Raw genomic sequence first — 57,013 nt, forward strand, 5'->3', positions numbered from 1 at the left:
AACTCCTCGAGAATAGTTCTGCCGCTGTCCATCTCTAATGTATGCTGGGATAGATAACCGATCGATAAACCACTGCCCATTTTCACTCCGCCTTCATCTGCCTCTATTTTTCCCATCATCATATTGAGCAGCGTTGTTTTCCCTGCGCCATTCGACCCTACAATCGCAACTCGTTCTCCGTAACGGATATGCATCGAGGCATCATGGAACAAAATTCGATCCCCGAATCCTTTCCAGACGCTGTCCAGGACAATGACGTCTTTTCCGCTGCGCCCATCTATTTTAAAATCCAGCGCCATCTGCTTTTTGGATAACATTGGACGGTCGAGAAGTTCGATCCGGTTTAGGGCTTTTTCTATACTTTTCGCCTGCCGATGCATTCCTGCGTTCGGTGGATTGGCCCGGTTGGCCCATTCCTTCAACCTTTTAATGGTTTCTTTCATCTTTTGAATTTTCTTCTGCTGGTCCTGGTACTGCTGGAACTCGATCAGCAGGCGAGCTTCCCGTTCTTTGACATAGCTTGAGTAGTTGCCGGTGTATTGAATCAAGTCTCCTTGGTCCAGTTCCCAAATATGCGTCACGGTTTCGTCCAGAAAATAACGATCGTGGGAAACAAGGACAATCGTTCCTTTGTAATGGCTGATGAATGAACTTAACCATTCAATCGCTTCCAGATCCAGGTGATTTGTCGGTTCATCCAACAGCAGCAAATCGGGCTTCTGCAAAAGTAATTTCGCCAAGCCCACCTTTGTTTTTTCACCCCCGCTTAAATGTCCCCATTGTTCAAATTTGAGTTGCTTGATCTTCAACCCATTCAGTACTTGATCGATTTTTACATCTATATCATAGCCGCCGCGCTGAATAAAATCATCCTGTACCATGCCATAGCGCAGCAGCAGACGTTCCATCTCTTCAGGAGAAGTATTTTCCATTTGCCGCTCCATCCTTGTCAACTCATCTTGCAACAGAGTCAATTCCGAAAATACAGCAATCATCAGCTGCTCTACAGTCTGCTCTTCCTGTTCAACAGGCGACTGCTCCAGCAACCCAATGGTACAGCCTTTTTTCCAGGTCACGAGCCCTTCAGTCGGCTGTAAAGTTCCAGCCAGTACATTCAATAGAGTGGTTTTCCCTTCTCCATTTCTTCCAACAAGACCGATTCGCTGGTCTTGCATCACTTCCCCTTTGAGTTGGTTGAATAGTTTTTGTGTCGCAAAATGACACATGATTTGTTGAAATTGGCTAATGATCACGACTCTCTTCCTCTCTGATGAAGAGACGCATGCACAGCAAAAAAGGCACGCCAAGAGGCATGCCTTTGCTACAATCCGTTTGCAGGCAGATGTCTCTTACTGGTAATTTCCACTTGATGCAGTTAGTTGAAAAAGGACAGACTTCTCCCGTCCAGCTACTGCAGTGAAAGTAACGCCATGAAGAATGTATAGATATTCCTGACACTCTGTCATGCGCTTACCAGTTCGATTCATCTTACCCACCTCCTTGACCTATTTCCTACATCATACAACTCCGCAAGAATAGCGTCAATATTTTGTTGGAATATTCTTTTTATATTCACACCTATTAAAAAGTAGGTATAAATCCCTTCAATTCGGGGTAACGATAAGTAACGGTATTTTAACGGAAAGGGGGATCAGAAAATGTCCATGTACTCTAAATTGACTTTTGATAACGATACCCGAAAAGTAGAGAAAGCATTGAAAAAGTACGAAAACAAAAAAACCGAGGCACTGGTTCTGCTTGCGGAAATAGACATGCTTGAAAAAATGGAAGATGTCGAAGACGCAGAGCTTTGGAGAAGGCAAGCCATGAAAGAAAAACTTGTCACCGTAGAACGCCAGCGAAGAGATTTAAAAGAAATGATTGCAAATTATGTGGAAAAGTATGGAGACCAGGACCTGCATCGCTATACAGAACTATTGCAGGAACTTGAGAACGACAAGGCGAAGTAGAGAAAAGCAGGGATCTTTGAGATCCCTGCTTAAGTCTGTAGATAAACCCCAACCGGTCCAGAGCTAATCCGAGTTGCTTCGACTAATGGATTGCAGAATATCTCCCATCCATCCTTTGCGCTTCAAATAGAGATAGAGTATGAATGTAGACCCAATAATTATCCCCAAAGCACCGACATAGCCGAATGGCCATTTCAATTCAGGCATATTTTCGAAGTTCATCCCCCAAAGAGCGCCCCAAGCCATGATAGGAGTGAATAAAGTCGTCAAGACTGTTAAGGTTTTCATGATCTCGTTGCCTCGGTAATTGGCTACTACATTTTCGATGTCCACCATATTATTGACTTCGTCTTCATATGAATTGACGAGCATGACACAACGGCCAATACGGACAGCTGTCCGCTGATATTCGACTTCGGCTGTCACACTTTTCCCGAAAGTCTCTTCAATTGCCATTTTAATCTCTTGGAAGCCCATAATCAGATGCTTCCATAAGAGGATTTCGTGGCGGACGTTCTCAATCTTCTCTAAGGTTTTCTTATTGTTCTTTTCTTTGATGGCCCATAGCAAATCGTGCAGGCGTTCTTCGAAACTATCTATCTTATGTAGGATGGAAGCCACCATTTCCCCAAGGATGATCATCATTACTTCTATAGAAGAATTGGCACTTTCCATTTGACGCAGAATCTCTTTTTTCTCCAAATCCGCATCTTCTTCAAAGTCGATTGTATTGGTGACGAAGATATCGTGGGAGAGATAGAAATGAAAAACTTGGCGAGAGCCTTCCGACTTCGCGCTCTGCCTGTAAATTAACGATCCCCATAAGGATTCTTTCCCGCGCTCACTGGTATGCGTATGGAGAATATTAACTGTCGGATTCTTCGATTTATCGATCCAGCTTTTCATCCTTTCGTTTTCAGGAAGGAATTTGCGGAAATTATCGCCTTCAACATCGTCCTCTTCATGCCATTTAGCGTGCCTGAAAGCATATTGCGGCATTGCCCTATCCCCTTTCGATTAATTGCTGCGATGTAAAAAGCAAGCCAGTACTTGGCTTGCCTACTCTTTATCCTGAGTATTGTCTCTGTATTTTTCGTTCGAGTTTTCTTCGTATTCCAAATCCCTGTTCGGCATAGGATCCATATCTTTTTCAGGCGGCATATTGCGGCGTGGCTCGACTTCCGGAATCAGTTTTTCGCCTTCTTTATTTTCACGGTCTTCCCTCATTCCAAGCACCTCCTTGGACTGTTGTTATTATCGTAATTACCCGTTTTTTTTATTTTATAATCCCATGGCGGCTTTGATCATTGAACTGACAGGGATTCAATCAATAATGCATCGTCCGGATACGCAAGCTCTAATTCATCCAGTTCAGAAATCGGTTTCCAAGCCACGTCAGCAATCCACTCATCCTCATCCTGCAGCATAATTTCACCGCCGATTACCTCCACTTTAAAATAAGTTAGCTCAAAAGATACAGCCGAATCTTCGTACTCGCCGGTTCTGGTGTTCAACTTTTCCAGAATCTGAACCGACAATCCAGTTTCATCGAAGAACTCCCGAACGCAGCATTGTTCCACTGTTTCATCGCCCTCCATACCGCCCGCAGGCACCGTCCACTTTTTTTCTTCACCTGGAGCGCCTTGTAGCACCAGCAATACCTCATTCTTTTCATTTACACAGACGCCTGCTGCGCCTTTCCAGTTCGACATTTCCATTAAAATCTCTCCTAAAATCTATTTTCGATGAAAGCAGCTGCTTCTGTTTTCCAGAACCATCGGACTGCCAGTTCTTTTTACGTTACCACAGATTCCAGCAATCCGGGGATGCTTCTGCAAATAATTCCGGACAAGACAAAACGGCTTGCCGAAGCAAGCCGTTTCAGTGGGGGTCTTACTCTGCCTTCTTCCGATGTTCCTTTTCTAAAACGATGCCATGAGTGGCTTCCGGCAGACCAAGATCTCCCGAAAATCCATTTGCCCGATAAAAGGCATCCGCTCCAGAAGAATCTGTGCGGACAACAAGCTCCCGGAAATGATCCTGCGCATCTTCCAAAATCCGCTGGAGCAATTTGGTGCCGATTCCTTCACGGCGGGCAGTTGAAGAGATATAGAATCTCCGAAGCCTGCCGACACCTTCTTTAGTAGAGTACGGATCCCGGTTCAAACCGCCAATTGCCACCAATTGGTTGTGATGGTCCCATACTCCATAAAGCACTTCACCTGTTTTATTGAACGTGTTGCTGCCATCTTCATACTGATCCACGAGTCTTCTTAAAAAACGATAACCTTCTGCTTCGCTTTCTTCCAAAAGCTTTGAAACATCCACTTCTTTTAAATCATGGATTTCTTTGATTTCTACTGTCATGTCGTATCCTCCTCATTATGGATAATCACTTTCCACTTATGGATTTCTAGACAATCACCTGCTCTTTCAGTGTATAGCAGTTAAGAACTGATTGCCAATAAATATCAGAATTTTCTTTCAACAAACAAAACAGGAACGACTGCGCCTTCCTGCAGTCTTTCCTGTTTATGAGACGGTATCTTCAATTGCTGATTTTCGTTCTTCTGTTTTTTTGATGATGAAAATACTGGCTTCATAAAGACCCGCCATTGGAATCAAAACCAGCAACTGACTTAAGAAATCCGGCGGGGTGATCAGCGCGGAAACGATGGCCAGCACAAGATACGACCATTTCCTCACCTTTTTCATCGAAACTGAAGTCAAAACCCCGATAGACGATAAAAACAAAGCAATAATCGGCATCTCGAAAAGCAAGCCCAGCGGCACTGTCGTCATGATAAGGAAATGGATATATTCATTTGCTGAAATCATGACATCGAAATTCGCCATCCCCATCCCGATTAAAAATTGAAAACTTAACGGGTTGACGATAAAGTAACCAAAAGCGATTCCCAGGACAAACAGCAAAAACATGACCGGAGAATAGAGGCCCAGAAAGCGCGCCTCTCTTTCCTCAAGTCCTGGTTTTACAAATTGCCAGATGAAATGAATCAGAAATGGCAGGGATAACCCCAATGCCAATGTCGCTGAAATGGAAGTGTAGAATTTTATCACTTCTAAGGGACCTAAAATAACCAGATTATTGCCCTTGACGATATATGGAAACCAAAAATTCAAAGTTGAGAAGACAAGCAATAGAAATAGCAGGAAAACAATTGCGCTTTTAATCAGCTGTTTCCGCAGTTCCCCCAAATGGTCAACTAAAGTTTCCACTTGCTTTGCCGGCTCTTCCACCGGTGGTTCCGGCTCTTCAACAGGGGGGGCCGGTATTTTTTCCGGAGCCTTTTCCGCAGGCTTTTCTGGCTGGGCCGCTTTTTTACGCAACGGACTTGTTAAGTTTCTGTCTCCATACGGATCCATTTAACCACCTTCATAGCTTCTCAGATTTTTTAAGGTCTTTATCCTCGACAGTTTCTTTTTTCACCGTATCTTCGTCATCATCGTCCATCAAGCCTTTGGTCGAACGCTTAAATTCTGAGAATGTCTTTCCTACTGCACCACCGATCTCCGGCAACTTTTTCGGTCCGAAAATTATTAAGACAATCACTAAGATAATGATCAGTCCCGGTACACCAATTGAAGCTAATCCACCCATATAGTTTCCTCCTTTAATTAAACAAGTGATCCGCCTTCACGACTGTAGCGAATTACGCCTTCAGCACAGCGGTAAGCCAAAGCGCCGACAGTTCCCGTCGGATTGTAGCCGCCATTATGGGCAAAATTCCCGGCTCCTACGACAAATAGATTTTCAGCATCCCAATGCTGCAGGAAATTATTGACGACACTGGTGCCTGGATCCGCGCCCATGATGGTTCCGCCTGTATTGTGGGTAGTCTGGTAAGGAACAATGTCATAGTCTGAAATCGGATTTCCCGCCACCACTGTTTTCGCGCCCATTTCCTGCATGATTTCTCCTGCTCTTTCCGTGATGTAGCTATGGAGCGCCCGGTCTTGATCAGTGAAATTATAAGTCAGCTGCAGCAACGGAACCCCGTAAACGTCTTTGTAGGTGCCATCGAGCGCCATATAGTTTTCTCTGTGCGGCATGGAAGCTCCTTGGCCACCAACACTTAATGTTCTTGTATAGTTTTCGATTGAAGCCCGCTTAAAATCTGCACCCCACGAAGGCGTATCCGGCGGAATCGGATTATGGAGAATCGGCCGGGATCCGGTTTGTGTCATGGATAAACTGGCTCCATGTATGAAATCTAAATCACCATGATCGAAAGCATCTCCATTGAAATCATCGACGGTCATTCCAAGAGCCCCCGCTCCCATGAAAGTGTTCATCTGTTCATCAAAGAAACCGGATGCTCCCGGCAGAATTTGATAAGCGTAGTTTTTGCCGAGTGTTCCTTGTCCCGTTTCCGGATCGTATTGCTGGCCAATACCAGAGACCATCAACAGCTTGGCATTATTCAAGACGTAGCTTGTCAAAACGACAACATTCGCCGGCTGGATAAATTCTTCGAACGTCACTGTATCATAATAGCGGACTCCCGTGACCCGATCGCCCTCTTTCATCACTTCAACCACGTTTGCATTAAACTTGATTTCGTAATTCCCTGTTTCTCTGGCTGCCGGAACGACAGTAATTTCCGGAGAAGTTTTTGCGCCGTACTCACAGCCAAAACGTTCACAGAATCCGCAATATTGGCATGCATTGATCTGCTGGCCATCCGGATTTTCATAGGCTTCCGATAAGTTGGCTGATGGCAACATAAACGGCGACAACCCCAAATTAGACGTTGCTGTTTCAAAACGCTGCAAGAGGGGGGTCTTTTTCATCGGTGGTGTCGGGTAATCGCTTGACCGTTCGCCAGCGAACGGGTTATTGTTTTCCCCAGAAATGCCGGCAGTCTTTTCAAAGCGGTCAAAATATGGTTCCAATTCATCGTAGGTGATTCCCCAGTCCTGAATGGTATATTCAGCCGGAAGTTTATTGGCTCCATATTTTTCATCGGTCATTGTTTTTATTTGAAAATCGTATGGCAGGAAGCGCCAGGTCTGTCCGTTCCAGTGAGTGCCTGAACCACCTAACCCCTCCCCTAACAGGAAAGAGCCCATTTGACGCATCGGCAATGCACGCTGCTGCCGATTATTACGGAAAGTGATGGTTTCCCTTGATAAATCCTGCATCAATTCATAACGGACAGCATAGCGGTATTCATCATGCACAATACTGAAATCCTCTGTACCGCGTTCACGGCCGCGTTCCAGCCCTACTACTTTAAGCCCTTCCTTCGCACATTCAGCTGCAATGATTCCGCCAGTCCACCCTACCCCCACCGTTACTACATCAACGCTGTCTAATGTCGTCACCATATAAGTTCCCCCTCTTCATTTAATGCTCCATTCCAAGAGACTGAGGTTCAATTTCCACAAAATCTTCACTGTCGATTTCATTGATATAGGCAGCCTGGTGTCCCGGGAAGCCTTTCATCCGCCATCCCTCCATATTATGGTTGCCTCCATAAATCGGATCCGCATAAGCCCCTTCGAGTGTTGCCTGTCTCAAGAGACGGAAAAAGAACAGGGAGGTTGTTCCTCTCATCTGAATTTCATCCTCCTGGAAAGCTGTCAGGATCTCATCCATCTGGCCACCTTCCAAATCTACAAAATTAGCGTTGAACCGGCTTTGGGCTTCCTGCTGCATCAATTGGATGCCCTGGCGGAACATCTCATTTCTTTTTAGCCGGCTTTGATAGCCTTGCGTAAGCTCCCCCTCAAAAAAAGGGCCTTGCATGTATTCTTTTGAATTTTCTCCATAACTGCCTGCCAACTGCTGATCGATAAAATAAGCTACACCTAAACCAATGGCTCCCGGCCCCAAATCATCTTCCGGAAAAATCCGTTCAGTTGCCTGATTTAAAATTTCGAACTCCGCATTATTTTTAAAAAATGTCAGTCCCCGAACTCCCCCCGGAGCTCCTGTCGACTCTTGAGGAGTTCCAGGTGCATTGGTGGATGCTGTGTCCTGCCGATTTGTATTAGCTCCGATCAAACCACCGATAATGCCGCCGCCAATCAATGCGCCCGTGGCTATCCCTGAAGTTTTCAAAAAATCCCTGCGAGAAAAATTTTTATTTTTGTCTGCCATCCAACTGGCCCCCTTTTAATGTAAAGAAAATTCAGAATACTAATTTTATACCCGTTCAGCAGATTCTTATTCATAATTTCTTGAAGAAATTTTTGACAACAAATGATCAAATAAAAAAAGAACCAATCCCTGGAAAAAGGAACCGGTTCTTTCGTTTATTAATGAACATAAAAAGAAGCCAAGGGAATGGACACCTCGGCTTTGTAGCAAAATACTTTTAGTTTAATACTTTAATTGTGATGTTTTTGCGGCCCCAATCAAGAGCTGCTCCTTGTGACGGAATGAAGACATCAATTTTATTGCCTTTGATTGCGCCGCCAGTATCGCCAGCGATTGCTTCACCGTATCCTTCGACCCATACTTTAGAGCCAAGTGGAATTACTGAAGGATCCACTGCGATTACTTTTTGGTTCGGATTTGAACGAAGGTCAATTCCTGTTGCTGTAGTTCCTGAACATCCTGCGCAATAAGCTGTATAAGCTGTCGCAGAGACAGTCATTGTTTTACCGGATTGAGTTGAAGCGGCTGCAGGTGCTTTTTCTGCAGGAGCACTTGCTGGTGCCGGTGCTGCTGGTGCTGTTGATTTGGCTGGTGCTGGTGCTGCTGCAGTTTTAGCAGGTGCTTTTTCTGCCACTGCTGTGCCGCCTTTAACAACCATTTCTTCACCAGGATAGATAAGGTGACCGGAAACGCCATTCCAGCTCACTAGGCTGTCCAATGAAATTCCGTGTGCACTGGCAATTTTAAATAATGTGTCACCTGATTTTACTGTATATGTTGAGTTGTCTGCTTTTGTTTCTGATGCTGCTTGTCCATCGACTTTAAGTTCCTGGCTCGGCAAGATCAAATCTGAGGATAGGTTGTTCCATCCTTTTAAGCTTTCTACTGATACGTTCTTATCTTGTGAAATTTCCCAAAGTGTGTCCCCTGATTGGACTGTATACGATGATGAAGCACTAGCTGTAGTTGCTGCTCCCACACTTAAAGCTGCGATAGCAGTTAGTGTAACGATTTGCTTTTTCATAAATTGAAATTCCTCCTTTTCACTAACTTGAACGATCATAACACCTCCACATTTCAGGAGCATGACAGAACGTCAGACGGAAGATAACAATTTAATGACACATAACGAGCTTTTGTTACAGGCTGTAATAAAACTGTTAATTAAGGCGCCGAATCTTTTCAAACTTGGAAGAAGTCGAATTTAAACCGTTTACCTCTTGTAAATCAGGGAATATTAGAATGTTATTTAAAGAAAATAAATAGAGGGGGAAACCACTTGAAAAATGTCACGGTAGTTTTTTGGACTTCATTATCAATATGTATAGGCATGGTAGCCTGGGGGCTGGTTTCACCAGAAAACTTCAAGTCACAGACCGGCGCTCTGACTTCAGCCATCTCCAGCACATTTGGCTGGTATTATCTTCTCACGGTATTCCTGATCTTGGTTTTTTGTGTATACCTGATTTTCTCCAGATTTTCCAATTTAAAATTGGGGAAACCCGGAGACAAACCGGAGTTTTCACTCATCTCATGGTTTGCGATGCTGTTCAGTGCCGGAATGGGAATGGGCCTTGTTTTCTGGACAACAGCCGAACCGATATCCCATGCATTCATCAATGCTCCCAAATCTGAATTGGGGTCCGATCAGGCGATTCAGGAAGCGATGCAATTCTCATTTTTCCATTGGGGACTGCATGCATGGGCGGTTTATGGAATTGTTGCATTGGTTTTGGCTTACTTCAAATTCCATAACGATGCACCCGGATTGATCAGCGCCACTCTCATTCCTTTATTCGGCAAAAAACTGATGGCTGGTCCACTTGGAAAACTGATTGATACATTGGCTGTTTTTGCAACAGTCATCGGCGTCGCTTCGACACTTGGATTTGGATCTGCCCAAATGAATGAAGGCATCTCCTTTCTATTCGGTACACCAAACAACTTTGCTTTCCAAATGCTGATTCTTGCTGTGGCTACGGTTCTTTTTATCGTTTCCGCCTCATCCGGCATCGGACGCGGCATCAAATACTTAAGTAACATTAATATGGCCCTTGCTTTTGTTCTGTTGGTGCTCTTATTGATCGTTGGACCGACACTTTATATTTTCAATTCGTTCGCTGATGCGATCGGCGGATATATGACCAATTTCTTTTCCATGAGCTTTAACCTGGAACCAATCAATGAAGAACGTCGCGCCTGGGTCGATGGTTGGACTGTGTTCTATTGGGCCTGGTGGATTTCATGGGCACCTTTTGTCGGTATTTTCATCGCCCGCATTTCCCGTGGACGAACAGTCAAAGAGTTCATGCTCGGGGTTCTGCTGGTCCCTTCATTAGTGTGTTTCATCTTTTTCGCGGTCTTTGGCGTCTCTGCATTGAATCTTGAACAAAATAACATTGCTAAAATTTCCGAATATACTTTTGAGACAGCTACATTCGGTGTTCTGCAGTATTATCCACTCGGAACTCTATTATCCATTATCACGTTGTTTGTAATTGCCATCTTTTTCATCACTTCTGCCGATTCTGCTACGTTCGTACTTGGCATGCAGACAACTGGCGGGATGTTGAACCCCCCGAATCTGGTGAAAATCACTTGGGGTCTTATCCAATCAGCCGTTGCCGCCATCGTCATCTATACGGGCGGGACACAAGGATTGCAGAATTCGCTGATTATTGCAGCTCTGCCCTTTTCGGTCGTCATCATCTTGATGGGCGTCTCCTTCCTCAAGGCCGCCTCCCTTGATCCATTGGCGAAAAAGGAGAGAAGACGTTAAAAAAAGATCCGGCACATAAAAAATGTGCCGGATCTTTTTTTAATATTATTTAAAGACGCTGGTACTATGCAATGGCTGAACTTTCGATTTCGGATCCAAATAGGATTTAGCATTATTGATGGCTGTCGGCGCTTCACCGAAACCTACCGCAATCAGTTTGACTTTGCCTTCGTATGTGGCAATGTCACCCGCTGCATAAATGCCGGGAATACTTGTTTCCATTTTGGAATTTACAATCACCGAGTTTTTATCCATCTCCAAGCCCCATTCTTTGATAGCTCCGAGAGAAGTGATATTGCCATAGTTGACGATGACATGATCCACGTCAAGGCGTTCTTCATCGCCTTCTTTGTCCATCAGCACAAGCTCACTGATCTGGCCGTTTTCACCAACCAGCTCTTTCACGCCGTAAGGTTTTTTCACTTCCACTTTAGAATCCATCAAGACATCGATATTCGCCTCATGGGCAGTCATTTTGTCTCGGCGGTGGCTCAACGTCACCTGGGAGGCTACGTTTTCAAGCATCATCGCCCAGTCAACCGCTGAATCGCCTCCGCCTAAAACAACCACTTTTTTATCGCTGAAGACAGTCAAATCCTTCACGCCGTAATGAAGCGTTTTGCCTTCGAAAACTTCACAGCCATCAACTGCAAGTTTACGCGGCTGGAATGCACCAACACCGGCAGTCAACAGAATCGCCTTTGTGTAATGCAAGCCTTTATCTGTCTGGATCACGAAATGGTCCCCGTGGCGTTCAGCAGCGGTTACAGTTTCTTCGAGGCAAATTTCCGGGTCTCCATACTTTGCCTGCTGTACGAGATTATCCACAAGGTCTTTCGCCAATACTTTCGGGAATCCGCCTACATCGTAAATGAATTTATCCGGATACAGCTCTGTCAATTGACCACCAAGCTGTGGCAAGCTGTCCAAAATCTTCACTTTCATTTTGCGCATACCACCGTAAAAGGAAGCAAACAGGCCAGTTGGCCCGCCGCCAATAATTGTAATATCAAAAACTTCGCGTTCTTCCATTTATAACACTCCTAATCTAATCAGTAACTATATCCTATCATATTTACCCTGGATTCACGCCATTGGACTTATGACGGAAATTTAAAAAAATAAAAGTTTGAATTATCTGTTTCCTATCCTTAAACTGAAAGTTGGAGACACAAGAAAGGATGAGTGCAGTGGATTTAGGAATCAATGAAAAAGTAGTGATCGTTATGGCTTCAAGTAAAGGCCTTGGTAAAGCGACAGCACTCGAGTTCGCAAAAGAAGGGGCGACGGTCATCATTTCGAGCCGCAATCAGCAGACCCTTGACGAAACTGCCGCTGAAATTAAAGAGGTTTCAGGAAATCAGCAAGTGTTTTCCCATGTTTGCGATATCTCCAAAGAAGATGACATCCAGAGACTTGTTCAATTCGTTGCCGATCAATTCGGACGGATTGATGTTTTGATCAATAACACCGGGGGCCCGAAAGCCGGCGGATTTGATGCAATCGAAGATGCCGACTGGTATAAAGCATTTGACCAGAACCTGCTCAGCTATATCCGCACCTCCCGCGCCGTCCTTCCCTATATGAAGAAACAGCAATTCGGACGCATTATCAACGTCTCTTCTTCTTCAGTTAAAGAAGTGATTGACGGCCTGATCCTTTCCAACACACTCCGTGCAGGAATGGTCGGCTTCGCGAAGACGCTGGCGCGTGAAGTCGCCGGTGACAATATCCTCGTCAACACAGTGGGACCTGGCCGTTTTGCCACCGAGCGCGTAGCAGAGCTGGATGGGATTGCGGCAGACAAACAGGGTATCCCGGTCGAACAGATTACTGAAAAAAGCAAGTCTGCCATTCCGGCCGGCCGCTATGGTGAGCCTGAGGAATTCGCCAAAATCGTCGTTTTCCTGGCTTCAGCTGCCAACTCATTTATGACCGGCCAATCTCTTGTCATAGAAGGCGGTTCATTAAAAGCTTTATAATGTGCCAAATGATTATACAGCCACCTCAAAAATCGATATACTGGGAAATGAACCAATTATAAAGGAGATGTTTTAGAATGGCGAAAAAAGGACACATCCACATGGAAAACGGCGAAATCATCGAATTCGAACTTTTCCCGAACGAAGCACCCAATACAGTTGCAAACTTTGAGGAGCTTGCAAACTCTGGCTTCTATAACGACGTAACATTCCACCGCGTAATTCCTGGCTTCGTAAGCCAAGGCGGCGACCCAACCGGCACTGGTGCTGGCGGCAGCGGCAAAACAATCAAATGCGAAACTGAAGGCAACCCGCATAAGCACCAAGCAGGAAGCTTATCAATGGCACATGCCGGCAAAGACACGGGCTCAAGCCAATTCTTTATCGTTCATGCACCACAACCGCATCTTGATGGCGTCCACACGGTTTTCGGTCAAGTGACTTCAGGACTTGAAACTGCCAAAGCGATGAGCAATGGCGACAAAATGACAAAAGTTCACGTCTTTGACGAAGAATAAACATAACTAAGCATGACCGATCTGGATTGAATTCCAGATCGGTTTTTTTATTTAGTTTTAATAAAAAACCATACTTTTATTCCAATTGGATGTAAGTTCAGCCGTAGTTTCAGCATCCAATGAAAGGATGAAAAGAATGAAAAACTTCCCAGAAAAAAATTCCGAAAATTAAGTCAATTAAATGTTATTACATCAAATAAGTGATATATTGAATGTATAAAATTTATTAGATAAAGGAGTGGGTAAAGTGAAGAAATTCAGTTTCTTGCTGCTGCTTCTGGCTTTGCTGATTATTGTTGCTGCATGCACGCAGGAAAGTGAACAACCTGAAGAAGAAAGTGGGTCTGCCGGCGAAGAACAAACAGTCGAAAACGAAGAAGGAACGATGAGCTCTGATGACCAGCCGTATGCCGTGGGAATTGATACCTCGTACGCACCATTTGAATTTCAAACTGGCGGTGAATACACAGGAATTGATATTGAATTGATGAATGCGATTGCGGAACTCCAGGGATTTGAAGTTGAGTACAATCCAATGAATTTCGATGAAATCATCCCCGCCTTGGAAGCCGGAGATTTGGACATCGCGATTGCCGGAATGAGCATTACAGAGGAAAGACAAGAAATTGTGGATTTTTCAGACCCTTATTTTGATGCTGGATTAGCTCTTGCCGTCCCTGTAGACAATACGGAAATCAACTCACTGGAGGATTTGGAAGGAGAAGTAGTAGGCGTAAAAAATGGAACTACCGGCTCTAAGTTTCTTTACGACAACCGCGAAGAATTCGGTTATCGGATATCGAGCTTCGACGAAAGCCCCACCATGTTCGCGGAAATGGAAAATGGCTATTTAGATGCTGTCGTGGAAGATTATCCCGTAATTGCTTATGCGATCAGCACAAAAGACTTGGAAATTAAAATTGTGGAAGAGCGATTGACTACCGAACAATACGGCATCGCTGTACTAAAAGGAGAAAATGATGAATTGCTTGAACAAATCAACGCTGGCCTTCAGGAACTGCGTGACAACGGTGAATACGACGAAATACTTAACAAGTACTATATCCCTTGATAAAAAAGAGTTTGAAAAATCAACTGAACCCGCCCTGAATCTATCTTCGGGACGGGTTTCGTGCGGCGTCTTTCAAGCGCCGCGACCCACAGATCCGGAAATACGATCCGTAGCAGATTAAATACGATCCATTGGCCTTGAAATACGATCCACAAGAAAAAAACCAAAAAAAATACGCCCGCAGGCGCATTTTCTATAAAACTTTGCTCAAAAACGCTTTTGTCCGCTCGTGCTGCGGATTGCCGAACAATTCCTTCGGCACGTTCTCTTCTACAATATACCCACCATCGATAAACAAGACACGGTCGCCCATTTCAGCAGCGAACCCCATCTCATGTGTTACGACGACCATGGTCATGCCTTCACGCGCCAGTTGCTTCATGACATCCAGTACATCCCCCACCATTTCGGGATCGAGTGCAGAAGTCGGCTCATCGAAGAGCATGATTTTCGGATCCATCGCAAGCGCGCGCGCAATGGCGACGCGCTGTTTCTGGCCTCCGGAAAGCTCGCCTGGGTAAGCTTTCGCCTTCTCCCTCAATCCAACTTTATCCAATAGCTCGTACGCCTTTTTCTCGCTGGCTTTTCTGTCGCTTTTCTTCACTTTCATCGGCGCGAGGATAACGTTTTCCAACACCGATTTATGAGGAAACAAATTGAATTGCTGGAACACCATGCCGACGTCCTGGCGAATTTTGTTGATGTCTATTTTGGGATTGGTGATGTCGACCCCTTCGATATAGACATGTCCTCCCGTAATTTCTTCCAAACGGTTCAAGCAGCGAAGAAAGGTGCTTTTACCTGATCCCGATGGCCCGATGACGCAAATGACTTCTTTTTCTTCCACGACCGTGCTCATATCTTTTATGACTTCCAAATCGCCGAATGATTTTTTTAGGTTTTCCACTCTGATCATAGTCATCTTAAAACAAACTTCCTTTCTACAAAGCTCGCCAGCGTGGAGAGCAAGTATATGACGACAAAGTAAATGACCCCTAAGATCAAGTACACATTAAAAGCATCAAACGTGGCACTGGCCTGTATCCGGCCTTCCTGTGTCAAATCCGCAACTCCGATGACCGATAGCAGAGATGTATCCTTCAATGAAATGATCGCCTGATTGGTGATGGTCGGCAACATTCTTCTGAAGGCCTGCGGCAAAATGATGTAGCGCATATTCTGCGTCGAATTCAATCCCAGTGAACGCGCCGCTTCTGTCTGCCCTTTATCGATCGACTGAATGCCCGCACGGATAATCTCCGAGAAGTAGGCACCCGCGTTAATCGCCACTGTCACAATTCCAGCAGTAGTATTATCCAAAGAGATGAAATCCAATGAATTCAAGCCGAAATAGATAAAGAACAGCTGAACGATAAATGGCGTTCCCCGAATGGCATCAACAAAGATTTTTGCGATCCAGTTCAGGATCTTCAACGGTGCCAACCTGAACAGCGCGACGACCAAGCCAATCAGAAAGCCAATGACGATGGCAATGGCGAAAATGTATAATGTGACTTGCAGCCCTTCCATTAAGTACGGTAAAGCATTGATAATTGTATCCATATCCACATCCCCTTTGCATCAAAAAATGCAGCGCGCTTCTGCGCGCTGCATCCATTTTTATTCAGCTGCGATATACTTCGCCAAAATTTCATCATATTCTCCGCTGGCCCGCAATTCCTCAAGGCCTGCATTGATTTGTTCAAGAAGTTCTGCGTTTTCACCTTTCAACACGGCAATTCCGTACTGATCTCCAGTTAAACGTTCGCCCACTGTTTTCAAATCAAGTCCACTTTCCGCAATTGCATAGGCGATGACCGGATAATCTTCCAGCAATACATCAGCATTGCCGTTTGACACTTCCTGGAACATCGATGGGCTGTCTTCAAATTGAGCAATCGTATAACCATATTCAGCTTCATTGTCACGGGCAAATTGCGCTCCTGTCGTTCCGCTCTTAACAGCTACTGTCTTGCCTTCGAGGTCTTCCAGAGCCGTAATGTCATTATTGCTTTCAGCTACTACCAAAGACAATCCTGCATCAAAATAAGGATCGGAAAAATCAACCACTTCTTTGCGTTCTTCTGTAATACTCATACCCGCAATTGCAACATCCAATTGGCCTGCCTGCAAAGCTGGAATGATCCCCCCAAAATCCATCGGGCTGAATTCAATTTCGAATCCTTGATTTTCAGCAATCGCTTTGATCAAATCAATATCGATTCCTGTATATTCGCCGTCCACTTCAAATTCGAAAGGTGGATAGGTAGTATCGATTCCTACCGTATATGTTTCCCCTTCAGTGCCGCCGTCACCGCTTGTCGTTCCTTCTTCACTTTCGTCGGATCCACAGGCAGCAATCACGAGCATCATGGCGATCAATAGTGCTAAAAGACTCCACTTCTTCATTTTATTTCCCCCTTGTTTTCTTTCATCAGTCAATCTAAGTAATAATATATCATAATTTTCTCAATTCCAGAACCTTTGATAGAAAATAACCAACATTCTGCGAAATGGACCAGTACTAATTAACCTCTTTTCTGGCCACTTCCCTTTTTTTGCGAAGGCGAATGAACAAACGGAAATTATGAACCAATGTTTTAACTACCGCATAGGTTGGAATCGCAATTAAAATTCCGATAAAGCCGTATAGAGCACCTGCTATCATCAGCAACAGGATAATCGTCAGTGGATGAATATTCAAGCGGTTGCCCATGATGTTGGGAGTGACTAAGTTTCCTTCAAGCTGCTGGACGACCAGCAATACCAGAACCACTTTTACCGCCATCCACATGTCTCCACTCATCAACGCAACAAAAAGAGCTGGAATAATTCCGATGAGCGGACCTAAAAAAGGCACAATGATCAAGAACATGGCAAAGATGGCTAAGCTTAAGGCATAATCCAGTCCGATGATCAGATACCCGATGTACATCAACACGCCCACTACAGCCGCGACAATCGCCTGGCCCACAATGAACGAAGAAAGTGTCTGGTCGACATCTTTCAATAATTTTTTGCCCTCGGGCTTGTGTTCTTCCGGTAAATACTTTATTAAATGAGGAATGAACTTTTCATCATCCTTCAATAGAAAGAACAAAACAAAAGGGACGACGATCAGCACAATGGCGATATTCACAACCATCCCTAAAATGTTCATTACATTATTCAGCAAACCTTCTGAAAGGTTTTCCAGATAGTTCAAAGCCCAGTCCCTTATTTCCGGCCCTGTTACTCCTCCCAATTGAAAATCAGACAGGAAATTGTTTGATTCCTCGGTCACTTCTTCAACTGTTTCTGGAGCCAGATTCGCTAAGCTTTCGACTTGATTGGCGATAACCGGTCCGAAAAAATAAAGTAAAATGGATAACAGTAAGATAATGACAGTAAAGACGATTCCGATTCCAGCAATTTTGGGTACATAGCGCATCAGCCATTTCACGAGTGGCCGCAACAGATAATAGAGAAGGCCTCCCAATAGAATAGGCGCAAAAATAGTTGCAACAACGACCTGCAGGGGTTCAAAAAAATAATCGATTTTCCCCAGGAAAAACAAAGTGACTGCAACGAGCAAAACTGCCGTCGTATATTCAAAAAATGGTTTTTTAATCCACATACTTATTCCACCTTTCTTATTACCACAATAAATCCAGCGCACAAAAAAAGCGAAAGCAAATAGGAGCTTTGCTTTCGCTTGCTGTCATCCTTTTATTTATCTTCTTCAAGTTCCTTCATTTCTTTATGGGTTTGTGGGAATGCGTTTGCCTGCCATTCATCTCGATAAGCGGAATCCAGCTGAGACAAGCCTTGCTCCGCAGAATCTTCCAGCGCTTCGACACTTTCACGTTCGTCCACTTTTTTACTGTTGCGCATATCCGTATCTTCTTTTACACTTACTGTGTTTTTTTCCTGATACGCTTTATAAACAAAAATTCCTGAGGCTGCTGCGAGCGCGCTGCCAATAAGCGTATTCATTGTTGATTTTTTCATCCGAATCCCTCCAAAAATTACATGGTTTTCTTTCACTCTTCTTTGTATACCCTATATATGATTTTTTAACTAGGTCTGCTTATTTTTTTTATGTTTCAGGATTTTAGTTGCTGCAAAGCTTTTTCTTCCGCCGGAATGCGGACAAGGAGAAGCAGGAGCGCATTTGCAATACTGAAGATCAAAGCTGTTCGCCATGCTCCGAAGACAAGCGGCAATGCGGCTATCTCTAAAGCCACAACAAGGTAATTGGGATGTGGCAGCCAGCGATAAGGTCCCTTCTTCACTTTTTCCGCTCCAGGAAGGACCAGGATTTTAGTGTTCCAAAAGCGGCCAAGTGACGATAAAGCCCAAATTCGCAAGACCTGTGAAATGGCGAAAATCACCAAAAAAACTTGCCAACCGGCTCCAAGACCTCCTTCTGATGACCACACTTCTACGACCAGGGACAGGAAGAAAAGCACATGAAGCAAAACGATCCATTTATAATGCCCGGCACCAACTTCGATTGCCCCTAGTCTTCTCATGGCTTTTTCGTTGGAACGCGCATAGGCTACTTCCAATAGGCGCTGCAATATGACAAAGCTCGTCAACAGATAGAAGAATGTCATAACACGGATTCTCCCCACTCCAGCCACAGCATTTCCGAACTGAAACCCGGACCTAAAGCGGTAAGCAAGCCCTCTTCCCCCTGCCGCGGTTTCTTTTCCATGAAATCCTTTAGTACATAAAGCACTGTGGGCGAAGACATATTGCCGTACTTCGCGAGCACCGCTCGTGAGATAGCCGTTTTTCCAGTTGATAAGCCAAGTGATTTCTCATAGGCTGACAACACCTTCTTGCCCCCGGGATGAGCAATGAAGTGGGTAATATCTGAAGACGTTCTTGAGATTTTCCCTAAAAAGAGATCTACATTGGGCTTCAGCCATTTTTCGATGATTTTTGGGATATCACGCGAAAAAACTACATGCAGCCCTTCATCTTTGACATCCCATCCCATGACGTCTTCAGAGTCCCGCATCAACGTTGATTGTGTTTCCTTAATATGAAATCCTTCTCCGGGCAAACGTACGCCGTCTCCTGTAACCAAGGCACAGGCGGCGCCGTCTGCAAACAGGGAAGTTCCGATCAAATTGCTTTTTGAGGTATCAGAGCGCTGAAAGGTTAAACTGCAGAGTTCCAGACAAAGTACTACCACAACCGCTTCCGGGTAAGCACGGCAATAGTCGTCCGCACGGCTGATGCCTGACGCGCCCCCTGCACAGCCAAGCCCCCATAAGGGAATGCGCTTCACGTGCTGCGGCATCTGCAGGATATTCATGATCCGGGCATCAATAGTCGGCGTAGCCATTCCCGAACTTGATACAAAAATGAAAGCATCTACGTCCTCTTTATCCACCTGTGCTTCTTCCAGACAGCGGGATACGGCGAGGCTGCCCATTTTCACTGCCTCCTCTACATAAAGCCGATTCTTTTCTTCCAATCCCCGCTCTTCTTCAAACCAGTCTAAAGGAGCAGCAAAGTAACGGCCTTCAATCTGGCCGTTTCCAAATACCTTTAAAAGCCTTTCAATGTCTGTGTACTGACCGCCGAATAAATTCCGGACCACACTGACAATTTCTTTTTGACCCACGTAGTAAGGAGCATTTTCCGTAACTACTTTTCGAATCATGGACATCGGCATTTCCTCCTCTGTATCGTAATTCCCTATTCTTTCCCTCTAGCGCTATACCTTGAAATGCTCGCCCTTACTACTGCAGCTGACATGAATATTCCAAAATTACCCTGCCGAGCTTCCCGATAAACTTATTCACCCGAACCTTGTATACTTAAAAGTGAAGGGAAGGAGGAAGCTTATGGCGGTTAATCGACAGCTACTCGGATGGCAATTAAACAGTTACGATGATTTCTTTAAAGCTTTACAGGAAAAGCAGCATCCCCTGACTCCCGTCGCCCATCGCGGCCTGTGGAATCCGGCTCCCGAAAACTCACTTCCCGCTATTCAAAACTGTATAGACCATACTATTTATTTAATCGAATTGGACATGCAATTGACCAAAGACGGCCAGATTGTTCTCATGCACGACAGCACCGTTGACCGGACGACGAATGGCTCGGGAGAAATAGAGCAACTGACATTAAAAGAAATAAAACAATTATCTTTAAAAGAATTGAATGGCGGACCCAACGCAAAAAACACCAAAGAACAAGTGCCCACACTTCTCGAAGTTCTTCCATTGATCAAAGGAAAAGCCATGATCAATGCAGATAAGGCTTGGGATTTACGGCATGAACTTTATGCTTTGGTCGAACAGCATGATTTGTTTGATCATTTCATGTTAAAGAGCGATAAACCGGTTGAACAGCTAACCGCCTTTTTTGATTCCAATCCGCGAAACATGTCTTATATGCATAAGCTGAGCGATAAGAACATTCATCAACTTGAGTTGCTGCTGGAGACTGTTTCTCCAACAGCGATAGAACTCCTTTTTTATACAGAGGACGACGTAGTATTGTCCGACGAGATCATCTCCAAACTCAAAGACCAAACGAATTTATGGGGCAACGCACTTGATTTCGCTGAAAATGCCCGGCGCTCGGATTCCCTTTCCCTTTTAGATCCCGATAAAGGCTGGGGCTGGTTTATAGACCGAGGCATCACCCTGATTCAAACAAACTATTCACTGCAATTCATGGACTACGCAGAAAAGAAAATGAAAGTAAACGAACCCGGCTGAGTCTAAGCCGGGTTCACTTCTTTTAATAGTTCTTTTACTTTTTTCCCGACAAGGCTTGCTGAAGCCGGGTTCTGCCCTGTAACTAAACGTCCTGATTCGATAACGCAAGCCGTGAATGGCAGCTGTGCTATTTGAAATAAGGTTCCCTGATCTCTCAGCGCCTGTTCCAGTGAAAAGGGAATATCACTGTACACCCCCATTATTTTTTCTTCCAAATCTGAAAATCCAGTCACGACATGGCCAGCCAACAGGTTTCGGCCATCGGACAACTGGATATTCTGCAGAGCACTTGGTCCATGGCAGACAGCCGCCACCACACCGCCCCTTTCATAAATGGACGCTGTCAATTGCTTCAAGCCTGAGTGATTCGGAAAATCGACCATCGTTCCATGGCCTCCTGCAAAGTAAATGGCCGCATAATCCCGCCCTTTAACCTGTTCTGGGGTAAGCGGCTTTTTCAGTTTGCTCATCAGTTCATCATCCATATAGTAATGGCGTGTTTGCTTATGGGCAACCGCTTCCATCAAACTGAGCGGATCAATTGGAACGCGGCTGGAAGCGGTACTGATAATATCCACTTTAAAATCATCCTTGATTTCATGATAAAAATCGGTCAGCTCCCTCAGCCAAAGGCCGGTTTTCCTCCCTCTTGCTCCAACTACAGCTTCATTTGTCACAACAATCAGTATTTTTTTCATAGCTGTCTCCTTCCACGTCGGATTTACTTATTTCTTTTTTATTCCCTTTACTCCAGAAAATTACTCACTCTCCCAAAACGCATCATTTACTTATTTTATATAACATTTTATTGTTACTTTTTACTTTATCGTGTGGTAAAATAAGATCAAATAGGGAGGGATAAATATGAAGACTTTTTTGTCTTTAATTGCAGCTGCCATCCTGATGTTCAGTTCGTTTTTGTCTCCCGCCAAAGCGATTGTTTTGTTTGATGATGTCTTTGCCAATCACCCATTCGCTTTTGAAATCGCTTATCTGTACGAAGAAGGAATCATCAATGGGTACCCTGATGGCACCTTCAGACCTGACGACCCTGTTACCCGTGCCCATGCTGTCGCGATGATCGGACGTGCCTTGAACCTGGACGACACGCCCCGTTCCACCGGTTTTAGAGATGTTCCCGCAAGCCATCGATTCTCTGGTTATATCGCTTCCGCCGCTGAAGAAGAAATCATTTACGGGTTTGCGAATAATTATTTCCGGCCCGACTGGACTGTCACCCGTGGCCAAACTGCCGCAATACTCGACAGAGCCTTCTACTTCCCTGAAGCACCAGACAACAACTTCCGGGATATGAGTAAAAATCACTTTGCTTTTGATGCTGTCTCAAGACTGGCTCACCAAGGAGTCGCACGCGGCTATCCGGACAATACTTTCCGTCCTGACGTTCCGGTTACCCGTGCTCAATTCTCTGCATTTCTGGCTCGCACCATCGAACCTTCTTTCATTCCTGACAAACAGGATTTGCTTGAGACAGCTAATGACATTTTGGCTGAGCTGAAGGCTAAGGATTTCGGTGATGTCGCAGCTTATGTGAGTTCTTCAGAAGGATTGACCTTCTGTCCTTACAGCGGTGGCTGTATTGACAATGGAGGGGTCACTTTCACCAAAGCACAACTGCCAGGCTTCATGAATGATCCCAATGATTATTTATGGGGCTTCCAGGATGGCAGCGGCTTCGAAATCAACTTGACACCTGCTGAATATTACAGTGAGTACTTGATGGATACAGATGCGACTTATAACGCCAAAGAACGCTATGGCCGAACTGTCCAGCCAACTACTCATGAGTTTATCCACCGGTTGTATCCTGAAGCGACCATTGTCGAGTATTATTTCCCTGGCACAGACCGCTACGATGGAATGGACTGGCAAAGCCTGAACATGGTCTTTGAGAAGAACAGCAACGGTGACTGGGTGTTGGTGGCCATCATCAATGATCGCTGGACCATCTAACCCAAAAGAGTCCGTAAAGAAAGACCCGGCATGTCAACTGCCGGGTCTTTCTGCATTTTCCCTATGCTGTTTCAATAGAACCGTTAAGGCCGCCTGGAATTTCTCATTATCTTCCGCACGCCTTTTCTTCGGCCCTTTCATCCTGCCTCCGCCTTGCCTGATTTTCTTCGCGACATGACGGCCATGCAATAATTGCTCAATATTTTCATCTGAATAGACGCGGCCGTTTTGATCAATCGGAATTCCGCGTTTGGCGAGCACCATTGCCGCCAGTCCATAATCCTGGGTAACGACAATATCCCCTTTGTTTACCCTGTTAACCAGAACGAAGTCAACCGCATCCGCTCCTTTTGAGACGGTGATGGTTTCCGCACCTTCCCTGTGCATCTCATGCGAAGTATCGCAAATCAAAATGACCGGCAACTGATATGCTCTTGCTAAGTCGATGGTCTGTCCGACGACCGGACACCCATCTGCATCAATGAGAACTTTGATCATTATTTCTCTGCCCCTTTCGCCATTTCATCCACCAGTTTCTCAGCCGCTCTCCGGTAAAGATTGCTGGTATGAACAAGAGATGCGATGAGCAGCACGCGTTCCAGCTCTTCCGATTCCTCAACGCCTGCCGTTTGTTCGGCAGCTTCTCTCGCTTGGCGCTTTAAACCGTCTGCGAAAATTTCCGCATTGCCTTGTTGGAGGCTTAAATAGCTGCTGTAAAACTGTTCCAGATCCAGCTCTTTTTGTGCCGCTTTTTCATTAATGCCATTCAATACCTGCTTAACGTCATTGATGGACAGCGCACTTTTCATCTGATAGATCAAGCTGATCAGCATGACGTGGTTCCGGCTGTATTTCTTATTTTGGACCGGATAGAACAATTTTCCCTTCGCGTAATTATTGATCATGGTTTTGGTCAGGATTTTCTCATCCGGATGCCGCTTCGATTCGGCGAAACTGGATTCAAACAATTGAATGACCTGATCGATATACAGATCAATCTTTGGAATATCCTCTGGCAGAACCTGATTATGGAAAGCCATCTCTTCGATGATTCTATCTGCTTTTCCCATTTCCTTCACGCTCCCTGCGGTATTTCATACTGGCTATTTTACCTCATTATCAATTTTTCTCCAAACTTGACTCTGTTTAATAATGCGAGTATCGTTATAAGTAGTTTCAATAACTAGATACAGCAAGGAGCTGTTTTACATGACTGACTATATCCGAGAACCTTTTAACGCAATATCCCACTTGTTCGGTGCAGTGTTGTCCTTAGTCGCTCTCTTAGCGATGGTCATCAAAGCCGCCTATGCCAACGAATCTGCCCTGCATGTCACAGCAGTCACCATATTCGGCATCAGCCTGATTCTCTTGTACACCGCTTCCACTATTTATCATTCGGCCATTTCACAGCCTTATATCATTGCGTTTTTACGAAAACTGGATCACTCGATGATTTTTGCCCTGATTGCGGGTTCCTATGCCCCATTCTGCCTCATCGCCCTTGGCGGAACTCTCGGCTGGACTTTGTTTTCACTTGTGGCCGTTTTGGGGGTGAGCGGCATCTTCTTTAAGATGGTGTGGTTCCATTCCCCGAGATGGCTGTCGACCGCCATCTACATCGCCATGGGCTGGATCATCATCTTCGCCGTCGTCCCGCTGGCGGACAGCCTGTCGCTGACGGGCTTGCTGCTGCTCGTGGCAGGAGGGATCTCTTATACAGTTGGCGGAATCATCTATGGACTAAAGCCCGGTTTCTTGTCTTCCAAGTATCTCGGCTTCCATGAAATTTTCCATCTGTTCATCCTGTTCGGCAGCCTCTGCCACTTTTTGTCCGTTTATTTTTATGTACTATAAAGAGAAAAGCGGAAGCGCTCTAAGAAATTCACACTACAGAATATCCAAATTAAACTGTCAGAATGATATGATAAGTGTTAAATCAGCCGAAAGGGGCGTTCTCATGAAAAAATTGGATCCGCAGCAAACTGACATGGCTACTGTGTTATACGAAGCCTATCTTAAAGGCCAGACGATACCGAAAGAACAAATACCCGCGTCTTTAGAGAAGCGCACAGCGTATGCCATTCAGCATGCAGTTACTGCCAATAAGACCAGTCGTGGCCAGGAAGAATTGAAAGGCTATAAAATCAGCTTGACGAGCAGGGAAACCCAGGAGCTTTTCCAATCAGAAACTCCTTTATATGGGGCCCTCACCACTTCCGCTTTATCGGACGGCATCATTGAACTGGATTCGATGTCTTCTCCATTGATTGAAATCGAATTGATCTTCATCGCCAAGGAAGACCTATCGGCAGCGGACGACATTCCTACGCTCCTGAAGAAAACCCGGGTTGCGCCAGGCATTGAAGTACCGGATTCCCGCTTTGATGACTGGTTTCCAAAAATCACTCTTGGCCAAGTCGTTGCCGACAGTGCCGTAGCCGGAAGGATCGTAACCGGCTTGCCGCTGGACAATGTCAGCTACGAGCAGTTGGAAAAGCTGCCTGGAAAACTGACATTCGATGGCCAGGAAATTGCGGCGGATACTTCTGCTGAAGTCCTGGACCACCCCGTCAATGCTCTTCAATGGCTGGTTAATGAGTTGGATGGCCACGGCTTGACGGTCAAAAAAGGCATGGCCATTTCATCCGGCACCTTCATTTTGCCGAAAAAGCTGGAACGCGGATTTTACGAGGCCAGCTACGGTGAATTGGGATCGGTCACTTTAACCGTCAATTAATCAGAAAAGGGGCCTTGGTCAAAATGACCATCAGCAAGCGGGAATGCACTGGAATCGGTTCTCCGGCGATCGCTTCAAAACTAGTAGTGGTTACGATGATGCCCCATCAAGGTAGTTTTAAAGACGGCCACTGCTTTATTCCCGAAGCATTTTAGCTTGCGGAAAGTATTTTGCCGAGTTTGGACAGTAAGCTCTATTAATGGAATAAAACAATTCTTCTTTTCAAATAAAACCCATAAAAACCGTTGGAGAAAAATCAATCATTTTTCTCCAACGGTTTTATTTCAAGAACTTATGGAACTGCCCCTTCTTTTTTATTGCCATCCTTTCAATGTGCAGGGCCCCGGTTCTTCGACATGATCCATCTATAGTAAAAGACAATAAGGATCACAAAAATACCCAGCATCAAATAGAGATTCGAATAGCCGGCGAATCCTGCAAGCAAACCAAGCGATACCGAACCGATTGCAATTCCGCTGTCGTAAAAAGCGAAGAACGTTCCTGTAGCGTAACCGCTGCGATGTTTTTCAGCCGCCTGTATGGCAAGGCTTTGGAAACTTGGCAGCAAGGTTCCGTAGCCAAGCCCCACCAATGCCCCTGATACCAATAGCATCCCCGAAGACTCGGCAAAGCTCAACGATATAAGCCCCGCGCCAAAGATGATAATGGATGGAATGATGACGACATTTGGCCCGACGGTGTCAAATATCCTTCCAGTGAATGGACGGACAATCAGCATCGCAATGGCATAAACGACGAAGAAGAAACTTGCAGCTTTGATCAGCCCCAGTGATTCCGCATAGACAGAGATGAATGTCAGGATGCTCGCATAGGCAAAGGAAATGAAAAAACCGACCGTTGCAATCGGCATCGATTTTTTCTCGAGAAAATCATTGATCGTCAATTTATGTTTTTCTTCTTTTTCAAACGGCACTTCATCCACTTTAACGGCTAACGCACAAAAGAAGCCAATAATCATGATAACGGAAAAAATGATGAAAATTGTCTGTGCCGATATATACGGCTGCAGGGACAAAGCAATGAACGGTCCGGCTACAACAGCCAGATTCATCGCAATGCCGTAATACCCCAAGCCTTCACCACGCCGCTCAGGTGGAATGATATCCGCTGCAATAGCTCCAGCTACAGTCGTCAGCAAACTGAACCAGATCCCTTGGAAAAAACGCAGCAGCAACAGCACGGTAAAACTTCCGACAAATACATACAATACCGTACTGACAGTAAACAGGAAAAGTGAAATGATCAGTATTCTCTTTTTCCCGACTTTCTCCAAAATCATCCCTGCAAAGAAACGCATGATAATAGCGGACAGCAGGAAAACGGAAACAGCCAAGCCCCCTTGGGTAGCCGTACCGCCTAAATCATTCAGCACAAACAGCGGCATAAACGTCAGCAGTGCATAGAAAACCACAAAAATAAAAAACGTGCTTATTGAAATATTAATAAAGCTTTTTGTCCAAATTGGTCTTTTTTCAGCCATTCTTTACATCCTTTTCATCAGAACTCTTCATTCCTATTTTTCTCAGTAATCCAATCAGTTGATCCTGTTCTTCCTCCGAAAGACCCGAAACCAGTCTTTCTTCTGCCTGCCGAATCCGGTTTTCAATAGCCGGCAATTTTTGTTCAGCAAAAGAGGAAAGCTGCACAATCCGCTCCCGCTTGTCCTGTCCTTCACGGCGGAAGATCCATCCGCTTTCCTCCAAACGGACAATCGTTCTCGTCACAGTCGGAGCCTCGACGTTCATGTATTGCCAAATCTCTTTTTGAGTCATCGAACCGAATTGTTTCAGACAAAACAGGATGGACCATTGAGAACTGTAAAGTTCAAATTCCTTCAAGGCCTCGTTCACTTCCTTGATCGACAAACGGGATTTTTGATGAATTTCGTGAAACAATAATTTTTTCATAAGTTTACCTCTTATTTTATTTACTTAGGTAAGTATATGCCCCTTCCAACACCTTGTAAAGAAAAGTATTTCGACTCCCAAAAGAAAAAGGCGATCTCCTAACGGAAATAGCCTTTCTGCTTTTATTACACGAGGAAGCCATGTTTTTTTGCATCAAACAATAATTCTTCGCGGAATTTCGGGTGGGCGATTGCGGCGAGACGCTTGGCACGTTCTGAAATGGAAACACCGTGCAAACGGGCTACTCCATACTCCGTGACGATATTGTCGACATCGTTTTTCCCGGTGGTCACTACAGAACCTTGCGCAAGCGCCAATTTGATCCGTGACAGGGTATCATCTTTTGCAGTAGAAGGCATGCAAATATAACCTTTGCCGTTTTCAGCGAACCGCACGCCACGGGCAAAATCAATTTGGCCACCACTTGAAGAATAATACTTGCCGCCAACCGTCTCAGACGCACATTGGCCGAACAGATCCACTTCAGTTGTGGAGTTGATGGAGACGATATTCTTTTCTTTAGCGATTTCCCTCGGATCATTGACGACACTGACCGGCTGGAATTCAACAGCCGGGTTATCATCGATGAAATCATAGAGATTTTTGGAGCCGAAAGCGAAAGTGGCGATAATTTTACCGGGATTGGTGAATTTCCGCGATCCATCGACTGCACCGGCAGCTACCAGGTTTGCGACACCATCAGGAAGCATTTCCGTGTGAATCCCTAAATGGCGATGGTCTTTCAACATGCTGATGACAGCATTGGGAACCGCCCCAATTCCAATTTGCAACGTATCTCCGTCTTGAATATCCTGAATGATCGTCGACGCAATCAGCAAATCTTTATCGCTGATTTCCGGAACTTTCTCTTCTGACAGAGGTGCATGATGCTCAACATACCCTGCAATCTGGCTGATGTGGATCTGGTTGCGTCCATGTGTCCGGGGCATATGGTCATTCACTTCCAGAATGAATGGCACTTTCCCGATAAAATCGGCAATATAATCAGCTTGTGTACCTAAAGTGAAATAGCCATGTTTATCCATCGGTGAAGCCACGGTCATGATCATCGACATTTTGGTTGTCTTCTGAAGCAGCCGGGGCATTTCATGGAAGTTATTTGGAACCAGCTCCATTTTTGCCTGTTGGTAGACCTTCCGTGTGGCACCGCTCAGAAAATACGAAACGTGCTTCAATTGCTCTATTTCACCTTGAATATAGGATCTTGAGCGCAAAGCCAGCATTTGATGGATTTTCACACCATCTAGTTGTTCAGCGTTTTCCTCCAATATATCCAATAACCGGATTGGTTCCCCATTCGCGATTGGAACAATCAAATCAGCTTTTGCATCGATCAACGCAATGACTTCCTGTGGGCTTAATTTCTTTCCCATTTTGTAACCCCCTGTTTGCTTCGTTATGCTACAACTTTACCACAGATCAAAGAGACGCCAGTTTTTCGGAAATTTCTGCACAATTCCGTCTTTTCCTTCCACTAAAAAAACCGTCATTTTTTTTGACGGTTTTGATTTTTTAAGGCAAAGCCAAAACCAGCTAAGCCGAATAATGCCATGAGCGCCCATAAGATCGCCAGAATAATGGAGCCTATTCCGTCACTGCCTTCTAAGACAGCTGTCAGCTGCAGGGCAAAGAAAGCCAGACTGATGAGGGCAATGGCCCCAAAATAGATAAGTCGTGCTTTAAAACTGAAATGCTTCATTTTCCCGACCCCTTTGGTTTTTCATTGTTTTCTACACGTTTTTGTCCAGGCGAGCATAGACAGCAGGAAAAGCTCAAATGCGTTGGTGCCCACTGAACTTTCTAGCGAAACTGGAACAGCGCTGTCGCTTCCTACTAACCACTGCACCAATCAGCATTCACTTTCAGCCGACCACCTGCCGTGAATTACCGATTACTCTTACCATTCACTTTTACAGAAAGCTTCAAACGTCCAGATCCATCATCCTGATTTTATTTGAGGAGAAATTTTGTCCGGCTGTAGCCTTCTTTTGATTTCTCGACTTCCAAGATGGCCGGAATCGCTGCCTTCAGTTCCTGCACATGTGAAATGACGCCGATCATGCGTCCTGATTTTTGCAGGTCAATCAAAGTTTCAATTGATTTGTTGAGCGACTCTTCGTCCAGTGAACCGAAGCCTTCATCGATGAACATTGTATCAATTGAGACATTTCCCTGGAAACTTTGGATGACGTCTGCCATTCCAAGTGCCAGGCACAGCGAAGCATTGAACTTTTCCCCGCCTGACATGGTCTTCACATCACGCGTCTGCCCTGTATAAGCATCGTAGACGTCCAAACCCAATCCACTTTGTTTGCCGCGTGATTCCTGGCGATCGCTGCGGATCAAGTGGAACTGGCCGTTGGACAAATTCTTCAGCCGCTCATTGGCCGATAGGATGATCTGCTCCAAATACTCGATTTGGAGATAGCGTTCAAATGAAAGCTTCAAACCGTTCTGGCCCCGGAGCATGTCGTGAAGATCCGCAATCCGATTCAGGGTTTGCTCAGCTTCGAGCGCTTTTCCAATCACCTTCTGGATGCTGGCGATCAAAAGCGCCCCTGCTTTTTCGAAGTCCTGCGAACGGTTGCGTTCCGCAAGCGCCTGTTCATAAGCTTCTTTCAACTCCGCCAGCTCTGCTGCTGCCTGGCTCAAATCTTTTCGGCTTTGAGCAGAGAGCAGTTCTTCCAGTTCACCGACCTGTTGCTGCAGAGTATGGCGTGCCTGGCTGAATTTCTGGATATCCTTTTTCAAAGCTGCAAAAGCCGCATCCCCCAGTTTTGCCTGTTGATAGGCTTCTTCAGACTCAAATGCCGATTTTTCCAGCGCTTCCGCAAATTGTTGCTGTGCTTTGTCTTTCTTGCCGGCTATTTCTTCTGCGGTAGCTTTGGCATGACGCACGGAAACCAGAGAACTTGCCAGCCCTTCTTTCGATTTTTGGAACTGGTCCTGAGCGCTTGTCCAGCTTTGCTCCAACTGCTGCCTGCGTGAAGCTGTCTGCTCCAATTGTTGCTTCAGAACAGACAATTCCCGCAGTTCTTCTGGTACCGCAGCCAGTTCGTTTTCATAGACTGCCTTGGCTGTTTGGCAAGAAGCTTGCTGTTTCTGCACTCTTTCCGCTATTCCGTGTCTGTTCTGTTCCAGTTGCTCAATTTTTTGGGAACAGATCGCCACCTGCTCTTTCCATTTCCGCATTTCCTGTTTGCCGACTTGCTGTTTCTTCGTCAGCTCAGTTAACTTTCGTTTCGTTTGTTCCAGCTGGAGCGCTTGCTCTTCAATCTGGCCCGCTGCCAGTTTCAAGTCCGCCAGATCTTGTCCTTTTTGGTCCAGTTGTTCCTGCACAGCAAACAGTTTAGCTGAAGCATTGCGGTATTCTCTATCTACTCCATCAAATTCTGTTTTCGCCGCTTCCACTTGTTCTTTCGTCACCATCTGGCCTTCGATTTTCAACTCTGTTCCAGGGTGATCCAAGCTTCCACAGACAGGGCAGGCTTCCCCGGCGCGCAACTGTCCGGCAAGAACATGCGCCTGATCGGCAAACCACTGCGCTTCCAATTGGCGATAAGCTGAATCTGCCTGCTCAAAGGCCATCTTTTGTTCTTTCTCAAGAGCCTGTTGCTGCTGTTCCTGGAGTTTCAGCGAGATATACTCACTTGTTACGCGGCTCTTTTCAGTTACGGCTGCCAGTTCCTGCTGTGTTTCATCAGACAATTCCAAAAAATCTTCCAGCTCGATAACTTTTTCATCCAATTGCTTTTTCTCATCTTTTTGGGCGGCGAATTCTTCTTCCGCTTGCTTCAAAAGCTTTTCCGATTGCCGCACGTTTTTCTCCTGGCGGTCAAGATTGTCTTTTTTCTGGTCCAACTCCTGGATGGCAGGCAATAGCTTTTCCAAATAGACAAGCTGCTCACGCAATTGGTCGCGTTCACCTTGAAGCGCCTGTTGGGCAATAAAGCTTGCCTCAGCAGAAAGCTTTGTTTGTTCCGATTGCTCTTGTTGTTGGATGGCCGCTTTCAGAAGCTCATTTTTTTCGATTTCATTGTTGCGCAACTCATGAAACAAACTCTCGATCCCCGAAATGTAGCTGGCACGCTCTGCCGCTTGCAACGCTTTTTCCTTGTCTGCATAGTCTAATTGCAGTTGGTCGAGCCGTTCAAGCTGGCCTTTCTTTTCATCCAGTTCATCGAAACGGCCATTCCACTTTTTCGCTTCGTGATAGGCGGTCATTTTATCGGTATGGAGCTGATATACAGCCTGATACTTCTGTTCATCCAGACTGATCTTATCCTTGTAATAAACGACTTCTTTTTCCAGGCCGTCCAGCACCTGATTGATGTTCATATGTTCGCGGCCCAATACTTCAAACAGCGCAGAATCACGTTGCGGCAAGGAAGTGGCGATCCGCTGGACGAAGCTGTTCAGGTCATGTTGTTCGCGCTCAAATTTTTTCGCCGCCTCATCCTTCTTCTGCTTGAGGCGTTCACTGATCAGTTTATACGGCTCCGTCTTAAAGATTTTCCGGAGAATCTCTTCTTTGTTATCTGTTTCAGATGTCAGGAGTTTACGGAATTCGCCTTGCGGCAGCATGACGATTTGGCTGAACTGATTTTGCGTGAGGCCGATGATTTCTTCCACCCGACGGTTGATCTCCGAGACGATCTGTCGCTCAACACATGGCTTTTCGCCTTCTGCACTGCGTTCAAAGAATTCATAGCGTTCCCCGGTTGCGCTTTTATTGCCTTTTTTGACATGGCCCATCTGGCGCAGGATCCGGTAGATCTTGCCGTGGATTTCAAATTCCATTTCCACACAGGTATGGGTCGCGTCATCCGCAAAGTCGCTTCTCAAGATACGTGATTCACTGCGGTCAGAGCCGCTCGCTGAACCATATAAAGCAAAACAGATGCCGTCAAAGATGGTGGTCTTCCCCGAACCCGTGCTGCCTGAAATGACAAACAGCTGGTTTCCCTGCAAGTCAGCGAAATCGATTTCTTCAGTGTTTTTATAAGGACCGAATGCAGTCATCTTCAGTTTTAACGGTCTCATGACTTCACCTCTTCTTTTTCAGCAGGTTCCTCATGAAGGAACTCCTGAAGTACGTCTTTGAAAATATCAGCGGTTTCATCTGTTGCTTTCTCACCTTTCACTTCCTCGTAAAAGGCATGGAATAAAGACAGGGAATCCATTTTTCGGCGTGAACCGGCGTCACTTTGCATCATGCTTCCCGAAAAGTTTCTTCTTTCCACATGCATGGCGTTCGGGTAGACTGAGCGCACTTTTTCCATCGGAAACAGTACCGGCGCATCGTCCAATAAAGTCACGAAGACAAAATCGTCACTGATTTCATGGCGCAGAATTTCATCCATCGTGCCTTCGACCGTACGCATATTGCGCCTTGGGGAAAATAGCCGCTTGGTTACCGAAACCTCTCCTGCTGCATCCATTTCAACAATGTGGAAGCCTTTTTGATGATGTTCTTCTGAAATCGAATATTTTAAAGGAGAGCCCGAATAACGGATGGTTTCATTCCGTACATAATGGGCTTTGTGCAAATGGCCGAGAGCAGTATAGTGGAAACCTTCAAAATGATGGGCATCCACATGCTCTGCTCCGCCGATCGACAGCGGACGTTCAGAATCGCTGGTATTCTCTTCCTGTTCCCCGTGAGGCGTGACAAAGGCATGGCCGACAAAGACATGTCGGGCTTGTGTGTCATACGCGACTTTGATGTTTTCAGTGATAGCCTTCATGGCGTCATTATGGCTGCGGATCGCATCGTCTCCAAACGCATAGCGCACCATCGAGGGATCCGTATAAGGCACCAGATGGAAATGGACTTCTCCGAACTGGTCGTTCAGGACAACCGCCTGATGCTCTTTATGGACATGGCCCGCGATATGGAGTTCGTTCATCTTCATCAACCGGCTGCCGAAGTTCAACCTTCCTGGGCTGTCATGGTTCCCCGCTACTGCCAGGACCGGCGTATTCAAATCCAACACGATTTTCGCCAACACCTCATCCAGTAAGTTGACAGCGTCGGTTGGCGGCACTGCCCGGTCATAAAGATCTCCTGCAATGATCACAGCATCAGGCTGTTCTTCTTTTATTGCATCTATGAATTGCGCCAGCAAAAACTGCTGTTCTTCTGTCATGTAAATTCCTTGGACCAGCTTGCCTAAATGCCAGTCAGCGGTATGAAAAAACTTCATCGGAATGCCCCTTTCTTTGTTCGCAAAAGAATATATGTTCGTTCCATTATACACGATACTACACACTTGTTTTAACCAGGACTATGTTTTATACTAAGAACAAACGTTCTTATTAAGAGGAGGGGTACTCATGAAAGCACAGATACTCAAGGCTTTTAGCCAGCAGCAACTTATCGACATGATGTATATGGCCAATGATGGCAGCATCAGCAAACGCCGCGTCAAAATTTTGAAGGTCAGCGGAGATTCGTTCCAGGCCTATTGTTTTCTGCGCCGCAGGAAACGGACCTTTAAAATGGAGAATGTACTTTCATTGATGCCTGTCATCCCTAAAGAGCGCCAGATCATTTAAGCTCGCCCGCCCTTATGATACACTGGAAGAAATGGTTTTGGAGGGTGAAATGATGAGATTAACTGTTTACCTTGCCGGGGAGATCCATAGCGCCTGGCGTGAAGAAATCAAAAAAAAATCAGCCGCTTTAGATTTGCCCATCGATTTTGTCGGTCCGATGGAAATCCATGAGTGTTCTGACAACATCGGTGAAGAAATACTCGGTCCACAGCATGACGCCATTGCTAAAGACCAAGCCGCTTCCAGCTTCAATAATTTGCGCACCGGCGTCCTGATGCACAAAGCCGATTTGGTCATCGCCCTTTTCGGCGAACAGTACAAGCAATGGAATACGGCGATGGATGCCAGCACAGCTCTTGCTTCAGGAAAGCCCGTCATCATCATCCGCCCGGAGAAATTGCATCATCCATTAAAGGAATTATCCCGAAAAGCAAACGCCACAGTCGAAACCTGTGACCAAGCAATCAAAGCCTTAACTTATATCTTCGAATAAAAACAGCCACTCGCCCCTTAAAAGATACAAGGTGCGAGTGGCTGTTTTCTTTTTTATTCGTCAGACTGTAGACAAAGCCTGACCAAAATGTATAGCGGTGCCTAATCCCCAAGCGGTCCGGCCACTTCGCTTTCCGTGGGCTCAGCTTCAGCCTCCTCGTCACTGAAAAACCCATGCTCCTGAAGCGCAGGATCTGGTATAAACAGGATGAAATGCGTATTCATTCTTTAAATGACAGCAATAGTCTTTTGTCTACAAGCTCAACCAATAAAAAAAGCCCCAAAGGGCTTTTTTTATTGGTACCAGCTTCCGACTATCGGGTAATCGAATTGCTCGTTGTTTAAAGCTCTGATAATCCCCATTATCGGGATGATGATGCCCATCAGTCCGAAAACGATCAGCATTGGAATGCCGATAAGGAATATGACCAACCAGCTGGAAATAAAGAGCAAGGCGCCAATAACGAGTTGGAACAGCATCGCTTGGATTGACAGCTTCTTCACTTCTTTATCCATTGAAATCAGAAACACAATTACCGGGACAAGAAACGGAGCAAAAAACGCACTGGCGTGGACGAGTATTTTTAAACCTGTGTTTTCCATCATGTTAGCCTCCAGTCGAATCTTTCTTATACTCTATATACGGATGGCCGACTGAAAAGTTTCAGATTTTATTAGCTGTTGCGTAAAACAACTTTGCCGAATTGGCTGCCGGAAGCTAAATGGTCAAACGCTTCCTGTGCCTGGTCCAACGGAAATGATTTATCGATGACCGGCTTCGTAGTAAAAGACTCCATATGCGACAGCATCGCCCGCAATTCTTCCCGGCTTCCCATCGTCGACCCAAACAATTGATATTGTCCGTAAAAGAATTTACGAAGGTTGAAATCGACTGTGTCTTCGGTTGTCGCTCCGAAAATGACAATCCGGCCGCCTTTTTTAAGAACATCGAGTGACCGGTTGAAAGTAGCCGCTCCTACGCTGTCAATGACAAGGTCGATGGTTTCATCCGCCAATTCCTTCGGCCAGTCGCTGTCAGTTGGGATAGCCAGATCGGCTCCAATCTTTTCAGCCTGCTGACGTTTCTCTTCGCTTCTGGAAGTGACGATCACTCGAGCGCCCATATTCTTCGCGAACTGAATCAAAAATGTTGCGACACCGCTTCCTGCTCCAGGGATAAACAAGGTATCGCCTTTTTTCAGCTGGCCTTTCGTGAATAAGGCACGGTATCCGGTCAATGCCGGCAATGCCAGGCTGCCAGCCTCTTCCCAGCTCAGATAACGCGGTTTCTTTTCCAGTTGTTCGGCGGATATCGCAATTTTTTCGGCAAAAGTCCCGTGGTCAGGCATTCCCAAAATATCAAATTCTGCTGGCGGGGCGTCACTGTTTGTATGCCAACGTAAAGCAGGATTGATGATCACTTCGTCTCCATAAGCAAAGTCGATTACATCATCGCCTACCGACTCCACTATACCCGCTCCGTCAGAACCGATGATCAAAGCTTCCGGCTTATCTCCGTAACGCTTGATCAAGCCTAAATCTCTGCGGTTTATGCCGGCTGCCCGTAAGGATACGATGACCTCTCCCGGTTTCGCTCGGGGCTCTTCCATTTCTTTCACTTTCAATTCACCGGATTCTATTACAAATGCTTTCACTCTATTCACCCTTCCTGAAAATATTCACTGAATAACTCCAATTGCGTCTTGCTGATGATGTCCTGTGAGAAAAGTGGAACATGGATCAGTTGTTGTTTCGGGAAAGTTTCTGTAATCTGCTGCAGGTATTTCTTTTCGTGCTTTTTCCGTTCCAATAAAAATTCACCATCCGCCTCTTCCGGCAATATCTTATTGATGATCAAGGTCTTCACATGAAGATGATAATTATGCAGCAGGTCAAGCGCTTTTTTCGTCTCCAAAATAGGCAGGCGTTCGGGATTCAGCACAAAGATAAACCCAGTTTCCTGTTCATCGAGCAAGAGATCCCGTGCTTTCGAAAAGCGCTCCTGCCGCTCTCTCAACACATCGTAAATCGGATCTTCCCGTGGTTCGCCGTCATTCAACAGCTGCGTGTAATTTTCATTGGTTTTCCGGCGCTTTTCAAGCAGCCCTTCAATCCACACGCCCATCAACTCAGGCAGTGTCAGCAGCCGGATTGTATGTCCAGTCGGTGCAGTGTCGAACACCAGCTTATCGAAATTCTTACGCTCTTCCAGAATGATGTGGATCAGCTTATCGAATAACGCCGCTTCGTCTGCGCCTGGAGAGGCTTTAGCTGTATCCAGCTGCCGGTTCACTTCTTCCATCATGCTGGAATGGACGGTGCCTTTGATATTGGCTTTTACCGTTTTAATATAATTATCTGTTTCAATTTCCGGGTCGATTTCAAGAGCATAAAGATTCTCAGCAATCGCTTTTGTTTTGCCGCCAATTTTTTGATTGAAGATATCCCCTACATTATGGGCTGGATCAGTGGAAATCAATAAAGTCTTATAGCCATTCTTAGCTGACCTCCAGGCAATGGCCGCAGCTGATGTCGATTTTCCGACGCCGCCTTTCCCTCCGACAAAAATAATGTTTTTTGACAGTACATCCATTCTATTCCCTCATTCCTAAAAAACTAACAGCAGCGAATGCCGGTTAACGGTGATTTATCCATACCCATCCGCAGATGCCAGTCATGGAATTCTTCAATCATGTACGGATACAGTTCCAAGGTGTAATAATAAACAGGATTGGGGATCCCCAACATCTCCGAGTAGAGCATCAGGAGAAAGAGATCATCCTCATCCCGAAGTTCACGTGCAATTTCAGTGCGATGCGGCAATTCAAGGACGGCTTCGTAAAAAGCGATCAATTGCTTTAATTTATCGAACACCAACATATCAGCACCTCTTCCTTAATATAAACGGAAGGGATCACAAAATTCATGATCCCTTGGCCGCCTACCTATTTTTCCCCATCAGCGGGAAGAGTCCCCCGCTAATTGAATTTTTGATTTATTCGTCTCCTGAGAAATCAGGATCTGTTTTCTTCAGCAATGCCTGAATAGCAGTAAGGATAATCCAAAGTGTAAAGACGAAAATGATCGCGCCGAAGATGAACAATAATGTACTCGGCTGGTCTGCATACCATGCCCATTGCAGGAACACCTGCTGGAACATCGCCCAAAGCGTCATGAACATCAGGAAAATCATCGGAATGATGGTGATCATGTAATTTCGCCCAAGCTTCCGCAGCCAGATGGAAATCAGCAGTAAACTGATGCCGGCAAGCAGCTGATTGGCTGTACCGAATAACGGCCAGAGCAGGTAACCACCTGAACCAAAGCCATTTGGCCCTTCAGGAAGAAGCACCAGTGCAGCACTTGCTCCAACAGCGATTGTTGTAGCTACATGTTTTTTCTCGAGAGATGGGATCTTATACTCTACGCCCAATTCCGAAATGATGTAGCGCATCAAACGAACAGAAGTATCCAAAGTCGTGGCTGCAAATGATACGACAATAATCGAAACAATTGTTGAAGCAACTTCCGATGGAATCAGCAAGCCTTGCGCCAAATTGGTTGCCCCTTCGATAAAGGCACCTAAACCTGCTCCATTGGAAGCCTGAAAACTGCTGTAAGTTGCAAAGAATGATTCGCGGTCAGGGAATAGGGTGATAACGGCAATGATCGAAATCAAGGCCAAAACCCCTTCACCCACCGCTCCTAAATAACCGACAAAACGAGCATCGGTTTCCTTATCCAGCTGCTTTGATGAAGTACCGGAAGAAACCAGTCCGTGGAAACCGGAGATGGCACCACAGGCAATCGTAATGAATAACAATGGGAACCAGGAAATGTCGGCGTCCGGGTTGGTTGCAGGTGCCGTAATTTCAGGGTTGGTGAACAATAAGCCGAGATAGAGAATACCCAGACCAACAATCAATTGATGTGAGTTGATGAAGTCACGCGGCTGAAGCAATTTCCAGACCGGTAAAGTTGAAGCGATGTAGACATAAACCATCAATACGATGATCCAGATAAAGAAGGCCGTTGAAATTGCCCCAAGGCCGAATAATCCGGCTCCGTCTTCTCCACCCATGTATTGAACCAGGTCAATTTGCATAAAGCTCACTTGGCTGGCAACTACAGCAGTTATGTACATGACGGCCAGAGCTAAAAGTGAAGGAATCAACATTTTCTTGTTCTTCTTGTAAACAGCATAACCAATCCAAATCGCTAACGGAATTTGGATAAATACCGGGATGACGCTGGCAGGATAAGAAATAAACAGATTGGCAATTACCCAGGCAAATACCGCATTGACCATCAGAACCAGAATCAGAATAATAAACAGGAACAGAATCTTCCCGCGCTGGCCGATCAAGCGATGCGCAAGCGTTCCGACAGATTGCCCTTTGTTCCGGACCGACAAGACCAATGTCCCGAAATCATGGACACCGGCAGCAAAAACGGTACCGAGCACTACCCACAAAACTGCCGGCAGCCAACCCCAATACACAGCAATCGCCGGCCCTAAAATCGGAGCAGCTCCAGCGACGGAAGTGAAATGATGTCCCCATAGTACGAATTTATTAGTCGGGACAAAATCCACACCGTCTTTAAAACGATGTGCTGGTGTTACGTAATTCGGATCGAGCCTAAAAATCTTTTCAGCTATAAATTTGGAATAAAAGCGATATCCCAGTATAAAAATAAAAATTCCAATGGCGGCCAATGCAATTGCATTCACAATCTCAACCCCTTTTCCTTTTTTGCAAGCGTTGCAAATCGCCTGTATGTCAATCATAGAGGAGTGTCGCAATAATGTAAATGTTCCAAAAATTATTCATTTATCTCCATTATATCAGGCCGGTATAATTGACTGCTGCGCCGCTTTCCCCAGTTAGAAAGGTTCACTTTTCCGCAAGGTCAACAGCCACATCTTTCCTTCTTATTTTCCTTTGGCTATCTGTTGTTCATATAACATCAGTTTTGTGTAAATGACTTCAAGAACAGGAACTGAGACTTTCATTTCTTTTGCTTTGCCCAGCAGGTATCCTTGTAAATGTTCGGCTTCTGTCGGCTGCCTTTTTTCGATATCCCGCTGCATGGAAGACTTCATTTTTGCATCCATACTGTTGATCCGCTTCAGTTGCACGTCAACGATTCCTGACTGGATCGGCGCATCCATTTTCTCCATGATGGCTGCAAGCTCTTCCAAAAATGCCTGAATCGTGTGCTGCCCTGTTTCAAGATCCCGTATCGGTCCGATAGGCGTTTCCATCATTGAAGTGATTCCGGACATGGCCGTGATGAACAAATACTTATGCCACATCTCCTGATTGATGTTATCGCTCTTGAGAAATTCCGCTTTGGTTCCTGTAAAAGATTGTTCCAATTTCCTAATACGATCTGTCTTCCCCCCTGTCCGTTCTCCGTATACCAATTGATGGATGGGGCTTGTCTGAACGATTGTTCCGTCTTCCGCTAAAGTCGTTTCGACAAAGCATAGGCCGCCAATGACGCGTTCTTCTCCGAATGCTTCAATCAATGGCTGTAAATGTGCCATCCCATTCAATAGAGGGAGAATCATCGTTTCCGGACCGACAAACGGCTGTACGTCCTCTATCGCATTCGCAAGCTGATAGGATTTAGTGGAGATCAAAACGACATCAAACGGTGAACTCTGTTCTTCTTTGGTTATCAGCTTCGGTGATAATTGCAAATTGCCATGTTTGCTTTGAATTTTCAAACCAGTTTGCTGCAGCTTCTTTTTTCTGCCTTCCCTCACGAGAAATGTGACATCTTCCCCTTTTTCCAGTAGGCGGCCACCAAAGTAACCACCGATTGCCCCTGCACCCAAAACCAAAATCTTCATTTCCGCACCCCTCTTCTATACTTTTTCATAAAGCCAAATACCGTCCACCATTTCACGCGTGCATGCTTGTCTATGGCGTAGGTTTTCCAGATGTGCCAGTGTTTCTCCAACTGCAAACCGCATTTCATGGACAGTCAAAGGCCGCTGAAATAAATTTTCGCATGCTCCAAAAATACTCAGCGGCTTCTTGATGGTTTCAAGCGTTTCATCGAGCCGCTCATCGTGATGAGCCAAAAGTTCATCGATTCGCTGATTGGCATCGTAAAATGGTTTTCCATGAGACGGAATAACAAATTCAGCATCCAATTTCCTGACCTTTTTTAAGGAATCAATATATGAAGCTAAAGGATCGGCATTTCCATGAAACCAATACGAAATATTAGGTGTGATTTTCAGCAGGATATGATCTGCAGAAAACAATGTTTTTTGCTCTTCATTGTAAAAACAAATCATGCCGTCCGAATGTCCAGGCGTAAAAATAACCCGGTATTCGAAACGGCCAATCTGGACAAGATCCCCTTCTGCCAAATATTCTCCAATTTGCGGCAACGGTGAAACAAGCGGTTTGAATTCCTCTGTATTTTGTGTCATCTGCATCGATTGTTCTTCAGGAATTCCCGAAGTCCGGTAGTTACCGGGAATGCTTTCCAAAAAAGGATCTGCCCATGCCGCCATTCCTGCTTGCGCATCTATTTCCGTCATCCAAACTTTCGCACCCGTCTTTTCCTGTAATCCGCCCACATAGCCAAAGTGGTCAGGATGATAATGAGTCACCAATAAGTCAGTGACTTTCTTGCCATCCAGCTTGCGTTCCCACAAGGCTCTCGTATTGTCATTGTTTAATCCAGCGTCGATGACCATCCACCCTTGTTCACTTTCTGCCATAAAGCAATTGACATGATTTAACCGGAAAGGCAGCTCAATCCGAACCGCTTCCACTCCAAGCTTTTCCAGCATGGTGGCTGTTTCAGTGCCTTCATTCGACAAATGTTGGGTCACGGCTTCAGCACCAGCTTCCCGATGGTTTTTCGTCCTTGCAGTGACCGATGTGCTTTAGCTGCTTCTGCAAGCGGATAAGTTCCGCCAATCGTCAAAATCAATTCTCCGCTCTTCATATAGGCTAATAATTCTGCGAAGCTCCGCTGGAACAACTCCGGATAACGCATAATCTGAGGCAGGAAAAAACCGATGACTGACTGATTTTTACGCATTAACTGACCAGGATTGAAAGTGGCTTGTTCTCCACTGGCTGCTCCGAATATGACAAGGCGGCCAAACGGGGCCAAACATTTTATCGTTTTATTGAACACTTCGCCACCGACCATTTCAAGCGCCAGGTCCACGCCTTTTCCGTCGGTGATGGCCTTCACTTTATCGACCCAGCCTTCTTCCGTGTAGTTCACCAAATGAGTCGCACCCATCTTTTGTGCATGAAACAGTTTTTCTTCCGTACTGGCCGTTGCAATAATTTTTCCGGCGCCGAAAATCTTGGCTAATTGCACGGCAATCGCCCCGACACCTCCTGCTGCGGCATGGATCAGTACGGTTTCCCCTTTTTCAAGACGGCCCATCGTCTTCAATATATGATAAGCACTCAATCCTTGCAGCGGCAGGGCAACAGCCTGGTCAAAATCGACGCCTTCCGGAACTTCCGTCAAGACACTTTGGTCGACCGCGGCATATTCCGCGTATCCTGCTGAGCCGATCAGCGCTACGACGCGGTCGCCCACTTTAAACTTCTCCACATTTTTACCGACTTCCACAATAACACCGGCCACTTCGGAACCTGGAATATAAGGCAGATCTGTCGGGACTACATATTTCCCTTCCCGTCTTGCCGTATCCGCGTAATTGATGCCAATCGCCTTTACTTCAATGATGGCTTCTGTGGCTGCCGGTTCCGGTTTTTCAGCTTCTACGAATTGCAGGACGTCAGGCCCGCCGTATTCTTCAAATTTTATAACTTTCATCAGTGAATCCCCCTAATAGATGTATTGTTCCGCATTCAATAGATTTTTTGCAATTTGCCGTTTTACTTTGTCTATGCTGCCGCGCTGCAGCCGGCTCAATTCGTCTGTTACAGCTGCGGTATTGCGTCCCAGCTGGTTTTCAGCAGAAGCCGCCTGCATCGTTTTGCGGGCAGCCATCTCCACTTCCAACAATGTATCGCCCGTCAACGCCTGCGCCATCAGCACTTTCTGCGCGTGTTCACCTGTTTCGATGGCTTTCGACGTTCTCATCACTGCAGATTCCAAAGCATACAAAGCGATGGCGATATCCGCCAATGCCATCAATATTTCCTGCTCTTCACCCAGTCCATTGCCATATGTTTCATAGGCAACACCGGTGCAGAACAGGAAAATCCGGCGAACCGCCTGTACGGCTTCTATTTCCCGGGAAATAGGCGAGTCGTCCATAGCCGCAGGAGACTTCATTTCTTCGATTGCCGTTGCTGCCAACTGCGGTAATGGGAGCTTTCCTTTAGCCGCCTGCTTCAGCAGGTTTCCAGGAATCAGCAATCGGTTCACTTCATTTGTCCCTTCAAAAATCCGGTTGATCCGTGAATCCCGGTACATTTGCTCTACTTTGTACTCCTTGATAAAGCCGTAGCCCCCATGCAATTGAAGTGCTTCGTCCGCTACAAAGTCGAGCGTTTCCGAACCATGTACTTTGCAGACTGCGCATTCGACCGCGTATTCCATCAACTGTTTGGCGATCAGTCCTTGGTCTTCCGATTCATAAAGGCCCCCCAGTGCATCCTCTAAGTATCCGGCAGTCCGGTATTGCAGTGATTCAGAAGCATAGATGCGGAGCGCCATATCAGCTAATTTTTCCTGGGTTGCCGTAAATTCAGCAATCGTTTTGCCGAATTGGCGGCGCTCACTGGTGTATTTCAGTGCCAGCTCCAGCCCATATTTTGCCGCACCCATGCAAGCGGATCCTAAATTATAGCGACCCAAATTCAAGACATTCAACGCGATGACGTGGCCCTTCCCGATTTCACCAAGCAAGTTTTCCACCGGTACTTGGCAGTCTTCAAAAATGACCGAACGCGTCGAAGAACCTTTAATGCCCATCTTCTGTTCCTCAGGTCCAAGCGACAGGCCGGGATGACCTTTTTCTACAATAAAAGCCGTGAAGGCTGTGCCATCCACTTTTGCGTAAACGATGAACGTATCGGAAAAAGCTGCATTGGTGATGAACATCTTCGTTCCATTCAACAGGTAATGAGTACCTGCTTCATTGAGCTTGGCTGTTGTTTTCGCAGAAAGCGCATCGGATCCCGCCCCCGGTTCTGTCAGGCAGTAAGCTCCGATAAATTCGCCTGAAGCCAGCTTCGGCAAATACTTCTCTTTTTGCTCTCGCGTTCCGAAATAAGTGATCGGCAACGTCGCAATGCATGTATGGTTGGAATGTGCCACGCCATAGCCTCCAGCTGAACCAAGCGACTCCCCGACCAGCCCTTTGCTGATTTTGTCCAGGCCAAGGCCACCATATGCCTCCGGAATACTATGGCCAAGCAATCCTAAATCTCCCGCTTTTTCCATAAGCTCTTTGACCAAACCGAAATTTTGGCTTTCAATGTCTTCGTTGTTCGGCCGCACTTCCTTCTCGAGAAAGCGCTTGGCTGTTTTGGCGATTAAGCGATGTTCATCGGTAAAATCTTCCGGTATGAAAAAACACTCGGACGGTTGGTACAGAAAAGCCGCCCCTTTATATCCTGAGATTTTAGTTTCCATGGGGACTTGCCTCCTTCAGTAGATGCTTTTCAAGCAGCTGGCGGTTGGCTTCCGGTAGAACTTCGCTTTTTTGGGTTTTAAAGTTGAAATGAACCGCACTTGCTTGCCCTTTTGCAACCAGTTCCCCACTTTCAGCATCTTTGATCTCATGTACCACCTGAAAACTTGAGTTGCCGATTCTGCTGACTGCCGTTTGGACGACTAATTTTTGATTGTAATAACCTTGGCTGACAAAATCGCAGGAAGCTGAAGCAAGAATGATTTTCCAGTTATTGATGTCGCGCCCAAAGCCCAAATCTGCGAAAAATTCTGTCCTTGCTTCTTCCAGATAAATAAAATAGCTGATATTGCTGATATGACCCAATGCGTCTGTTTCACTAAAACGCACTTTTACTGGGATTTCATGTACCATTACCCTTTCCTCCTCTGCCCATTAAACGATGCCGTTCAAAATCAAATCGCTGTATACGGCTGCCAGCCGATCAGCTGAAATTCCTCCAGTTGGATTAAACCATTGGTAACTCCAGTTAGTGACGCCTAAAATAGCGAAAGTGATGATATCCGGTTCCAGTCCTTGCCGAAATTCGTTTTGAGCCATCCCATCGCTTATGATTCCCTCCAAGTTTTTCCGGAATTTTTCACGCTTCCCCTTAACTTCCAATGCGTTGTCTTCGCAAAGATGACGCATTTCCCTGAAGAACACTTTGCCGCTCGGACCGTGATTCGCGATATCGGTAATCAATAACGCGATGAGTTGCGTAACTTTTTCACGATTGCTGAGTTGCTTTTGCCTGATCTTTTCCTGACGTTCCAGCAAATCATCGATATACCCCAAATGTATATCCATCAGCAGCTGTTCCTTACTGGTGAAGTAATAGTAGAAAGTCCCTTTCGTTACACCTATGGCTTCGACAATATCCTGTATGGATGTTTCACTGAAACCTTTTTCCTCAAACAGGAGAATGCTTTTCTGTTTGATGTTCTCTTTCATGGTCATTCCCCGCCATTCGTTTTCCCATAATCTACAGAGCGTGCATGCCGCCATCAACGACAACGACATCCCCAGTTATATAATCAGAAGCTTTCGAAGCCAGGAACAAAGCCGTCCCTTTCAAATCCTCTTCTGTGCCAAAGCGGTTCAAAGGTGTTTGGGCAAGCAAGCCTTCCTGCCCTTGTTCCATTACAACTTTCGACATTTTGGTCGGAAAGAACCCCGGGGCAATGGCATTGACGTTAATATTATGCTGCCCCCATTTGGCTGCCAGATCTTTCGTAAAAGTGATGACCGCACCTTTGCTGGTGTTGTAGCCGATGGTGTCCATCAACGTCGGGTCAATTCCCCCAAGTCCGGCAACCGAAGAAATATTGATGATTTTCCCACTCTTTTGTTCGATCATCGCTTTTCCTACTTCGCGGCTCATCAGGAATGTTCCCGTTACATTGACGTCCATGACCTTTTTCCATGCATCTAGCGGCATATCGACAACTGGCGCTCCCCATGTGGCACCGGAATTATTGACCAGAATATCGATAGAGCCGAATTTTTCAAGCGTTTTTTGAACGACCATCTCTACATCATCGGGATTGGTGACATCGCAAGCCAGTGCCAGTGTTCCGACACCCATCCCCTCCAACTTAGCGGCTGTTTCCTGGCAAGCTTCCACCTTCCGCGAACATAAGACGACGTTTGCCCCCGCCTCTGCAAAAGCTTCCGCCATCATGGCCCCGAGACCACGGCCTCCACCAGTTATAATTGCTGTCTTGCCATCCAGTTTGAATAAGTCCATTACGTTCATCTTCCATCCCCCTGACTGATGATAGTCGCTCCATACTAACTAGTTAGTATGTTCAGAATACTTAAATTTATGGTACCGTTTTCAAACATGGAATGCAAGGAACGTTTAATATAATAGAAACAGGCGGACCCATTCCCTTACGCAATCGATCAGCCTGCCTGTTTTTTTTCAACATCGCTATCCTTCTGTCGGCTTTAATACTTGACGGCCATCTGCGCAATCAGTTTTTCAAGAACAGAGGAATCTGATGCAGATCGACATTTCCTCCTGATAGGACGACTGCCACTTTGTCAGTTGCTTTGCCGGCTTTACCTGCCATCACGGCGGCTAAGGCTGTTGCACCAGAAGGCTCCACCAGTTGCTTTGTACGTTCCAGTAAAAATTGGAACGCCTCCTTTATTTCCTCTTCGGAAACCAAGACCAGCTCATCCAACTTGTCTTTCAAAATGGGAAAGGTCAAATCACCCGGTTGCGAAGTGCGCAAACCGTCCGCGATGGTCGAAGTACCGGAAATGGAAATGATTTCGCCCTTTTGAAGTGACTGAAAGGTATCATCGGCAGTCTCCGGTTCAACTCCGATAACTTGGACTTCCGGCTTACTCCTTTTCACCGCTGAAAGAATCCCCCCAATCAAGCCGCCGCCTCCAACCGGTACGACAATGACAGCCACATCCTCCAGCTGCTCCAAAATCTCCAACCCAATCGTTCCCTGTCCAGCGATGACAGCGGGATGATCGTAAGGGGGAATATAAACACCTCCATTGTCTTCAGCTAATTGCTTCGCTCTCGGTATTCGATCAGCTGATGTCAGTCCGCAATATTCCACTTCAGCCTGGTAGGCTTTAATCGCTTCCACTTTTGCTCGATTGGCATCCTCAGGAACGACAATCACCGCCGGAACACCCAACTGCTCGGCGATATAAGCGACGGCTTGGCCATGATTGCCGGATGACGCCGCCGTAATAGAGCGCGCACCATTTGCAACTGCCTGCTTCACAGCATTTGTAGCTCCCCGTATTTTGAAAGAACCTGTCTTCTGCAGATGCTCCGCTTTTAAAAAGATTTGCATTCCACAGCGTTCATTGAGAAGTGAAGAAGTTAAAATCGGTGTCCGATGGATCGTACCGCGAATTTCCTGCTGTGCTTTTTTTACGTCCTCCAAGCTGACCATTTGATGCACTCCTTTGCCTTGCTGATTGAAGTCCCCTTGTGTGCCCCGTATCTTAATATATTCCCTTATAAAGGATTTAATATTCCGTTTTAATACCTTCTTTGCTAAAACGCTGTTTTCATTTACAGCTCCTTGCCAGCATCACTTCATTTTGCTTTCTTCAATAAATGGAATACTTGAATCGGCTATTCAATCCATTAGCTATACGGTAGACTTAGATTGCAAATCCTTAAAAAGGAGTGGATAGATTGTTGAAACGATTAGTTGTTACTGGCTATAAACAACATGAACTCGGTATATTCGATGAAAAGAGTCCGGGTATCCGTTTTATTAAAAAAGCTTTGGAAAACCGCTTTCGCGCTTTGGTGGATGAAGGGTTGGAATGGGTGATTGTAAGCGGGCAACTCGGTGTTGAAACGTGGGCAGCAGAAGTGGTTTTAGAGATGAAGGAAGAATTTCCTGAATTGAAATATGCCGTGCTTACACCGTTTCTGGAACAGGAAAAAAGATGGAACGAAAAAAAACAGGAACATTACCGAATGATCCTCGATAAAGCTGATTTCCACCGCAGCCTAACCAGTAAACCTTATGAGGCACCATGGCAGTTTATCGAAAAAAACAAATTCTTCTTGCGCAACTCCGACGGCATCCTGATCATCTATGACGAAGAAACCGACGGCTCGCCTAAATTCATCAAAAAAGAAGCAGAGCGTTATGCAGAGACGTCTGACTACCAAGTATTGACCATAACCGGCGACGATCTGCGTGTTGTGACAGAAGAAGAACAACTGAAGGAATGGGACAATTAATAGCCCACATACCCCTTTCTCCGGTTGACTATACAGAAGCTTTTAGGTAACCTTAACAACTATGTTAAAAAAATTACTTCAGGAGGAATTATGAATAAAGCTTCGAAAGTCTTTTACATCACATTTGCACTGGTTATCTTAACTGTAGCTTTTGGCGTTATCGCGCCTGAAACCTTTGAATCTGCCACTGGAAACATCCGAAACTATATCAATACAGCATTCGGCTGGTACTATTTAATGATTATGGCCATCTTGCTGATTCTTGTCGCCATCATCATGGTCAGTCCCTACGGTAAAATCCGTTTGGGCAAAGACTCGGATCGTCCGGAATTCTCGACATTCAGCTGGATATCCATGCTGTTTTCAGCAGGAATGGGGATTGGACTCGTATTTTATGGCGCCTCAGAACCTCTATCCCATTTCGCCATTCAGTCAGCAACAGCAGAACTTGGATCCGACGAAGCGTTCAAGGAAGCCTTGCAACGCTCCTATTACCACTGGGGCATCCATATCTGGACAATGTATGGAATGGTTGCTCTATCATTAGCCTTTTTCCAGTTCAGAAAAGGCGAACCTGCATTAATTTCATCAACACTGAAGCCGATTTTCGGCGACAAGATGAACGGTCCTTTAGGAACACTTGTTGACGTACTCGCAGTTTTTGCTACGGTTTTTGGTGTAGCAACTTCACTCGGCTTTGGTGCTGCTTCAATTAATGGAGGCATTTCCTATTTGTTCGGTGCACCTCAGGAATACTGGGTGCAGATGCTGATTATCGGCGCCGTGACCATCCTGTTCATCATTTCCGCATGGTCCGGACTAAACAAGGGCATCAAATACCTGTCCAATATCAATATGATTTTGGCAGTCGTTTTGCTGGTACTGGTTCTGATATTGGGTCCAACTCTATTGATTTTGAATATGTTCACCGAAACCTTTGGTGCGTATGTCCAGAATTTAATCAGTTTAAGCTTCGAATCTGCTCCACTGGATGCAGAAAACCGCAGTTGGCTTGATGGCTGGACCATCTTCTATTGGGCTTGGTGGATTTCATGGGCACCATTTGTCAGTATGTTCATCGCCCGCATTTCAAAGGGCCGCACCATCCGTGAGTTCTTGGTCGGCGTTGTCCTTGTTCCAAGCGCCTTTGCTGGAATCTGGTACGCGGCTTTCGGCTCGACGGCAATCAACTTCCAAAAAAACGGCATTGATTTAACCGCTTTTCCTACTGAACAAATATTGTTCGCAATGTTCAGCGAGATGCCTCTTGGCTTCGTCATGTCGATCATAGCTATTCTGCTCGTGACGACTTTCTTCATCACATCTGCTGACTCAGCTACTTTTGTGTTAGGGATGCAGTCAACGCACGGTTCATTGGTACCGAGCAATCAAATTAAGATTCTTTGGGGAATTGCCCAGTCGATGGTGGCGGCTATCCTGCTATCTGTCGGCGGCTTAGCGGCGGTGCAGAACACCATCATCATTGCGGCATTGCCTTTCTCTTTCGTGATGATCTTGATGGTAATAGCGTTGTTCAAAGCGCTGAATCTGGAATTGCAATTGATGAAACATAAAAAATAACACCAGCCGTCTTCGGGAGATTCCTGAAGACGGTTTTTCTTATTGATTAAATAGAAATAGAGCGGGTATAGGTTAATTAGACAATATACATTGGAGGTGTTCCGGATATGCAGAAAGAAACCAAAAAAATCATCCAGGAATCATTGGATGCATTGCTTGAAAATGATGCGTTCCTACCTGGCTTGACTGATCGGAAACAGGCTTTTGCTTCACTGAGCGCCATTCTTTCCACCCCTGATAAAATACATAAAGCCTTCCTAAGGGTGCCTTTGGATGACGGAAGTGTGGTGCGGATTCCTGCCTTCCGTGCGCAGCACAACGATGCAATGGGTCCTTATAAAGGCGGTATCCGTTTTCACGAAAGCGTCAACGAAGAAGAAGTCATCAACCTCGCATTTCTGATGACTTTGAAAAACGCTCTTCACAAAGTGCCATTTGGCGGCGGCAAAGGCGGCATTGTCCTTAATCCGCGCGAATACTCGGAGAAAGAATTGAATCTTATTTCCAGAAAGTATGTCCGCTATTTCGCTGATGTCATCGGTCCTGACAAAGATATTCCTGCACCGGACATGGGGTCAGGCGAACGGGAGATGGACTGGATGATGGCAGAATACAAGAAAGTCCATCATGGTACACCTTACCTCGGCAGCTTCACCGGGAAAAGTGTCGTCAACGGCGGTTCTCTCGGAAGACGGGAAGCGACTGGGAAAGGCGTCTACTTTACGTTCCGTTACCTGCTCCACGATTATGTGAAAGCAAACCATCAGCTGCTGTCCAACAGCAATAACCCTTTTGCCAAAACGACATTGGAATTATACGACCGTCCCTTGAAGATGGCCGTTCAAGGCTTCGGAAACGTGGGCGCTGTTGCAGCTCTCGAAGCTTATAAATGTCCTCTAATCGACCATAAAATCGTCGCCGTCAGCGACCGCAACATCACACTCTATAACGAAGATGGACTGGACATCCCCGCATTGATCGAATTTACCAAAACCAATCGCGGAGATTTGCCATCGACTGAAGAGCAACTGCAGAGCGCCAGCATCAAAGCAGAAATAAAAGAACGGGATGTTCTCGTCACGTTACCTGTTGATGTACTGCTCCTGGCAGCACTGGAAAATCAGATTCGTGAAGACAATATGAAAGATGTCCAGGCGCGGATCATCATTGAAGGAGCAAACGCCCCGACAACCGCTGAAGCCGATGAATACCTGAATGAACAAGGCGTCGTCGTCATCCCTGACATTCTGGCAAATGCCGGCGGGGTCATCGTCTCTTATTTCGAATGGCTGCAAGGCCGTGAAACCCAGTTCTATACAGAAGCAGAAGTTTACCGGTTATTGATCGAAAAAATGCAAGAAACCATGGACATGATGCTTCCGCAATATTACGGAGATCCGTATGCTCTGCGCCAAAACTGCTTTATCCATGCCGTTACGCGGCTGTCGACCGTGATTTATCGACAAGGGAAACTCTACTGAGATACAGAAAACGCACAGCCCATTAAGTTGGGCTGTGCGTTGAGCTTGTAGACACAAGAATATTGATGTCATTTAAAGCATGAATACACATTTCATCCTGTTTATACCGGAACCTGCGCTTCAGGCGGACGCTTTCCGCGGGCTCGCGCCGAACTAACTCGGACTGGCGCCCGAGTGGATTTCGGCACTTCGCTGCTCCCGCAGGAGTCGCCGCCTTGCGCTCCGGATCCTTGAGTGAAGGAGTTATCAGGTTTGTTGGGATTATTTTCTTCTGAAATTGACTACGAAGCTTCTCTCTTTGATTGAAGCAACATGCCCCAACCGGGCTGGCCACGAAGACTCCTGTGGGACAGCGATAGCTGAAGACCCCGCAGGAACGCAGTGACGAGGAGGCTGAAGCTGAGCCCACGGAAAGCGAAGTGGCCGGACCGCTTGGGGATTATGCACCGCTATACATTTTGGTCAGACTTTGTCTACAGTCTGAACGCACAGCCCATTAAGTTGGGCTGTGCGTTTTTTACGTCTCAGACGTTCTTCGTTGATGGGAAATTCGATACGCATCGTGTCGAAAGTTGAGGATCCGATCTTCTGAGCATTCAATGCCTTCTGTAACAAGTGTAGGATCGAAGACAATTTGATCTGCTTCCGGCGCTTCTTCTGTAATCGACAAATAGCCGATCGTTATTTTCTCCCGGGTTTCTGGCCATTCTTTTGTCGGATCATCAGTGGGGTCTCCCGGCTCCCCCAAAATCACATTCAAGTGGAAGTTCACCGGACCTTGTGCGATTCTGTCTTCTATATCCGCTTCAAAAAAACCGACCGGCAAGGCAACCGCATCAAGCGGTGATAATGTTTCCACCCCTTCTTCCGGTTCCCACAAATACTTAACCGGCTGACGCTGGCCGTCTTGATTGGTAAAATAAAACGCATGAATCGAATGGTACTGGCCAGTGGCAAAACTAGCTGGTGCCTGCATTTTCCGGATGTTGTCGATCATTGCTCCACTTTCAGGATAATCAGCCAATAAACCAGCAAGCTCCTTTAAGCTGGGTTTTCCTTTCTTGAACGATTTGACGACACCAAGCATCTCCGTAAAAATTTCAGGTGTTTTAGCAAAGAAGATAGGAGACGTGACACCAACAATATTGGTGGCTTCCCCGTTCGGCAAACGGAATTGGACCGCCATTCCTTTGACCGGCGACATGGCATCAGCCCATGTCGGATCTGGAGAAAAATGGGAAAATCGCACAAACGCGCTGCTCTCTCCTTGTTGAAAATGCGGCGCTGTCGTCAAATGGTTGGCCGAACCCGTCGCTGTAAAAATCGCCCTGTAACTTTTTCCTCTGGCATGGGCTCGCCGATAGCCCGGATAAATACCGAATACCTTTTCAATTCGATTGATGGCCGTTTCTGCTAACTCATCCATGTCATCACCTCTTCTATGTTTCATACCCTTATTTGACGATTTTAACGTCTCAATGCTGGTCTGCATACAACCACCATGAAACGGTGGCTGCCAAGCCGATGAAACCTGTGAAAAGAACCAAAAAGAAACTGCCGGCTCCGAGTGCCGTCTCCGTTCCAGCCATTCCACTGAATATGGCTGGAACGGCCCAAGGGAAAAATGCTCCATAGCCGGCTGCCGCAATAACTTGGGCGAGCACCACCATGAAAAGGATAAAACCGATGGGCGCTAAATAGCCTCTGCCATAGCAGGCCAAAAAAGCAGGCGGAGTGCTGAGTGCCAAAGTAAGAAGCGTCGTAGCCAGCAATACAAATCCGCTGTCCGATACCATCTCCAAAGACCATTGTGGCAGCTGGATAAAGAATCCGATGCTCACTCCCAGCAGGACAATATAGACGCTCAGCAATAAATTCGTTAACATTACCGCTAAAAACTTTGCCAGGATGAGGATCATGCGGTGTGTCGGCAAGGTCAAAAGATCCTTAACGGTCCGATCTGCGTATTCTCTGCCAAATACCCAGCTTGTCACAAAGCCGAATACCAGAATCCCTCCCACAGCAATAATTTGCGCCAGCATACTCAGGTATGTTGGCCAATCTGCTACACCGAAAATCTGGGCTTTATCCCCAATCAATCCTGAACTTTTCGCAAGCTCTGGGTTTTTTAATACAAATATAAAGAATCCTGCCATCATAGGCGCCATCGTAAAGACAGCTAAGGTAATCCAAATCATCTTCGATTTCCGGATCTTCAACATCTCCACTTGAACCGCCCTCAAGAAAGCCATCGAGTTACTCCTTTCGCTGAGTGATGACATGCAGAAAATACGATTCCAAGTCCTCCTCTTCCAAAGCCAGATGCGTCGGAGGAATACCACCGGAAACCAGGTACCGGGAAATCTCATCCGGGTGCCTTACAGCATAATCAGCAGTTATTTCAATTCTTCCTTCTTTGTTAAATACGGCTGAATACCCCGCGTGATTCAACGCAGTCATCGCTCTATCTTTTTCCCGCGCATCGATAACCAGACGTTTTTGGAGCAGGTCCTTAAACTGGTCTGTCCTGATTTCCTGAAGCAATTTCCCTTGATGGATTACGCCTATCCTGGTCGCAATTTTAGCCACCTCGCTCAATAGATGGCTTGACATGAAAATCGTCACGCCCAAATCCTTGGCCAGATGCTGAAACAGTTCGCGGACCTCAATGATGCCTGTCGGATCAAGTCCATTTGACGGCTCATCCAAAATTAAAATTTCCGGTTTATGCAGCAACGCTTTGGCGATGCCCAAACGCTGCGTATTGCCCAGCGAAAGCTTGCCCGCTTTTTTACCTGCATAGCCCGTCAGCTTCAGCTGATCCATCACCTGGTGCACCACATCCGCATCGGAAACCCCTCGCAACCGACGAAAAATCTCCAGATTCTCTTTGACCGTCAACTCCGGATAGGCATAAGGCGTTTCCACAAGGCTTCCTACGTTCGCCCACATAGAATGGTTGGAAAGCTCTATTTTTCGGCCTTGAATATAGCAAGACCCGTGGCTGGGACGAACCATTCCAAGCAGCATTTTGATAGTGGTTGTTTTGCCTGACCCGTTTAAACCGATAAAGCCATAAATCTCCCCTTTTCCGATTTCCAGCGAAACATCTTCTACAGCTGAAAAGTTCTTGTAGCGCTTGGATAACTGAGACAATTGAATGACAGGATTCATTTTCCCACCGCTCCTTTATCAAAGACTCTTTAGACTTTACTGAAACTGAATTTTCACTTATATTATGAGCCTGTTTCTTCCAACTTACAATCTTCTTCAGGACAACCGAAGAACTTTCCTTTCAGAACTTGAATATTCTCTACCGGAACAGGGAATACAAAGAAAGAATGCATCAAAACAGATTAAAGGAGGCAACATCAGTGGATTTCAAACACGAAAACAATAAGTTTGCGGCTCTGGAAAATTCCGAAGAATTGGCTTTCCTGAGCTATGTAGAAAATGGCGATGTTTTGACTGTCGACCATACCGAAGTTTCCCCACAGCTGGAAGGCCAGGGAATCGGCAAAAAACTAGTGGCGCAGGTTGTCGAATATGCCCGCAGTGAAAACAAGACCATTGACCCGCAATGCCCATTCGCAAATGGCGTCATTGAAAAGACCCCGGAATTCCAGGACGTTCTGGCAAAATAAGAAAGCATCCGCTCAAAGCGGATGCTTTTTTTGTCTTTGTTTGAGAGAGCCGACAGCGGGAACATGAACAATAAAAGGGGTTGGAACCTGTGAAGATCTCGCTAGAGGAAGCAGTCAAGATGAACGCACAGCCATTCCGTTCAATTGAAGATTTGACACCTCTTTTAGAAGCGATCGGCGATGCAAAGTTTGTCCTTCTGGGAGAAGCGACACATGGAACATCCGAGTTTTATACATGGCGGGCAGCTTTGACCAAAAGATTGATTCTGGAAAAAGGTTTTTCGATAATTGCTGTCGAAGGTGATTGGCCGTCTTCTCAACAGGTCAATCGCTACATTAAAGATTTTAGCGATGATAATCCCCACCCGCATGAAGTGCTTCAGGCTTTTAAACGCTGGCCAACCTGGATGTGGGCAAATGAAGAAATTGCTGATTTTATTGGTTGGCTGAGAGAGCATAACCAGAAAACGCCACAAAAAGTCGGTTTTTACGGCATTGATGTTTACAGTTTGTGGGAATCCATGGAAGAAGTAATCCATTATCTATCAAAAACCAATCCGTCCGGTGGGGATGTCGAATTGGCAAAAGAAGCATTCGCCTGCTTTGAGCCCTTTAACCGGGAACCCGAAAATTATGGCGTGACTGCTGCGGACTTCTCCAAATCATGCGTGGAGGAGGTGTCCAAATTGCTGGCCTCCATCCGCTCGAACGAAGACCTGTATAAGGATTCATATGAGAGTGATTTGGATTTGAAGATCAATGCGCTGGTCCTGAAAAATGCTGAAGACTATTATCGGGCCATGGTACAAAGCGGGGAAATGTCTTGGAATATCCGGGATGAACACATGGTGGAAGCCATCAACGAGGTTCGGGATTACCACGGCACAGAAGCAAAAATCATTATCTGGGAGCACAATACCCATATCGGCGATGCCAGCGCCACCGATATGAAAAACGAAGGCATGACCAATGTCGGGCAAATTCTCCGTGAGCAAAACCGCACGGCAGATGTTTATGCAGTGGGCTTCGGCACGCATTCCGGAACGGTCATTGCTGCACCTTCCTGGGGAGATCCTGCCGAAGAAATGGCCGTTCCACCTGCAACACCGAATACGTGGGAAGATTTTCTGCATCGGACCGGCGCTTTCAACAAATTTCTGCTGTTCCATTCGGAGAATTTCGCTCTTTTTGATCGCTGGGTTGGCCATCGTGCAATCGGTGTCGTCTATAACCCTGAATTCGAGGCATATGGCAATTACGTTCCTTCAAAAATGTCACAGCGATATGATGCTTTTATTTTCCTTGACCACACCCACGCGCTTCGCCCGCTTTAAGATAGATCGGACAGCTCTTTTGGAGCATTGTTCTTCGCCCTAAAATTTTTTGAATGTTATGATAAAAACAGACTTACCTAAAGGAGCTGTACTGATAATGACGGAAAAGGCGCAACTTGGAAAGACAGGCTTATATATCAATCCGATCGGCCTCGGCATAAATGCTGTAGGCGGACACAATCTTTACCCAGATTTAAATGAAGATACCGGCAAGGAGCTGGTACACGCCGGCATTGATAACGGACTCAACTTTATTGATACGGCTTACGCTTACGGCTATGGCCGCTCAGAGGAATTATTGGGAGAAGTGCTGCAGGAATCCGGAGCCCGCCAGGAAATGGTGGTGGCGACCAAAGGCGCTCAACGACGGCAAGGCGATGAACACATCACCGACAATTCACCTACGTTCTTGAAACAGGCGGTGGAAGACAGCCTCAAGCGCCTGCAGACCGATTATATCGATTTGTTCTACATCCATTTTCCAGATGAACAAACACCGAAAGCTGAAGCTGTCGGCGCTCTGCAACGCTTAAAAGAAGAAGGCAAAATCCGTTCAATCGGTGTCTCGAATTTTTCCATGGAACAATTAAAGGATGCCAATAAAGACGGCTATGTGGACGTTTTCCAAGGCGAATACAACTTGTTGAAACGCGAGGCTGAAGAAGATTATTTCCCTTATGTAAAAGAGCATGGCATTTCCTATGTTCCCTA

62 protein-coding genes (2 of these 62 running past the window's edge) are annotated in these 57,013 nt (G+C 45.9%); 18 read left to right on the forward strand and 44 right to left on the reverse strand.

Translation table 11 applies throughout. The annotated features are described in order from the left end of the window. Together abc-f and K8U60_RS08865 are read right to left on the reverse strand one after the other, a co-directional pair. On the reverse strand, positions 1–1,253 hold the 5' portion of the coding sequence (abc-f, locus tag K8U60_RS08860; RefSeq protein WP_223637220.1) for a ribosomal protection-like ABC-F family protein. Its footprint begins 379 nt before the window's first position; only the first 1,253 of its 1,632 coding nucleotides appear in the window; it begins with the start codon at positions 1,251–1,253; its stop codon lies beyond the left edge, outside the window. Between the two features lie 96 nt (positions 1,254–1,349). Continuing rightward, complete coding sequence (locus K8U60_RS08865) at positions 1,350–1,487, reverse strand: hypothetical protein (RefSeq protein WP_223637222.1); 138 nt, start codon at positions 1,485–1,487, stop codon at positions 1,350–1,352. Positions 1,488–1,658: 171 nt separating this feature from the next. Between K8U60_RS08865 and K8U60_RS08870 the strand changes: the two genes are divergently transcribed. Further along, positions 1,659–1,970, forward strand: coding sequence for a hypothetical protein (locus K8U60_RS08870; RefSeq protein WP_223637224.1), 312 nt, complete (start codon positions 1,659–1,661; stop codon positions 1,968–1,970). Positions 1,971–2,033: 63 nt separating this feature from the next. On the opposite strand, the gene K8U60_RS08875 is transcribed toward K8U60_RS08870, so the two are convergent. The 9 genes from K8U60_RS08875 to K8U60_RS08915 form a co-directional block, all read right to left on the reverse strand. Beyond that, positions 2,034–2,969 (reverse strand): magnesium transporter CorA family protein, encoded by a 936-nt coding sequence (locus tag K8U60_RS08875; protein ID WP_223637226.1) that lies wholly within the window; start codon positions 2,967–2,969, stop codon positions 2,034–2,036. A gap of 60 nt (positions 2,970–3,029) precedes the next feature. Beyond that, entirely contained in the window at positions 3,030–3,197 is a 168-nt protein-coding gene (locus K8U60_RS08880; RefSeq protein WP_223637228.1) for a hypothetical protein, read from the reverse strand. A gap of 77 nt (positions 3,198–3,274) precedes the next feature. After that, complete coding sequence (locus tag K8U60_RS08885) at positions 3,275–3,682, reverse strand: NUDIX hydrolase (protein ID WP_223637691.1); 408 nt, start codon at positions 3,680–3,682, stop codon at positions 3,275–3,277. A 181-nt stretch (positions 3,683–3,863) separates the two neighbouring features. Next, positions 3,864–4,337: a GNAT family N-acetyltransferase gene (locus K8U60_RS08890; RefSeq protein WP_223637230.1), complete on the reverse strand. Its 474-nt coding sequence runs from the start codon at positions 4,335–4,337 to the stop codon at positions 3,864–3,866. A gap of 165 nt (positions 4,338–4,502) precedes the next feature. Further along, complete coding sequence (gene tatC / locus K8U60_RS08895; RefSeq protein WP_223637233.1) at positions 4,503–5,357, reverse strand: twin-arginine translocase subunit TatC; 855 nt, start codon at positions 5,355–5,357, stop codon at positions 4,503–4,505. Positions 5,358–5,367: 10 nt separating this feature from the next. Next, positions 5,368–5,592: a twin-arginine translocase TatA/TatE family subunit gene (gene tatA / locus K8U60_RS08900; RefSeq protein ID WP_223637235.1), complete on the reverse strand. Its 225-nt coding sequence runs from the start codon at positions 5,590–5,592 to the stop codon at positions 5,368–5,370. Positions 5,593–5,609: 17 nt separating this feature from the next. Next, positions 5,610–7,322, reverse strand: coding sequence for a GMC family oxidoreductase (locus tag K8U60_RS08905; protein WP_223637238.1), 1,713 nt, complete (start codon positions 7,320–7,322; stop codon positions 5,610–5,612). Positions 7,323–7,341: 19 nt separating this feature from the next. Next, positions 7,342–8,097: a gluconate 2-dehydrogenase subunit 3 family protein gene (locus tag K8U60_RS08910; RefSeq protein ID WP_223637241.1), complete on the reverse strand. Its 756-nt coding sequence runs from the start codon at positions 8,095–8,097 to the stop codon at positions 7,342–7,344. Between the two features lie 217 nt (positions 8,098–8,314). Next, positions 8,315–9,121: a LysM peptidoglycan-binding domain-containing protein gene (locus K8U60_RS08915; protein WP_223637245.1), complete on the reverse strand. Its 807-nt coding sequence runs from the start codon at positions 9,119–9,121 to the stop codon at positions 8,315–8,317. 255 nt (positions 9,122–9,376) lie between these two features. Here K8U60_RS08915 and K8U60_RS08920 point away from each other — a divergent pair, with 255 nt between their 5' ends. Then, positions 9,377–10,876, forward strand: coding sequence for a BCCT family transporter (locus tag K8U60_RS08920; RefSeq protein WP_223637248.1), 1,500 nt, complete (start codon positions 9,377–9,379; stop codon positions 10,874–10,876). 45 nt (positions 10,877–10,921) lie between these two features. Here the strand turns inward: K8U60_RS08920 and K8U60_RS08925 are convergent, their stop codons facing one another. Beyond that, a complete protein-coding gene (locus K8U60_RS08925) occupies positions 10,922–11,908 on the reverse strand; it encodes an NAD(P)/FAD-dependent oxidoreductase (RefSeq protein WP_223637251.1) in 987 nt (328 codons plus the stop codon). A gap of 158 nt (positions 11,909–12,066) precedes the next feature. Between K8U60_RS08925 and K8U60_RS08930 the strand changes: the two genes are divergently transcribed. The 3 genes from K8U60_RS08930 (at position 12,067) to K8U60_RS08940 (ending at position 14,448) form a co-directional block, all read left to right on the forward strand. Next, positions 12,067–12,858 (forward strand): SDR family oxidoreductase, encoded by a 792-nt coding sequence (locus tag K8U60_RS08930; RefSeq protein WP_223637694.1) that lies wholly within the window; start codon positions 12,067–12,069, stop codon positions 12,856–12,858. 77 nt (positions 12,859–12,935) lie between these two features. Next, positions 12,936–13,376 (forward strand): peptidylprolyl isomerase, encoded by a 441-nt coding sequence (locus tag K8U60_RS08935; RefSeq protein WP_146558378.1) that lies wholly within the window; start codon positions 12,936–12,938, stop codon positions 13,374–13,376. Between the two features lie 247 nt (positions 13,377–13,623). Next, positions 13,624–14,448 carry a transporter substrate-binding domain-containing protein gene (locus K8U60_RS08940; RefSeq protein ID WP_223637253.1) on the forward strand — a complete coding sequence of 275 codons (825 nt, stop codon included), beginning with the start codon at positions 13,624–13,626 and terminating at the stop codon, positions 14,446–14,448. A 193-nt stretch (positions 14,449–14,641) separates the two neighbouring features. Here K8U60_RS08940 and K8U60_RS08945 read toward each other — a convergent pair whose 3' ends face one another. The 7 genes from K8U60_RS08945 to K8U60_RS08975 all read right to left on the reverse strand — a co-directional run bounded on the left by K8U60_RS08945 (position 14,642) and on the right by K8U60_RS08975 (position 20,113). After that, a complete protein-coding gene (locus K8U60_RS08945; protein WP_298832842.1) occupies positions 14,642–15,370 on the reverse strand; it encodes an amino acid ABC transporter ATP-binding protein in 729 nt (242 codons plus the stop codon). Continuing rightward, positions 15,367–16,011 (reverse strand): amino acid ABC transporter permease, encoded by a 645-nt coding sequence (locus K8U60_RS08950; RefSeq protein ID WP_223637256.1) that lies wholly within the window; start codon positions 16,009–16,011, stop codon positions 15,367–15,369. The genes K8U60_RS08945 and K8U60_RS08950 overlap by 4 nt, the downstream gene beginning before the upstream one ends. Before the next feature lie 57 nt (positions 16,012–16,068). Beyond that, positions 16,069–16,857, reverse strand: coding sequence for a transporter substrate-binding domain-containing protein (locus K8U60_RS08955; protein WP_223637258.1), 789 nt, complete (start codon positions 16,855–16,857; stop codon positions 16,069–16,071). A 115-nt stretch (positions 16,858–16,972) separates the two neighbouring features. Further along, on the reverse strand, positions 16,973–18,064 hold the full coding sequence (locus K8U60_RS08960) for an AI-2E family transporter (protein WP_223637260.1): 1,092 nt from the start codon (positions 18,062–18,064) through the stop codon (positions 16,973–16,975). A 92-nt stretch (positions 18,065–18,156) separates the two neighbouring features. Next, positions 18,157–18,438, reverse strand: coding sequence for a hypothetical protein (locus K8U60_RS08965; protein ID WP_223637262.1), 282 nt, complete (start codon positions 18,436–18,438; stop codon positions 18,157–18,159). Between the two features lie 95 nt (positions 18,439–18,533). Then, positions 18,534–19,046: an isoprenylcysteine carboxyl methyltransferase family protein gene (locus tag K8U60_RS08970; RefSeq protein ID WP_223637264.1), complete on the reverse strand. Its 513-nt coding sequence runs from the start codon at positions 19,044–19,046 to the stop codon at positions 18,534–18,536. Then, positions 19,043–20,113: a type III polyketide synthase gene (locus tag K8U60_RS08975; RefSeq protein WP_223637266.1), complete on the reverse strand. Its 1,071-nt coding sequence runs from the start codon at positions 20,111–20,113 to the stop codon at positions 19,043–19,045. Before K8U60_RS08975 ends, K8U60_RS08970 begins: the two co-directional genes overlap by 4 nt. Positions 20,114–20,291: 178 nt before the next feature. On the opposite strand from K8U60_RS08975, the gene K8U60_RS08980 reads away from it, so the two are divergent. After that, positions 20,292–21,173 carry a glycerophosphodiester phosphodiesterase family protein gene (locus K8U60_RS08980; protein WP_223637268.1) on the forward strand — a complete coding sequence of 294 codons (882 nt, stop codon included), beginning with the start codon at positions 20,292–20,294 and terminating at the stop codon, positions 21,171–21,173. Positions 21,174–21,175: 2 nt separating this feature from the next. On the opposite strand, the gene K8U60_RS08985 is transcribed toward K8U60_RS08980, so the two are convergent. Further along, positions 21,176–21,871 carry a type 1 glutamine amidotransferase domain-containing protein gene (locus K8U60_RS08985; RefSeq protein WP_223637270.1) on the reverse strand — a complete coding sequence of 232 codons (696 nt, stop codon included), beginning with the start codon at positions 21,869–21,871 and terminating at the stop codon, positions 21,176–21,178. Positions 21,872–22,037: 166 nt separating this feature from the next. On the opposite strand from K8U60_RS08985, the gene K8U60_RS08990 reads away from it, so the two are divergent. Continuing rightward, positions 22,038–23,147, forward strand: a complete 1,110-nt coding sequence (locus K8U60_RS08990; protein WP_223637272.1) for an S-layer homology domain-containing protein — start codon at positions 22,038–22,040, stop codon at positions 23,145–23,147. Between the two features lie 33 nt (positions 23,148–23,180). On the opposite strand, the gene K8U60_RS08995 is transcribed toward K8U60_RS08990, so the two are convergent. Further along, the gene (locus K8U60_RS08995) at positions 23,181–23,645 is read right to left on the reverse strand and encodes a YaiI/YqxD family protein (RefSeq protein WP_223637274.1); all 465 of its coding nucleotides are present in this window, start codon (positions 23,643–23,645) and stop codon (positions 23,181–23,183) included. Next, the gene (locus K8U60_RS09000; protein WP_223637276.1) at positions 23,645–24,217 is read right to left on the reverse strand and encodes a DUF1836 domain-containing protein; all 573 of its coding nucleotides are present in this window, start codon (positions 24,215–24,217) and stop codon (positions 23,645–23,647) included. The genes K8U60_RS08995 and K8U60_RS09000 overlap by 1 nt, the downstream gene beginning before the upstream one ends. A 139-nt stretch (positions 24,218–24,356) precedes the next feature. On the opposite strand from K8U60_RS09000, the gene trhA reads away from it, so the two are divergent. From trhA to K8U60_RS19050, 3 genes are all read left to right on the forward strand, one after another. Then, a complete protein-coding gene (gene trhA / locus K8U60_RS09005) occupies positions 24,357–25,004 on the forward strand; it encodes a PAQR family membrane homeostasis protein TrhA (protein ID WP_223637278.1) in 648 nt (215 codons plus the stop codon). Between the two features lie 103 nt (positions 25,005–25,107). After that, positions 25,108–25,887 (forward strand): 2-keto-4-pentenoate hydratase, encoded by a 780-nt coding sequence (locus tag K8U60_RS09010; protein ID WP_223637280.1) that lies wholly within the window; start codon positions 25,108–25,110, stop codon positions 25,885–25,887. A gap of 23 nt (positions 25,888–25,910) precedes the next feature. Beyond that, on the forward strand, positions 25,911–26,042 hold the full coding sequence (locus K8U60_RS19050) for a hypothetical protein (RefSeq protein WP_263298624.1): 132 nt from the start codon (positions 25,911–25,913) through the stop codon (positions 26,040–26,042). 173 nt (positions 26,043–26,215) lie between these two features. Here K8U60_RS19050 and K8U60_RS09015 read toward each other — a convergent pair whose 3' ends face one another. The 6 genes from K8U60_RS09015 to K8U60_RS09040 form a co-directional block, all read right to left on the reverse strand. Then, complete coding sequence (locus tag K8U60_RS09015; protein WP_223637286.1) at positions 26,216–27,388, reverse strand: MFS transporter; 1,173 nt, start codon at positions 27,386–27,388, stop codon at positions 26,216–26,218. Beyond that, positions 27,381–27,815, reverse strand: a complete 435-nt coding sequence (locus K8U60_RS09020) for a MarR family winged helix-turn-helix transcriptional regulator (protein ID WP_223637289.1) — start codon at positions 27,813–27,815, stop codon at positions 27,381–27,383. Before K8U60_RS09020 ends, K8U60_RS09015 begins: the two co-directional genes overlap by 8 nt. Positions 27,816–27,940: 125 nt before the next feature. Continuing rightward, positions 27,941–29,209 carry an acetyl-CoA hydrolase/transferase family protein gene (locus K8U60_RS09025; RefSeq protein ID WP_223637291.1) on the reverse strand — a complete coding sequence of 423 codons (1,269 nt, stop codon included), beginning with the start codon at positions 29,207–29,209 and terminating at the stop codon, positions 27,941–27,943. A gap of 113 nt (positions 29,210–29,322) precedes the next feature. Continuing rightward, complete coding sequence (locus tag K8U60_RS09030; RefSeq protein ID WP_223637294.1) at positions 29,323–29,535, reverse strand: hypothetical protein; 213 nt, start codon at positions 29,533–29,535, stop codon at positions 29,323–29,325. 251 nt (positions 29,536–29,786) lie between these two features. Continuing rightward, on the reverse strand, positions 29,787–32,879 hold the full coding sequence (locus tag K8U60_RS09035) for an AAA family ATPase (protein WP_223637297.1): 3,093 nt from the start codon (positions 32,877–32,879) through the stop codon (positions 29,787–29,789). Continuing rightward, positions 32,876–34,042, reverse strand: a complete 1,167-nt coding sequence (locus K8U60_RS09040) for an exonuclease SbcCD subunit D (RefSeq protein WP_223637300.1) — start codon at positions 34,040–34,042, stop codon at positions 32,876–32,878. The genes K8U60_RS09035 and K8U60_RS09040 overlap by 4 nt, the downstream gene beginning before the upstream one ends. A gap of 130 nt (positions 34,043–34,172) precedes the next feature. Between K8U60_RS09040 and K8U60_RS09045 the strand changes: the two genes are divergently transcribed. Beyond that, a complete protein-coding gene (locus K8U60_RS09045) occupies positions 34,173–34,394 on the forward strand; it encodes a transcriptional regulator (RefSeq protein WP_223637303.1) in 222 nt (73 codons plus the stop codon). A 52-nt stretch (positions 34,395–34,446) separates the two neighbouring features. Then, complete coding sequence (locus K8U60_RS09050) at positions 34,447–34,887, forward strand: YtoQ family protein (RefSeq protein ID WP_223637700.1); 441 nt, start codon at positions 34,447–34,449, stop codon at positions 34,885–34,887. Positions 34,888–35,180: 293 nt separating this feature from the next. Here the strand turns inward: K8U60_RS09050 and K8U60_RS09055 are convergent, their stop codons facing one another. From K8U60_RS09055 to K8U60_RS09115, 13 genes are all read right to left on the reverse strand, one after another. Next, on the reverse strand, positions 35,181–35,489 hold the full coding sequence (locus K8U60_RS09055; RefSeq protein ID WP_223637704.1) for a DUF4870 domain-containing protein: 309 nt from the start codon (positions 35,487–35,489) through the stop codon (positions 35,181–35,183). Positions 35,490–35,560: 71 nt separating this feature from the next. Further along, positions 35,561–36,541 (reverse strand): zinc-binding dehydrogenase, encoded by a 981-nt coding sequence (locus K8U60_RS09060; RefSeq protein ID WP_223637306.1) that lies wholly within the window; start codon positions 36,539–36,541, stop codon positions 35,561–35,563. A gap of 5 nt (positions 36,542–36,546) precedes the next feature. Further along, positions 36,547–37,479, reverse strand: a complete 933-nt coding sequence (locus K8U60_RS09065) for an ArsA family ATPase (RefSeq protein WP_223637309.1) — start codon at positions 37,477–37,479, stop codon at positions 36,547–36,549. 23 nt (positions 37,480–37,502) lie between these two features. After that, complete coding sequence (locus tag K8U60_RS09070) at positions 37,503–37,766, reverse strand: cory-CC-star protein (RefSeq protein ID WP_006829350.1); 264 nt, start codon at positions 37,764–37,766, stop codon at positions 37,503–37,505. A gap of 115 nt (positions 37,767–37,881) precedes the next feature. Further along, positions 37,882–39,618, reverse strand: coding sequence for a carbon starvation CstA family protein (locus K8U60_RS09075; RefSeq protein ID WP_223637311.1), 1,737 nt, complete (start codon positions 39,616–39,618; stop codon positions 37,882–37,884). Positions 39,619–39,819: 201 nt separating this feature from the next. After that, positions 39,820–40,746 (reverse strand): ketopantoate reductase family protein, encoded by a 927-nt coding sequence (locus tag K8U60_RS09080; protein WP_223637314.1) that lies wholly within the window; start codon positions 40,744–40,746, stop codon positions 39,820–39,822. A gap of 15 nt (positions 40,747–40,761) precedes the next feature. Then, positions 40,762–41,745: an MBL fold metallo-hydrolase gene (locus tag K8U60_RS09085; protein ID WP_223637317.1), complete on the reverse strand. Its 984-nt coding sequence runs from the start codon at positions 41,743–41,745 to the stop codon at positions 40,762–40,764. Beyond that, a complete protein-coding gene (locus tag K8U60_RS09090; protein WP_223637320.1) occupies positions 41,742–42,716 on the reverse strand; it encodes a quinone oxidoreductase family protein in 975 nt (324 codons plus the stop codon). The genes K8U60_RS09085 and K8U60_RS09090 overlap by 4 nt, the downstream gene beginning before the upstream one ends. Before the next feature lie 12 nt (positions 42,717–42,728). Beyond that, the gene (locus K8U60_RS09095; RefSeq protein ID WP_223637325.1) at positions 42,729–44,486 is read right to left on the reverse strand and encodes an acyl-CoA dehydrogenase family protein; all 1,758 of its coding nucleotides are present in this window, start codon (positions 44,484–44,486) and stop codon (positions 42,729–42,731) included. Beyond that, positions 44,476–44,898 (reverse strand): acyl-CoA thioesterase, encoded by a 423-nt coding sequence (locus tag K8U60_RS09100; RefSeq protein ID WP_223637328.1) that lies wholly within the window; start codon positions 44,896–44,898, stop codon positions 44,476–44,478. Before K8U60_RS09100 ends, K8U60_RS09095 begins: the two co-directional genes overlap by 11 nt. 21 nt (positions 44,899–44,919) lie before the next feature. Beyond that, positions 44,920–45,477, reverse strand: a complete 558-nt coding sequence (locus K8U60_RS09105; RefSeq protein WP_223637332.1) for a TetR/AcrR family transcriptional regulator — start codon at positions 45,475–45,477, stop codon at positions 44,920–44,922. 31 nt (positions 45,478–45,508) lie between these two features. Continuing rightward, positions 45,509–46,282 (reverse strand): SDR family oxidoreductase, encoded by a 774-nt coding sequence (locus K8U60_RS09110; protein WP_223637335.1) that lies wholly within the window; start codon positions 46,280–46,282, stop codon positions 45,509–45,511. A gap of 220 nt (positions 46,283–46,502) precedes the next feature. After that, positions 46,503–47,453 carry a threonine ammonia-lyase gene (locus K8U60_RS09115; protein WP_223637338.1) on the reverse strand — a complete coding sequence of 317 codons (951 nt, stop codon included), beginning with the start codon at positions 47,451–47,453 and terminating at the stop codon, positions 46,503–46,505. Between the two features lie 248 nt (positions 47,454–47,701). On the opposite strand from K8U60_RS09115, the gene K8U60_RS09120 reads away from it, so the two are divergent. The 3 genes from K8U60_RS09120 (at position 47,702) to K8U60_RS09130 (ending at position 51,324) form a co-directional block, all read left to right on the forward strand. Next, positions 47,702–48,262 carry an SLOG family protein gene (locus tag K8U60_RS09120; RefSeq protein ID WP_223637340.1) on the forward strand — a complete coding sequence of 187 codons (561 nt, stop codon included), beginning with the start codon at positions 47,702–47,704 and terminating at the stop codon, positions 48,260–48,262. 90 nt (positions 48,263–48,352) lie between these two features. Next, entirely contained in the window at positions 48,353–49,843 is a 1,491-nt protein-coding gene (locus K8U60_RS09125) for a glycine betaine uptake BCCT transporter (RefSeq protein WP_223637343.1), read from the forward strand. Between the two features lie 107 nt (positions 49,844–49,950). Continuing rightward, on the forward strand, positions 49,951–51,324 hold the full coding sequence (locus K8U60_RS09130) for a Glu/Leu/Phe/Val family dehydrogenase (RefSeq protein ID WP_223637345.1): 1,374 nt from the start codon (positions 49,951–49,953) through the stop codon (positions 51,322–51,324). A 517-nt stretch (positions 51,325–51,841) separates the two neighbouring features. On the opposite strand, the gene K8U60_RS09135 is transcribed toward K8U60_RS09130, so the two are convergent. Genes K8U60_RS09135 through K8U60_RS09145 form a run of 3 tightly spaced genes read right to left on the reverse strand, consistent with a single transcriptional unit; the run spans position 51,842 to position 54,498 of the window. Then, the gene (locus K8U60_RS09135) at positions 51,842–52,750 is read right to left on the reverse strand and encodes a catalase family peroxidase (RefSeq protein ID WP_223637347.1); all 909 of its coding nucleotides are present in this window, start codon (positions 52,748–52,750) and stop codon (positions 51,842–51,844) included. Positions 52,751–52,799: 49 nt separating this feature from the next. Next, a complete protein-coding gene (locus K8U60_RS09140; protein WP_223637349.1) occupies positions 52,800–53,576 on the reverse strand; it encodes an ABC transporter permease in 777 nt (258 codons plus the stop codon). Positions 53,577–53,580: 4 nt separating this feature from the next. Continuing rightward, positions 53,581–54,498 carry an ABC transporter ATP-binding protein gene (locus tag K8U60_RS09145; protein WP_223637351.1) on the reverse strand — a complete coding sequence of 306 codons (918 nt, stop codon included), beginning with the start codon at positions 54,496–54,498 and terminating at the stop codon, positions 53,581–53,583. A 200-nt stretch (positions 54,499–54,698) separates the two neighbouring features. Between K8U60_RS09145 and K8U60_RS09150 the strand changes: the two genes are divergently transcribed. From K8U60_RS09150 to K8U60_RS09160, 3 genes are all read left to right on the forward strand, one after another. Beyond that, positions 54,699–54,968, forward strand: a complete 270-nt coding sequence (locus tag K8U60_RS09150; protein WP_366522835.1) for a GNAT family N-acetyltransferase — start codon at positions 54,699–54,701, stop codon at positions 54,966–54,968. Positions 54,969–55,057: 89 nt separating this feature from the next. Continuing rightward, positions 55,058–56,302, forward strand: a complete 1,245-nt coding sequence (locus K8U60_RS09155; RefSeq protein WP_223637355.1) for an erythromycin esterase family protein — start codon at positions 55,058–55,060, stop codon at positions 56,300–56,302. Positions 56,303–56,399: 97 nt separating this feature from the next. Continuing rightward, positions 56,400–57,013: the 5' portion of an aldo/keto reductase gene (locus K8U60_RS09160; RefSeq protein WP_223637357.1), read on the forward strand. 322 nt of this gene lie beyond the right edge of the window; 614 of the gene's 936 nt are visible here — the first part of the coding sequence; its start codon is at positions 56,400–56,402; the stop codon falls past the right edge of the window.

Origin of the sequence: Planococcus circulans, from assembly GCF_020023385.1 — a bacterium.
Classification (GTDB): Bacteria; Bacillota; Bacilli; order Bacillales_A; family Planococcaceae; genus Planococcus.

Bases quoted from the DNA above. Each gene is read 5' to 3' on its own strand.
- K8U60_RS08865 (WP_223637222.1), bottom strand. From the start codon at position 1,487: ATGAATCGAACTGGTAAGCGCATGACAGAGTGTCAGGAATATCTATAC.
- K8U60_RS08870 (WP_223637224.1), top strand. From the start codon at position 1,659: ATGTCCATGTACTCTAAATTGACTTTTGATAACGATACCCGAAAAGTA.
- K8U60_RS08875 (WP_223637226.1), bottom strand. From the start codon at position 2,969: ATGCCGCAATATGCTTTCAGGCACGCTAAATGGCATGAAGAGGACGAT.
- K8U60_RS08880 (WP_223637228.1), bottom strand. From the start codon at position 3,197: ATGAGGGAAGACCGTGAAAATAAAGAAGGCGAAAAACTGATTCCGGAA.
- K8U60_RS08885 (WP_223637691.1), bottom strand. From the start codon at position 3,682: ATGTCGAACTGGAAAGGCGCAGCAGGCGTCTGTGTAAATGAAAAGAAT.
- K8U60_RS08890 (WP_223637230.1), bottom strand. From the start codon at position 4,337: ATGACAGTAGAAATCAAAGAAATCCATGATTTAAAAGAAGTGGATGTT.
- tatC (WP_223637233.1), bottom strand. From the start codon at position 5,357: ATGGATCCGTATGGAGACAGAAACTTAACAAGTCCGTTGCGTAAAAAA.
- tatA (WP_223637235.1), bottom strand. From the start codon at position 5,592: ATGGGTGGATTAGCTTCAATTGGTGTACCGGGACTGATCATTATCTTA.
- K8U60_RS08905 (WP_223637238.1), bottom strand. From the start codon at position 7,322: ATGGTGACGACATTAGACAGCGTTGATGTAGTAACGGTGGGGGTAGGG.
- K8U60_RS08910 (WP_223637241.1), bottom strand. From the start codon at position 8,097: ATGGCAGACAAAAATAAAAATTTTTCTCGCAGGGATTTTTTGAAAACT.
- K8U60_RS08915 (WP_223637245.1), bottom strand. From the start codon at position 9,121: ATGAAAAAGCAAATCGTTACACTAACTGCTATCGCAGCTTTAAGTGTG.
- K8U60_RS08925 (WP_223637251.1), bottom strand. From the start codon at position 11,908: ATGGAAGAACGCGAAGTTTTTGATATTACAATTATTGGCGGCGGGCCA.
- K8U60_RS08935 (WP_146558378.1), top strand. From the start codon at position 12,936: ATGGCGAAAAAAGGACACATCCACATGGAAAACGGCGAAATCATCGAA.
- K8U60_RS08945 (WP_298832842.1), bottom strand. From the start codon at position 15,370: ATGACTATGATCAGAGTGGAAAACCTAAAAAAATCATTCGGCGATTTG.
- K8U60_RS08950 (WP_223637256.1), bottom strand. From the start codon at position 16,011: ATGGATACAATTATCAATGCTTTACCGTACTTAATGGAAGGGCTGCAA.
- K8U60_RS08955 (WP_223637258.1), bottom strand. From the start codon at position 16,857: ATGAAGAAGTGGAGTCTTTTAGCACTATTGATCGCCATGATGCTCGTG.
- K8U60_RS08960 (WP_223637260.1), bottom strand. From the start codon at position 18,064: ATGTGGATTAAAAAACCATTTTTTGAATATACGACGGCAGTTTTGCTC.
- K8U60_RS08965 (WP_223637262.1), bottom strand. From the start codon at position 18,438: ATGAAAAAATCAACAATGAATACGCTTATTGGCAGCGCGCTCGCAGCA.
- K8U60_RS08970 (WP_223637264.1), bottom strand. From the start codon at position 19,046: ATGACATTCTTCTATCTGTTGACGAGCTTTGTCATATTGCAGCGCCTA.
- K8U60_RS08975 (WP_223637266.1), bottom strand. From the start codon at position 20,113: ATGTCCATGATTCGAAAAGTAGTTACGGAAAATGCTCCTTACTACGTG.
- K8U60_RS08980 (WP_223637268.1), top strand. From the start codon at position 20,292: ATGGCGGTTAATCGACAGCTACTCGGATGGCAATTAAACAGTTACGAT.
- K8U60_RS08985 (WP_223637270.1), bottom strand. From the start codon at position 21,871: ATGAAAAAAATACTGATTGTTGTGACAAATGAAGCTGTAGTTGGAGCA.
- K8U60_RS08990 (WP_223637272.1), top strand. From the start codon at position 22,038: ATGAAGACTTTTTTGTCTTTAATTGCAGCTGCCATCCTGATGTTCAGT.
- K8U60_RS08995 (WP_223637274.1), bottom strand. From the start codon at position 23,645: ATGATCAAAGTTCTCATTGATGCAGATGGGTGTCCGGTCGTCGGACAG.
- K8U60_RS09000 (WP_223637276.1), bottom strand. From the start codon at position 24,217: ATGGGAAAAGCAGATAGAATCATCGAAGAGATGGCTTTCCATAATCAG.
- trhA (WP_223637278.1), top strand. From the start codon at position 24,357: ATGACTGACTATATCCGAGAACCTTTTAACGCAATATCCCACTTGTTC.
- K8U60_RS09010 (WP_223637280.1), top strand. From the start codon at position 25,108: ATGAAAAAATTGGATCCGCAGCAAACTGACATGGCTACTGTGTTATAC.
- K8U60_RS19050 (WP_263298624.1), top strand. From the start codon at position 25,911: ATGACCATCAGCAAGCGGGAATGCACTGGAATCGGTTCTCCGGCGATC.
- K8U60_RS09015 (WP_223637286.1), bottom strand. From the start codon at position 27,388: ATGGCTGAAAAAAGACCAATTTGGACAAAAAGCTTTATTAATATTTCA.
- K8U60_RS09020 (WP_223637289.1), bottom strand. From the start codon at position 27,815: ATGAAAAAATTATTGTTTCACGAAATTCATCAAAAATCCCGTTTGTCG.
- K8U60_RS09025 (WP_223637291.1), bottom strand. From the start codon at position 29,209: ATGGGAAAGAAATTAAGCCCACAGGAAGTCATTGCGTTGATCGATGCA.
- K8U60_RS09030 (WP_223637294.1), bottom strand. From the start codon at position 29,535: ATGAAGCATTTCAGTTTTAAAGCACGACTTATCTATTTTGGGGCCATT.
- K8U60_RS09035 (WP_223637297.1), bottom strand. From the start codon at position 32,879: ATGAGACCGTTAAAACTGAAGATGACTGCATTCGGTCCTTATAAAAAC.
- K8U60_RS09040 (WP_223637300.1), bottom strand. From the start codon at position 34,042: ATGAAGTTTTTTCATACCGCTGACTGGCATTTAGGCAAGCTGGTCCAA.
- K8U60_RS09045 (WP_223637303.1), top strand. From the start codon at position 34,173: ATGAAAGCACAGATACTCAAGGCTTTTAGCCAGCAGCAACTTATCGAC.
- K8U60_RS09050 (WP_223637700.1), top strand. From the start codon at position 34,447: ATGAGATTAACTGTTTACCTTGCCGGGGAGATCCATAGCGCCTGGCGT.
- K8U60_RS09055 (WP_223637704.1), bottom strand. From the start codon at position 35,489: ATGGAAAACACAGGTTTAAAAATACTCGTCCACGCCAGTGCGTTTTTT.
- K8U60_RS09065 (WP_223637309.1), bottom strand. From the start codon at position 37,479: ATGGATGTACTGTCAAAAAACATTATTTTTGTCGGAGGGAAAGGCGGC.
- K8U60_RS09070 (WP_006829350.1), bottom strand. From the start codon at position 37,766: ATGTTGGTGTTCGATAAATTAAAGCAATTGATCGCTTTTTACGAAGCC.
- K8U60_RS09080 (WP_223637314.1), bottom strand. From the start codon at position 40,746: ATGAAGATTTTGGTTTTGGGTGCAGGGGCAATCGGTGGTTACTTTGGT.
- K8U60_RS09090 (WP_223637320.1), bottom strand. From the start codon at position 42,716: ATGAAAGTTATAAAATTTGAAGAATACGGCGGGCCTGACGTCCTGCAA.
- K8U60_RS09095 (WP_223637325.1), bottom strand. From the start codon at position 44,486: ATGGAAACTAAAATCTCAGGATATAAAGGGGCGGCTTTTCTGTACCAA.
- K8U60_RS09100 (WP_223637328.1), bottom strand. From the start codon at position 44,898: ATGGTACATGAAATCCCAGTAAAAGTGCGTTTTAGTGAAACAGACGCA.
- K8U60_RS09105 (WP_223637332.1), bottom strand. From the start codon at position 45,477: ATGAAAGAGAACATCAAACAGAAAAGCATTCTCCTGTTTGAGGAAAAA.
- K8U60_RS09110 (WP_223637335.1), bottom strand. From the start codon at position 46,282: ATGAACGTAATGGACTTATTCAAACTGGATGGCAAGACAGCAATTATA.
- K8U60_RS09115 (WP_223637338.1), bottom strand. From the start codon at position 47,453: ATGGTCAGCTTGGAGGACGTAAAAAAAGCACAGCAGGAAATTCGCGGT.
- K8U60_RS09125 (WP_223637343.1), top strand. From the start codon at position 48,353: ATGAATAAAGCTTCGAAAGTCTTTTACATCACATTTGCACTGGTTATC.
- K8U60_RS09130 (WP_223637345.1), top strand. From the start codon at position 49,951: ATGCAGAAAGAAACCAAAAAAATCATCCAGGAATCATTGGATGCATTG.
- K8U60_RS09135 (WP_223637347.1), bottom strand. From the start codon at position 52,750: ATGGATGAGTTAGCAGAAACGGCCATCAATCGAATTGAAAAGGTATTC.
- K8U60_RS09140 (WP_223637349.1), bottom strand. From the start codon at position 53,576: ATGGCTTTCTTGAGGGCGGTTCAAGTGGAGATGTTGAAGATCCGGAAA.
- K8U60_RS09145 (WP_223637351.1), bottom strand. From the start codon at position 54,498: ATGAATCCTGTCATTCAATTGTCTCAGTTATCCAAGCGCTACAAGAAC.